This window comes from Streptomyces sp. NPDC005955 (assembly GCF_042871255.1).
GTDB lineage: Bacteria > Actinomycetota > Actinomycetes > Streptomycetales > Streptomycetaceae > Streptomyces.
In genome coordinates this window covers 1-57,671 of sequence record NZ_JBIAIF010000006.1, presented here as the reverse complement: position 1 = coordinate 57,671, position 57,671 = coordinate 1, and the positions used below count along the sequence as shown (strand labels likewise).

General features: G+C 71.8%; 47 protein-coding genes, 1 tRNA gene and 1 riboswitch (1 of these 49 running past the window's edge). Of the genes, 25 read left to right on the top strand and 23 right to left on the bottom strand.

Annotated features, from left to right (window positions below):
- Positions 1–584, bottom strand: the 5' portion of a protein-coding gene (locus ACFYOU_RS16605; RefSeq protein WP_391306395.1) for a bifunctional DNA primase/polymerase. It extends 79 nt beyond the left edge of the window; the window shows 584 of its 663 coding nt (coding positions 1–584); the start codon lies at positions 582–584; its stop codon lies beyond the left edge, outside the window.
- Positions 585–1,204: 620 nt separating this feature from the next.
- Here ACFYOU_RS16605 and ACFYOU_RS16600 point away from each other — a divergent pair.
- From ACFYOU_RS16600 to ACFYOU_RS16590, 3 genes are all read left to right on the top strand, one after another.
- Positions 1,205–2,656 carry a PP2C family protein-serine/threonine phosphatase gene (locus ACFYOU_RS16600; protein WP_389773158.1) on the top strand — a complete coding sequence of 484 codons (1,452 nt, stop codon included), beginning with the start codon at positions 1,205–1,207 and terminating at the stop codon, positions 2,654–2,656.
- Between the two features lie 325 nt (positions 2,657–2,981).
- Positions 2,982–4,520: an aminopeptidase P family protein gene (locus tag ACFYOU_RS16595; protein ID WP_389773161.1), complete on the top strand. Its 1,539-nt coding sequence runs from the start codon at positions 2,982–2,984 to the stop codon at positions 4,518–4,520.
- A 181-nt stretch (positions 4,521–4,701) separates the two neighbouring features.
- Positions 4,702–5,403 (top strand): hypothetical protein, encoded by a 702-nt coding sequence (locus ACFYOU_RS16590; protein WP_391306391.1) that lies wholly within the window; start codon positions 4,702–4,704, stop codon positions 5,401–5,403.
- A 30-nt stretch (positions 5,404–5,433) separates the two neighbouring features.
- Here the strand turns inward: ACFYOU_RS16590 and ACFYOU_RS16585 are convergent, their stop codons facing one another.
- Positions 5,434–5,937 (bottom strand): ATP-binding protein, encoded by a 504-nt coding sequence (locus tag ACFYOU_RS16585; protein ID WP_391306389.1) that lies wholly within the window; start codon positions 5,935–5,937, stop codon positions 5,434–5,436.
- Positions 5,938–6,208: 271 nt separating this feature from the next.
- Between ACFYOU_RS16585 and ACFYOU_RS16580 the strand changes: the two genes are divergently transcribed.
- The 9 genes from ACFYOU_RS16580 (at position 6,209) to ACFYOU_RS16540 (ending at position 17,407) form a co-directional block, all read left to right on the top strand.
- Complete coding sequence (locus ACFYOU_RS16580; RefSeq protein ID WP_391306387.1) at positions 6,209–7,018, top strand: hypothetical protein; 810 nt, start codon at positions 6,209–6,211, stop codon at positions 7,016–7,018.
- Between the two features lie 413 nt (positions 7,019–7,431).
- On the top strand, positions 7,432–8,220 hold the full coding sequence (locus ACFYOU_RS16575; RefSeq protein WP_391306385.1) for a DUF1775 domain-containing protein: 789 nt from the start codon (positions 7,432–7,434) through the stop codon (positions 8,218–8,220).
- A gap of 130 nt (positions 8,221–8,350) precedes the next feature.
- Positions 8,351–9,010 (top strand): SCO family protein, encoded by a 660-nt coding sequence (locus ACFYOU_RS16570; RefSeq protein WP_391306383.1) that lies wholly within the window; start codon positions 8,351–8,353, stop codon positions 9,008–9,010.
- Positions 9,007–9,534 carry a copper chaperone PCu(A)C gene (locus tag ACFYOU_RS16565; RefSeq protein ID WP_391306381.1) on the top strand — a complete coding sequence of 176 codons (528 nt, stop codon included), beginning with the start codon at positions 9,007–9,009 and terminating at the stop codon, positions 9,532–9,534. Before ACFYOU_RS16570 ends, ACFYOU_RS16565 begins: the two co-directional genes overlap by 4 nt.
- A 14-nt stretch (positions 9,535–9,548) precedes the next feature.
- Entirely contained in the window at positions 9,549–11,600 is a 2,052-nt protein-coding gene (locus tag ACFYOU_RS16560; RefSeq protein ID WP_391306379.1) for a copper resistance protein CopC, read from the top strand.
- 3 nt (positions 11,601–11,603) lie between these two features.
- Positions 11,604–12,968, top strand: a complete 1,365-nt coding sequence (gene efeB / locus ACFYOU_RS16555) for an iron uptake transporter deferrochelatase/peroxidase subunit (RefSeq protein WP_391306378.1) — start codon at positions 11,604–11,606, stop codon at positions 12,966–12,968.
- A gap of 442 nt (positions 12,969–13,410) precedes the next feature.
- Positions 13,411–14,346: a prephenate dehydratase gene (pheA, locus tag ACFYOU_RS16550; RefSeq protein ID WP_391306376.1), complete on the top strand. Its 936-nt coding sequence runs from the start codon at positions 13,411–13,413 to the stop codon at positions 14,344–14,346.
- Between the two features lie 779 nt (positions 14,347–15,125).
- Entirely contained in the window at positions 15,126–16,409 is a 1,284-nt protein-coding gene (gene serS, locus ACFYOU_RS16545; protein ID WP_389773186.1) for a serine--tRNA ligase, read from the top strand.
- Positions 16,410–16,591: 182 nt separating this feature from the next.
- Positions 16,592–17,407, top strand: coding sequence for a Cof-type HAD-IIB family hydrolase (locus tag ACFYOU_RS16540; RefSeq protein ID WP_391306813.1), 816 nt, complete (start codon positions 16,592–16,594; stop codon positions 17,405–17,407).
- A gap of 46 nt (positions 17,408–17,453) precedes the next feature.
- On the opposite strand, the gene ACFYOU_RS16535 is transcribed toward ACFYOU_RS16540, so the two are convergent.
- From ACFYOU_RS16535 to ACFYOU_RS16510, 6 genes are all read right to left on the bottom strand, one after another.
- Positions 17,454–17,537: transfer RNA gene (locus ACFYOU_RS16535), tRNA-Ser, on the bottom strand.
- Positions 17,538–17,774: 237 nt separating this feature from the next.
- Entirely contained in the window at positions 17,775–18,020 is a 246-nt protein-coding gene (locus ACFYOU_RS16530) for a hypothetical protein (protein WP_391306374.1), read from the bottom strand.
- A gap of 115 nt (positions 18,021–18,135) precedes the next feature.
- Positions 18,136–18,855 (bottom strand): ABC transporter permease, encoded by a 720-nt coding sequence (locus tag ACFYOU_RS16525; RefSeq protein WP_385485059.1) that lies wholly within the window; start codon positions 18,853–18,855, stop codon positions 18,136–18,138.
- Positions 18,856–18,865: 10 nt separating this feature from the next.
- Positions 18,866–19,777 (bottom strand): ATP-binding cassette domain-containing protein, encoded by a 912-nt coding sequence (locus ACFYOU_RS16520; protein ID WP_391306373.1) that lies wholly within the window; start codon positions 19,775–19,777, stop codon positions 18,866–18,868.
- A complete protein-coding gene (locus ACFYOU_RS16515) occupies positions 19,774–20,673 on the bottom strand; it encodes an ABC transporter permease (protein ID WP_389773194.1) in 900 nt (299 codons plus the stop codon). The genes ACFYOU_RS16520 and ACFYOU_RS16515 overlap by 4 nt, the downstream gene beginning before the upstream one ends.
- Positions 20,663–21,661: an ATP-binding cassette domain-containing protein gene (locus ACFYOU_RS16510; protein ID WP_391306811.1), complete on the bottom strand. Its 999-nt coding sequence runs from the start codon at positions 21,659–21,661 to the stop codon at positions 20,663–20,665. Before ACFYOU_RS16510 ends, ACFYOU_RS16515 begins: the two co-directional genes overlap by 11 nt.
- Positions 21,662–21,990: 329 nt before the next feature.
- Here ACFYOU_RS16510 and ACFYOU_RS16505 point away from each other — a divergent pair, with 329 nt between their 5' ends.
- Positions 21,991–23,802 carry an SDR family oxidoreductase gene (locus tag ACFYOU_RS16505; RefSeq protein ID WP_391306371.1) on the top strand — a complete coding sequence of 604 codons (1,812 nt, stop codon included), beginning with the start codon at positions 21,991–21,993 and terminating at the stop codon, positions 23,800–23,802.
- 565 nt (positions 23,803–24,367) lie between these two features.
- Positions 24,368–24,916 (top strand): RNA 2'-phosphotransferase, encoded by a 549-nt coding sequence (locus ACFYOU_RS16500; protein ID WP_391306369.1) that lies wholly within the window; start codon positions 24,368–24,370, stop codon positions 24,914–24,916.
- A gap of 103 nt (positions 24,917–25,019) precedes the next feature.
- On the opposite strand, the gene ACFYOU_RS16495 is transcribed toward ACFYOU_RS16500, so the two are convergent.
- Entirely contained in the window at positions 25,020–26,348 is a 1,329-nt protein-coding gene (locus tag ACFYOU_RS16495) for a serine hydrolase (RefSeq protein WP_391306368.1), read from the bottom strand.
- Positions 26,349–26,752: 404 nt separating this feature from the next.
- Positions 26,753–27,652, bottom strand: coding sequence for an LLM class flavin-dependent oxidoreductase (locus tag ACFYOU_RS16490; RefSeq protein WP_391306366.1), 900 nt, complete (start codon positions 27,650–27,652; stop codon positions 26,753–26,755).
- Positions 27,653–27,920: 268 nt separating this feature from the next.
- On the opposite strand from ACFYOU_RS16490, the gene ACFYOU_RS16485 reads away from it, so the two are divergent.
- The gene (locus tag ACFYOU_RS16485) at positions 27,921–28,817 is read left to right on the top strand and encodes a Cof-type HAD-IIB family hydrolase (protein WP_391306364.1); all 897 of its coding nucleotides are present in this window, start codon (positions 27,921–27,923) and stop codon (positions 28,815–28,817) included.
- Positions 28,818–28,846: 29 nt separating this feature from the next.
- Here the strand turns inward: ACFYOU_RS16485 and ACFYOU_RS16480 are convergent, their stop codons facing one another.
- The 6 genes from ACFYOU_RS16480 to hisC all read right to left on the bottom strand — a co-directional run bounded on the left by ACFYOU_RS16480 (position 28,847) and on the right by hisC (position 39,553).
- Positions 28,847–29,926 carry a peptidoglycan DD-metalloendopeptidase family protein gene (locus tag ACFYOU_RS16480; protein WP_391306362.1) on the bottom strand — a complete coding sequence of 360 codons (1,080 nt, stop codon included), beginning with the start codon at positions 29,924–29,926 and terminating at the stop codon, positions 28,847–28,849.
- Between the two features lie 138 nt (positions 29,927–30,064).
- On the bottom strand, positions 30,065–31,741 hold the full coding sequence (locus tag ACFYOU_RS16475; RefSeq protein WP_389773210.1) for a GAF domain-containing sensor histidine kinase: 1,677 nt from the start codon (positions 31,739–31,741) through the stop codon (positions 30,065–30,067).
- 115 nt (positions 31,742–31,856) lie between these two features.
- Entirely contained in the window at positions 31,857–35,558 is a 3,702-nt protein-coding gene (cydD, locus tag ACFYOU_RS16470; RefSeq protein ID WP_391306360.1) for a thiol reductant ABC exporter subunit CydD, read from the bottom strand.
- Between the two features lie 92 nt (positions 35,559–35,650).
- Positions 35,651–36,655 carry a cytochrome d ubiquinol oxidase subunit II gene (cydB, locus tag ACFYOU_RS16465; RefSeq protein ID WP_391306358.1) on the bottom strand — a complete coding sequence of 335 codons (1,005 nt, stop codon included), beginning with the start codon at positions 36,653–36,655 and terminating at the stop codon, positions 35,651–35,653.
- Between the two features lie 28 nt (positions 36,656–36,683).
- Entirely contained in the window at positions 36,684–38,192 is a 1,509-nt protein-coding gene (locus ACFYOU_RS16460; RefSeq protein WP_385485108.1) for a cytochrome ubiquinol oxidase subunit I, read from the bottom strand.
- A 281-nt stretch (positions 38,193–38,473) separates the two neighbouring features.
- Positions 38,474–39,553 carry a histidinol-phosphate transaminase gene (hisC, locus tag ACFYOU_RS16455; protein WP_391306356.1) on the bottom strand — a complete coding sequence of 360 codons (1,080 nt, stop codon included), beginning with the start codon at positions 39,551–39,553 and terminating at the stop codon, positions 38,474–38,476.
- Positions 39,554–39,964: 411 nt separating this feature from the next.
- Here hisC and ACFYOU_RS16450 point away from each other — a divergent pair, with 411 nt between their 5' ends.
- From ACFYOU_RS16450 to ACFYOU_RS16440, 3 genes are all read left to right on the top strand, one after another.
- The gene (locus ACFYOU_RS16450) at positions 39,965–41,086 is read left to right on the top strand and encodes a LacI family DNA-binding transcriptional regulator (protein WP_385485112.1); all 1,122 of its coding nucleotides are present in this window, start codon (positions 39,965–39,967) and stop codon (positions 41,084–41,086) included.
- Between the two features lie 197 nt (positions 41,087–41,283).
- On the top strand, positions 41,284–42,600 hold the full coding sequence (locus ACFYOU_RS16445) for a metallophosphoesterase (protein WP_391306354.1): 1,317 nt from the start codon (positions 41,284–41,286) through the stop codon (positions 42,598–42,600).
- A 180-nt stretch (positions 42,601–42,780) separates the two neighbouring features.
- On the top strand, positions 42,781–43,614 hold the full coding sequence (locus ACFYOU_RS16440) for a hypothetical protein (RefSeq protein ID WP_391306353.1): 834 nt from the start codon (positions 42,781–42,783) through the stop codon (positions 43,612–43,614).
- A gap of 31 nt (positions 43,615–43,645) precedes the next feature.
- Here the strand turns inward: ACFYOU_RS16440 and thiC are convergent, their stop codons facing one another.
- A complete protein-coding gene (gene thiC / locus ACFYOU_RS16435; protein WP_391306351.1) occupies positions 43,646–45,505 on the bottom strand; it encodes a phosphomethylpyrimidine synthase ThiC in 1,860 nt (619 codons plus the stop codon).
- Positions 45,498–45,664, bottom strand: a riboswitch (TPP riboswitch). It overlaps the preceding gene by 8 nt.
- Before the next feature lie 71 nt (positions 45,665–45,735).
- Between thiC and ACFYOU_RS16430 the strand changes: the two genes are divergently transcribed.
- The gene (locus tag ACFYOU_RS16430; protein WP_391306349.1) at positions 45,736–47,232 is read left to right on the top strand and encodes a YibE/F family protein; all 1,497 of its coding nucleotides are present in this window, start codon (positions 45,736–45,738) and stop codon (positions 47,230–47,232) included.
- 77 nt (positions 47,233–47,309) lie between these two features.
- Here ACFYOU_RS16430 and ACFYOU_RS16425 read toward each other — a convergent pair whose 3' ends face one another.
- From ACFYOU_RS16425 to ACFYOU_RS16410, 4 genes are all read right to left on the bottom strand, one after another.
- Positions 47,310–47,747 carry an SsgA family sporulation/cell division regulator gene (locus ACFYOU_RS16425; protein WP_387005593.1) on the bottom strand — a complete coding sequence of 146 codons (438 nt, stop codon included), beginning with the start codon at positions 47,745–47,747 and terminating at the stop codon, positions 47,310–47,312.
- A 99-nt stretch (positions 47,748–47,846) separates the two neighbouring features.
- Positions 47,847–48,611 (bottom strand): helix-turn-helix domain-containing protein, encoded by a 765-nt coding sequence (locus tag ACFYOU_RS16420; RefSeq protein ID WP_391306346.1) that lies wholly within the window; start codon positions 48,609–48,611, stop codon positions 47,847–47,849.
- A 125-nt stretch (positions 48,612–48,736) separates the two neighbouring features.
- On the bottom strand, positions 48,737–48,949 hold the full coding sequence (locus ACFYOU_RS16415) for a DUF5326 family protein (protein ID WP_389773237.1): 213 nt from the start codon (positions 48,947–48,949) through the stop codon (positions 48,737–48,739).
- 263 nt (positions 48,950–49,212) lie between these two features.
- Positions 49,213–49,530 (bottom strand): cupin domain-containing protein, encoded by a 318-nt coding sequence (locus ACFYOU_RS16410; RefSeq protein ID WP_385485126.1) that lies wholly within the window; start codon positions 49,528–49,530, stop codon positions 49,213–49,215.
- A gap of 132 nt (positions 49,531–49,662) precedes the next feature.
- Here ACFYOU_RS16410 and ACFYOU_RS16405 point away from each other — a divergent pair, with 132 nt between their 5' ends.
- The 3 genes from ACFYOU_RS16405 (at position 49,663) to ACFYOU_RS16395 (ending at position 52,061) form a co-directional block, all read left to right on the top strand.
- Positions 49,663–50,040 (top strand): phage holin family protein, encoded by a 378-nt coding sequence (locus ACFYOU_RS16405; RefSeq protein ID WP_385485127.1) that lies wholly within the window; start codon positions 49,663–49,665, stop codon positions 50,038–50,040.
- Between the two features lie 211 nt (positions 50,041–50,251).
- On the top strand, positions 50,252–51,460 hold the full coding sequence (locus ACFYOU_RS16400) for a cystathionine gamma-lyase (RefSeq protein ID WP_391306345.1): 1,209 nt from the start codon (positions 50,252–50,254) through the stop codon (positions 51,458–51,460).
- A 118-nt stretch (positions 51,461–51,578) separates the two neighbouring features.
- A complete protein-coding gene (locus tag ACFYOU_RS16395) occupies positions 51,579–52,061 on the top strand; it encodes an NUDIX domain-containing protein (protein WP_389773246.1) in 483 nt (160 codons plus the stop codon).
- A 48-nt stretch (positions 52,062–52,109) separates the two neighbouring features.
- Here the strand turns inward: ACFYOU_RS16395 and ACFYOU_RS16390 are convergent, their stop codons facing one another.
- The gene (locus tag ACFYOU_RS16390) at positions 52,110–53,600 is read right to left on the bottom strand and encodes a globin domain-containing protein (protein ID WP_391306342.1); all 1,491 of its coding nucleotides are present in this window, start codon (positions 53,598–53,600) and stop codon (positions 52,110–52,112) included.
- A gap of 485 nt (positions 53,601–54,085) precedes the next feature.
- On the opposite strand from ACFYOU_RS16390, the gene ACFYOU_RS16385 reads away from it, so the two are divergent.
- The 3 genes from ACFYOU_RS16385 to ACFYOU_RS16375 are packed head-to-tail and all read left to right on the top strand — an operon-like array spanning position 54,086 to position 55,984.
- The gene (locus ACFYOU_RS16385) at positions 54,086–54,622 is read left to right on the top strand and encodes a DUF2269 domain-containing protein (protein WP_391306340.1); all 537 of its coding nucleotides are present in this window, start codon (positions 54,086–54,088) and stop codon (positions 54,620–54,622) included.
- A 5-nt stretch (positions 54,623–54,627) separates the two neighbouring features.
- On the top strand, positions 54,628–55,503 hold the full coding sequence (locus ACFYOU_RS16380) for a GNAT family N-acetyltransferase (protein WP_391306339.1): 876 nt from the start codon (positions 54,628–54,630) through the stop codon (positions 55,501–55,503).
- A 28-nt stretch (positions 55,504–55,531) separates the two neighbouring features.
- Complete coding sequence (locus tag ACFYOU_RS16375; protein WP_391306337.1) at positions 55,532–55,984, top strand: GNAT family N-acetyltransferase; 453 nt, start codon at positions 55,532–55,534, stop codon at positions 55,982–55,984.
- Positions 55,985–56,087: 103 nt separating this feature from the next.
- On the opposite strand, the gene ACFYOU_RS16370 is transcribed toward ACFYOU_RS16375, so the two are convergent.
- Positions 56,088–57,476 carry a serine hydrolase gene (locus tag ACFYOU_RS16370; RefSeq protein ID WP_391306335.1) on the bottom strand — a complete coding sequence of 463 codons (1,389 nt, stop codon included), beginning with the start codon at positions 57,474–57,476 and terminating at the stop codon, positions 56,088–56,090.
- Positions 57,477–57,671 lie beyond the last annotated feature (195 nt).

Genomic DNA, 57,671 nt, shown 5'->3' with positions numbered 1-57,671 from the left:
CAGGGGCGCGCCGAACCGGGCAGCGGCGCCCGCTCCCACCGGACCTGACCCACGCCGGTCCCCGAGGGCGGCAGGGCGAGGTAGCCGCCCTCACCGTGGAACCGGAGCGAGCCCGGGACGTGGTCCTTCGCGTAGAGCAACTCGCCCAGCCGCTCGAAGGAGTACGGGGCGACGAGCAGCGCCCAGCGCTCCGGGGTCGCGATCACGGGGCCCAGGCGGATGCCCGCCCGGTCGAGCGCGGTGAGGGCGCGGGCCGCCGGGAGGGCGGGCAGACTGACGGCGCAGGGCGCCGCGCCGCCCGTGGCCAGGATGACGGGCGCCTGCGGACGGTTGGTCCACCACCAGCGCACCATCCGCTCGTCCGTGGTGGCCGCGAGCAGCCCGGGCTCGAAGGGGTGCGCTCCCGGCACCCCGCAGTCCGGGTCGGGGCAGGAACAGCCGGCACCGCGCGGCCGAGTCCCCACCCCCGGGAGTACGGGCCACTGCCAGAGCGTCGCGAAGGTCAGTGCCGCACCGATGACCTCGGGCCGCCCGTCATTGCGCCTGGACAGGAGCCCGCGTCGCCTTCCGAGGATCTCGCGCATGAGCGCTCGTTCCTTTCCTTGAACGCCGAAGACCACATCACAGCATGTGTCGATCAGTTGATCAGTTAACCGTGCATACGAAACGGCTGTTCGCCGTGCGTGCGTGCTGGCGCGTCACCACCCCTGCCTCAGGCACGGGGAGCCCCGAAGGGTCGATCCTTTGGGTGCGGCCGTTGCGCTGCCGCGTCTGGTTAGAGCATGGCCGTGGCATGGGGTGGCGGCGTCGGTCTCGTGCCGTCACGCGTCGTACTCGCTACCGGTGCCACGGACGATGGGGCACGGTCACTGCTGGTGATGACGCCCGGTTCCGTCGCCAGGTTCCACGACCGCGGTGTTCTGCACCGGGTCACTCCTGGCCTTCACCGATTACGTACCCATCAAGACCGCCATGACGCTCCGTCGAACAATGCCAGTCGACCGCAATGAGCCGTTCCCATGGGCAGTTTTTTGCCAACTTGCGATGTTGCCGAAAACCCCACGGACACCAGGGATCCCAGCAGGACAATGCTGGACATCCCCTCTCCACTCCGTGTAGATGTGGAGACATTGTCGGCACCGCGGAATGACAGGGGGTTTGCGATGCTATTCAGCATTACGCACCGGCCCGGGAGTCGGACACCATGACAACCCCCCCTCCACCGAAAGTGGCCGGAATCGATTCTGCGGTTCCCGCCCCCGCTCACACTGTCACGCCCGTCGCTCCCGCCCCGTCCCCCGCGGACGCGGGAGCCGGTTCCCCGGGGGACGAGCCGCCCGGCGGCGCCCCGGGGAGCGGGCCCGACGGAGCCCCGCCCCCGCCCGCCGGAACGGTCCTCCAGGACCGGTTGGCCGGATGGGTCTCCGACCTCACGACCCTGCACGAGCTGACCGAGCGCCTGACGCGCCGGACGACGGTCGAGGAGGCGCTGCACGAGGTGCTGCGCGCCGGCGCGGCCCTCGTGGGCGCCCGGCGCGGGTTGGTCGTCCTCGAACCGGCTGACGGATTCGGGCCGGACACCACGGTCGGGCTGGGCCTGGCACGGGCGGACATCGGCCATATCGAGACAGTTCCGCGCAGCTCGACGTCGTACGGTCGACTCCTGGACGCACCTGCCGCGGACCACGAGATCGCCCATCCCGACCTGCTGCGCGACGACGCCGTCGACCCGCGTCACCGCGAGGTAGCCGCCCGTCTGGGCTACGCGGCCAGTTACGCACTGCCACTGACGGCGGAGGGAACCGGCCGGCTCGGGGCGGCCGTGTGGCTGTACGACGAACCCGCCGAACCGACGGAGCGCCAGCGCCACCTGGTCGGCCTCTACACCCGGCACGCCGGCGAGCACCTGGCGCGGCTCCTCGATCTGGAGCGGGCCCGCACCGCCGCTTCGGCGCTCGCCGGAGAGCTGCTGCCGAAACGGTTGGCCCGGGTGCCCGGGGTGCAGTTGGCCGTGCGCCACCACAGCGGTCAGCGCGGGGGCGGCGACTGGTTCGACGCGCTGCCGCTGCCGGAGGGCGCGCTCGGGCTGTCGGTCGGTTCGGTCACCGGGTCGGGGCCGAGCGCGGTCGCCGCGATGGGGCGGCTGCGGGCCTCGCTGCGGGCGTACGCGGTGATGGAGGGCGAGGACCCGGTGGCGGTCCTGTCCGACCTGGAGCTGCTGCTGCGGCTGACCGAGCCGGCCCGCGGCGCCACCGCGCTGTTCGCGTACTGCGAACCCGCCCTGCGCAAGGTCACGTTGGCCGGGGCCGGGCACTGTCCGCCGCTGATCGTCGGCGAGCGGCGCACCGAGTACGTGGAGACCTCGCTGTCGGCGCCGTTGGGGATGCTGGCGTGCTGGGAGGCCCCGAGCGTGGAGCTGCGCCCCGAGCCAGGAGAAACGGTGCTGCTGTTCACCGACGGGCTGCTCCAGCGCACCGGCGACCCGATGGACCGGGCCTTCGCCCGGCTGCACTCGGCGGCGGCCGGTGTGCCCGCGCGGCTCCGGGACGACCCCGGGGCGATCGCGGACCACGTGGTGCGGGCGATGGCGCCGCAGGGTCTTGAGGACCCGGACAGCGACGAGGACGTGGTGGTGCTGGCGGCCCGGTTCGACTGAGCCGTCCCGCCCGACGCCGACTGCCACGCCCACCCCCGTACCGTCGCGCCGGGCCGGCCGTCGCACCGCGACGGGTCGCGCCCGCACCGGCGCAGCGTCCGGTCGCCCCCGGCTCGGGGGTCGCGTCCGGGCCACCCGCCGTGCGGGGGTGCCCCGGACGCGACGGGACGGGAGCACAGTCCGCGGTCCGCGATCACCGAACGCGAGCCGTCGACCGCTCACCGTGTACATGGCAGATACATGGGCCATGACTTCCGGCCACGAGCCCCCTTCCGCACGACCGTACGATGGAGGGGGTCCAAAGCCGCATCCAAGGAGGAAGACCGTGTCGGAGGAGCTCAACCCGGAGAACCCGGAGGCCCCGGAGACCGCTGAAACGCTCGCGAACCCGGAGAACCCGGAGGAGCAGGGCATCGCGGACGCTCCGGAGGGCGCCGAGGAGGGGGAGCCGATCCAGCAGCGCAAGAACGGCCTCTACCCCGGCGTGTCCGATGAACTGGCCGAAAACATGCGGTCGGGCTGGGCGGACACGGAGCGGCAGGATCTCGCCCCGATCCCGCAGGCGTCCGAGACGGCCGCCCGCCGGGCCGCCCTGTCCGCACGCTTCCCCGGTGAACGCCTCGTCATTCCCGCGGGCAACCTGAAGACCCGCTCGAACGACACCGAGTACCCGTTCCGCTCCTCGGTGGAGTACGCGTACCTCACCGGCAACCAGACCGAGGACGGCGTCCTCGTGCTGGAGCCGACCGACACCGGGCACGACGCCACGATCTACCTGCTGCCGCGCTCCGACCGGGAGAACGGCGAGTTCTGGCTCGACGGCCAGGGCGAGCTGTGGGTGGGCCGACGCGACTCGCTCACCGAGGCCACGCAGCTGTACGGCGTCCCCGCGTCCGACGTCCGCAAGCTGCCCGACGCGCTGCGCGCGGCGAGCGGCCCGGTCCGGGTGGTCCGCGGTTACGACCGGGGCGTCGAGGCGGCCCTCACCGACAAGGTGACCGGCGAGCGCGACGAGGAGCTGCGGGTCTTCCTCTCCGAGGCCCGCCTGGTCAAGGACTCCTTCGAGGTCGGCGAACTCCAGAAGGCGGTCGACTCGACCCTGCGGGGCTTCGAGGACGTCGTCAAGGTGCTCGACCGGGCCCAGGCCACCAGCGAGCGCTACATCGAAGGCACCTTCTTCCTGCGCGCCCGCGTCGAGGGCAACGACATCGGCTACGGCTCGATCTGCGCCTCCGGCGCCCACGCCACCACCCTGCACTGGGTCCGCAACGACGGCCCCGTCCGGGCCGGCGACCTGCTGCTGCTGGACGCGGGGGTCGAGACCCACACCCTCTACACCGCCGACATCACCCGCACCCTGCCGGTCGACGGAACCTTCAGCGAGCTCCAGAAGAAGATCTACGACGCGGTGTACGACGCCCAGGAGGCCGGGATCGCCGCGGTGCGCCCGGGCGCCAAGTACCGCGAGTTCCACGACGCCGCCCAGCGCGTCCTCGCCGAACGGCTGGTCGAGTGGGGGCTCGTCGAGGGCCCGGTGGAGCGGGTGCTCGAACTGGGCCTCCAGCGCCGCTGGACGCTGCACGGCACCGGCCACATGCTCGGCATGGACGTGCACGACTGCGCCGCCGCCCGCACCGAGACGTACGTCGGGGGCACCCTGGAGCCGGGCATGTGCCTGACGGTGGAGCCGGGCCTGTACTTCCAGGCCGACGACCTCACCGTGCCCGAGGAGTACCGGGGCATCGGCGTCCGGATCGAGGACGACATCCTCGTCACCGAGGACGGCAACGTGAACCTGTCCGCCGCCCTGCCGCGCCGCTCCGACGAGATCGAGCGGTGGATGGCGGAGCTCCAGCAGGGCTGAGCCCCTCGCCCCGGCCGGCGCCCCGGCCCAGGACCCGCCGCCCCGCACCCGGTCACCTCCGGGTGCGGGGCGGCAGTCGCTACCCTGACGGGCCACGGGCACCCGCGGGGGAACGCGCACGGGGCTCACCACCGGGGCCGGACCACCTCCGCGGCCGTGCCCCGCGTCCGGGAGACGGCCGATGATCGAGCTGACCGACCCGCAACTCGTCGAACAGGACCTGGTCCTGACCCCCGCGGACGCCCTGCGGGACGTGCCCGCCGAGGGCGACCCCGCGGACCCGCCGCTCGCCGGACGGGTCCGGCTCGGCGGACCGCACGCGCTGCGGCTGACGCCCGACGAACTCGCCGCCGACCCCGACCTGGCCCGCTACGCCGAGGACCAGGCCGCCCTGTACGACCACTACCTGGTCCGGCTGTCGCTCACCTTCCCGCCCGAACCCCGCGGCCCCCGGCTGGAGTTCGCGCACCTCGGCCTGACCCTGTCGTCCACCGCGTTCGCCCCGCAGCCCGTCGCCCACTCGATGGACCCGGTGCGGCTCACCGACGCGGTGGAAGTCCAACGGGTGCGCCGCATCGGCCCGCAACTCTCCCTGCTCGGCACCGACGCCTCCCTCGGCGAGGTGGGCCGCACCGTCACGTTCACCCGCAACCGGCCCCTCGTCCAGGCCCTGGACCTCGGAGGCTCCGCACCGGCCTGGGAGTTCCGGCGCACCGAGGCGACGGAACTCACCGGCAGTTACCCGCTGAGCCTGGTCGTCCGGTCGGGGGCCGGCGCCGTGACCGAGCTGGGCTGCACGGTCACCGCCGGGGTGAAGGCGCCCCTGCTCCGCCGCTACCACCGCGTACTGCCCGACCCGCTGCGGCTGCACACGGTGCTGTAGGACCCACGGGCCCCGGGGTGCCGCGCGGGGTCAGGCGATCGCCAGCGGGGCGGCGTCCGCGCGCCACTTGAGGGCCTTGTCGAAGCTGACGACCGCGCCCCCGCGGCCGGGCCGGTTGGTGAAGTGGACGTCGTCGGCCAACTCCCGGATGAGCAACAGCCCCCGCCCGTGCTCGGCATCGTCCCCGGCGGACCCGGCGGACCCGCTCACCGCGGCGACGGGGTGTCCGGCGGCCACGGGACGGGGTCCGCGCCGGTGCGCCACCGGGAAACCGGGGCCCGAGTCGGCGACCTCGATCCGACACATCTCCCCGTCCAGGTAGGCCGACACCCGGTACGCGCCCGGGGCGCCCCCGGGGTGCGGGGCGCCCCCGTGCTCCACCGCGTTGGCACACGCCTCGCTGAGGGCGACCGACACCTCGTAGCAGACCTCCGGGTCCACCCCCGCCGTCTCCATCGTCCGCTGGAGCAGACGCCGTGCCAGCGGGACACTCGCCGCGTCACACCGCAAGTGGACAGACCACGAGATGCTCATGCTCCGGGCTCCCGGCTGCGGTTCGACATACCGTTACGTATTGCCATCGCGCAGTGACCGCAATCGCAGCGCCGACGTGATGCCGCCCATACGGCCGACGCGCCCGACCGGGCGGCCGTGCACCAGGCGTCACCAGCGGATACCGCGGCCCCTTCGGCACCCACCGGGCGGCCGTCGGCCGTACGGCGGCGGGGCGCCCGCCCCGGACCGGACCGTCGGGGACCGACCTGCCGCACCGCGCTCCGCGGCCCAGTGCGATGATGACCCGGCCATGACTGCCCCCCACCCGTGCGAGGAACGCGCCGGGAGAGACCTCCGGCTGCTGCGGGCCGCGGTGTTCGCCGCGGTCTGCGTCGTGCTGTCCGCAGCCGGTCATGTACTCGCCTCGTACCAGGCCGTTCCGTGGTGGACGGTGCTCGCGGGGTTCCTCGGGGTGTTCGCGGTCGCCGTGCCGCTCGCCGGACGGGCCCGGTCACTCGCCGGGATCGCCGCCCTGCTCGGCATCGGCCAGCTCGTCCTGCACGCCGTCTTCGGCATCGGCCAGCACACCGGGGCGAGCACCGCGGCCGCGGCGTCGTCCGATTCCTGGCTGATCGCCCAGGCCGCCCAACTCGTCTGCGGGGCCGGCGCCTCGGCCATCGACCCGGTGCAGGCCCAGCGCATCCTCGACGCGTCCGCCGCCCTCCCCGGGACGGCCCTCGGCCAGGGGCAGCACTCCCTCGACGCGGCCGGGTCCGCCGGGCTCTGGGCCCTGCTGCCCACCCTGCCGATGCTCCTCGGGCACGTCCTGTCGGCCGCCGCGGCCGGCTGGCTGCTGCGCCGGGGCGACCTCGCACTGGTCCGGCTCGTCCGGCTCTCCGTGCAGGGCGTCGCCGAAGGCGCGCTGATCCGTGCGCTGCGCGCCGCCCTCTCCTTCGTCCGGGCCCAGCTCGCGGGGCTCACCGGGGCGCCGGCCAACGGCCCCCGGACCACGGTGGTCGACCGGTCCCGAGTGCCCTGCCCGCGGACCGGGCCGCTGCACCACACGGTGATCCGGCGCGGACCGCCGTTCACCGTGGCCTTCGGCGCGTCCCCCGCGTAGCCGCGCCCACCGGCGGCTCCCGGGCACCGCGCCGACCGTCGCCGAACGGCACGGACGCCGATCCCGGCACCGACCCGTTCCCCCGCACCGACCCGACCCCGACACGTCCACCGCGCCGCGCTCCGCCGCGCGGGCCCACGCCGTGTCGGCGCGCCGGCGCCCGCCCGCACCCGCACGCCCCGCGTGCCGCGGACGGACGTCACCGCGCCCGCATCCCCACCGGATGCGTTCCCGGGTCCCGGTGCATGGGGCGCGACCCGGCGCCGACCGACCCGCTGCCGTGTGCCACCCCCACGCGCCCTCCCGCGTCTTCCCGGGCGGGCCCGATGGCACGGCCGCCGTTCTCCCTGCCAGTCCCACGCCCGTACCACCGAACCGCCGTGGACCGCCACGGCAACTGGAGTGCTTCCGTGATGAAGAAGTCCCGTGTGCTGCTGACCGCCGCCACCTCCGCGACCGCCGTGTTCGTGCTGTCGTCGCCCGCGTTCGCGCACGTCACCGTGCAGCCCGACGGCGAGGCCGCCAAGGGTGGCTACGCGACGATCGGCTTCAAGGTGCCGAACGAGCGCGACGACGCCTCGACCACCAAGCTGGAGATCACCTTCCCCACCGAGCACCCCCTGGCCTCCGTGCTGCCGCAGCCCGTGCCCGGCTGGAAGGCCAAGGTCACCAAGAGCAAGCTCGACAAGCCGATCGAGGTCCACGGCAACAAGATCACCGAGGCCGTCACCAAGGTCACCTGGACCGCCGAGGGCAAGGGCGTCGAACCGGGCTTCTTCCAGCGCTTCCCCGTCTCCGTGGGTCAGCTGCCCGAGAACAGTGACCAGTTGGTCTTCAAGGCCCTCCAGACCTACTCCAACAAGGAGGTCGTCCGCTGGATCGAGGCGCCCACCGAGGGCGGCGAGGAGCCGCAGTACCCGGCGCCCGTGCTGGCCCTGAGCGCCGCTGAGGAAGGCCACCACGGCGGCACCGGCGGGGACGCCAAGGACGCCGAAGGCTCCGCGGAGAAGGAGGCCGAGAAGGGCGAGAAGGACGCCGGCCACGGCCACGAGGACGGCGCGAAGGACAACGCGTCCTCGTCCCACGACAGCGACACCACGGCCCGGGTGCTCGGCATCGCCGGCATCGCCGTCGGCGCGGCCGGAATCGCCTTCGGCGTGCTCGCCGGCCGCCGGGCGGCCGGCAGCGGCACTAAGAGCTGACCTCCGCCCACCCGTCGCGGGCCGGCGCCACCGTGCCGGCCCGCACCCCGACGCCCGGGGCGACACGGCCCGTCGGCCGGACCACCGGTCCGACCGACGGCCGCCCGTCGCCCTTCTGGAGAATTGCCCCATGCGTACCAAGACCCTCATCGCCTCCGCCCTGACCCTCACCGCCGCGCTCACCCTCAGCGCGTGCGGCGGCGGTGACGGCGACTCCGACGCCGCCGTCACCGACAAGGTGGCCGTCGAGACGAAGCGCCAGGCCGGCACCGTCCTCGACTCGCCCTTCACCAAGCCCGACCTCGTCCTCACCGACACCCACGGGAAGTCCTTCGACCTGCGGGCGAAGACCCAGGGCAAGCCGACGCTGATCTACTTCGGCTACACCAACTGCCCCGACGTCTGCCCGCTGACCATGGGCAACCTCGCCCAGGCCAAGAAGCAGCTCCCGAAGGCCGACCAGGACGAACTCCAGGTCGTCCTGGTGACCACCGACCCCGAGCGGGACACCCCGGCCTCCCTCGGCAAGTGGCTCAAGGCCCAGGACCCCGCCTTCACCGGACTGACCGGCGACTTCGACACCATCCAGGCCGGGGCCCGCCAGCTCGGCATCGCCATCGAACCGCCGAAGAAGAACGCCAAGGGCAAGGTCGAGTCGATGCACGGCAAGCAGGTCGTCGCCTTCTCGCCGAAGACCGACAAGGGGTACGTCCTCTACAACGGCGAAACCACCACCATCGACGAGTACGCCAAGGACCTGCCGAAGCTGATCAAGGGTGAGGCCCCGTGACCCGCCCCGCGATCCGCCGCGCGGTCCGCCCCGTGCGGGTGACGGCCCTGGCCGCGGCCCTCGCCACCGGGCTGCTCCTCACCGGCTGCGGCGGCGACACCGCCGACGAGGGGAAGCCCCGGCTGTCCGTGGAGGGCGCGTACATACCCGCACCCCCCACCGCCGACCTCGCCTCCGGGTACTTCGTGGTCAGCAACTCCGGCGGCGCCGACCGGCTCACCTCGGTCACCACCGACCTCGCCGAGACGGTCACCCTGCACAGCACGGCCAACGGCCGGATGAAGGAGAAGTCCTCCTTCACCGTGCCGGCCGACGGCACGCTGGAGTTCGCCCGCGGCGGCAACCACCTGATGTTCGAGGAGCTGACCCGCAAGCCCGAGCAGGGCGACCGGGTCACGCTGAAGCTGCGTTTCGAGAAGGCGGGGGTCATCACCCTGGAGGTGCCCGTCCGCGAGGCCACGTACAACCCGGCGAACGGGAAGTCCGCGCCGTCGTCGCACCCGTCCGACGCTGACCACCACTGAGGGAAGGCCCGCCCGTGCAGACCGTCGCTCCCCGTCTGAGAACCGTGCTCCTGCTGTTCCTGTTCGTCGTCGGGACACTGGTGACCGGCGCCGCTCCCGCCTCCGCGCACGCCGCGCTGACCGGCAGCGACCCGGAGCGGGGATCGGTGGTCGACACGGCCCCCGAACAGGTCTCGGTCACGTTCTCCGAGAACGTGGCCCTGGCCGACGACTCCCTGCGGGTGCTCGACCCCCGGGGCGACCGCGCGGACACCGGGCCCACCTCGGAGGTCGGCGCCACCTCGTACTCCGTGAAGCTCAAGCCGGGCCTGCCCAACGGCACGTTCACGGTGACGTACCAGGTGGTCTCGGCCGACAGCCACCCCGTCGCCGGGGCGTTCACGTTCTCGGTGGGGGCACCGTCCAAGACGTCCGTGGCGGTGCCGGACCAGACGGCGGGCGGCGGCGTCGTCGGCACCCTGTACGACATCGGCCGCTACGTGTCCTACGCGGGGTACGTGCTCATGGTCGGCGGCGCGGTCTTCGTCCTCGCCTGCTGGCCGCGCGGCTCGGGCGTACGGTCCGTCCAACGGGTCGTCGTCGGCGGCTGGCTCGCGCTCGTCGCGGCGACCCTGTGGCTGCTGGGGACCCGCGGCGCGTACCTCACTTCGGGCAGCCCCGGTGACCTCTTCGACCTGAAGCTGCTCGGCGAGGTCCTCCCGACGAAGACCGGCGCCGCCCTCGTCTCCCGGCTGCTGCTGCTCGCCGCCGCCGCACTGTTCATCGCCGTGCTGTTCGGCGTGTACGCCCGGACGGTGGCGAACCGCGACGCCGCCCCCGGCGGGGACGAGCGCATGGAAGGACCCGCGGACGGGGACGGAGCCGGGAACGGGGACGGGAACGGAGCCGGGGACGGGGCCCGGGACGTCGGGGTCGCCGAACGCGACCTGACGTTCGGCCTCGGGGTCGGCGGGGTCGTGGTCGCCGCCGGGATCGCCGCGACCTGGGCCCTGTCCGAACACGCCTCGACCGGCATCCAGACCGGGCTGGCCATGCCCCTCGACGTGGTGCACCTGCTGGCCGTCGCCGCCTGGCTCGGCGGGCTCGTCACCCTGGTGACCGCCCTGTACCGGGCGCCCTCGATCGACGCCGCCGCGGTGCGCCGGTTCTCCGCGCTCGCCTTCGGCAGCGTGGTCGTCCTCGCCGTGACGGGGCTCTACCAGTCCTGGCGGCAGGTCGGCAGCTGGTCGGGCCTGACCGGTACGGACTACGGCCGGCTGCTCCTGCTGAAGGTGGGACTCGTCGCCGTGGTGCTCGCCGCGGCCTGGTTCTCCCGCCGCTGGACCGCACGCCTGTCGAACCACCCCGCCGGGACGGCCACCGAGAACGCCCAGGACGCCGAGGACACCGCCGGGACGGACGCTCCGGCCGCCGACGACGGCACCGTCCGCACTGCACCCGACCCGACGAGCACCGAGCCGACGGGAACCGAGCCGACGAGCATCGACGCGCCCGGCACCGAACGGGCCGCCCAGCTCGCCCGTCAGCGCACCGCCGTGGCCACCGCACGGGTGAAGCGGGCCCGCGACGCCGACCCCGCCCGCTCGGGCCTGCGCCGCTCGGTCCTCGCCGAGACCTCCGTCGCGGTGGTGCTGCTCGCGGTGACCACCGTGCTCACCACGACCGAGCCGGCGCGCACCCAGGAGTCGGCGGAACGCGCCAGCACCAGCGGCGCCGCGAGGTCGGGACCGCTGAGCGTGGAGCTGCCGTTCGACACCGGAAGCGCCGAGGGCAAGGGCCTCGTGACCGTCGACCTGGCCCCCGGGTCCATCGGCAGCAACGGCCTGCACGTCTATGTGGAGCGGCCCAACGGGAGCGGCTACGACGTCCCCGAGATCAAAGTCGCCTTCACCCTGAAGGAGAAGGACATCGGTCCGCTGGCCGTCGCACCGGACCGCATCGCCACCGCACACTGGAGTGCCAGCGGAGTGCAGCTCCCGGTCGCGGGCGAGTGGGAGATCGCCGTGACGGTGCGGACCTCGGACATCGACCAGGTCACGGTGAAGAAGAACGTGAAGATCGGCTGAACCATGGCAGACCCCACCCGAACCACCCCTCCCGCGCCGAAGAACGGGCCGCGGTCCGGGCCACCGGTACCGAAGGACGGACCGCAGGTCGCGGGCCCTGCGGCCACCGGCGGGCCCGGCGTCACCCGCCGCCGTCTGCTCGGCACGGCCGGGGCCACCGGTCTCGCACTCGGCGCGGTGGGCGCCGCCTCCGGTTACGCCCTCGCCGGCTCGGGCAGCCCGGGGACCACCCCGCTGTCCTCGGTCGGCGCGGACACGGCAATGTTTCACGGGAAACATCAGCCCGGAATCACCACCGCGATGCAGACCCACGGTCATCTGATCGCCTTCGACCTGGCGCCGGGGGCGGGTCGCAGGGAGGCGAGCGCCCTACTGCGCCGCTGGTCGGTCACGGCCGCACGGCTGATGGCGGGTGAGGACCGCGACGAGGACACGGGGGTCGCCCGGGACGCCGGCCCTTCGCTGCTGACGGTCACCTTCGGTCTCGGGCACAGCTTCTTCACCCGGACGGGACTGGAGGAGCAGCGTCCCGTGGCACTCGATCCCCTGCCGGACTTCTCGTCGGACCGTCTCGACAAGGCACGCAGCAACGGTGATCTGTGGGTGCAGATCGGGGCGAACGACGGGCTCGTCGCCTTCCACGCCCTGCGCGCGATCCAGAAGCAGGCGGGCGACGCGGCACGGGTGCGCTGGCAGATGAACGGGTTCAACCGTTCCCCGGGCGCGACCGCCCGACCGATGACGGCCCGCAACCTGATGGGCCAGGTCGACGGTACGCGCAACCCGAAGCCGTCCGATCCGGACTTCGCCCAGCGGCTCTTCGTCCCCGACGAACCGAGCGGCACCAGTACGGCCGAGGTCCCCGGCGGCGGCTCACCCGGGTGGATGGCGGGCGGCTCCTATGCGGTGGTCCGCCGCATCCGGATGCTGTTGGACTCCTGGGAGGGCCTGCCCGTCAAGGAGCAGGAGGCGGTGATCGGGCGCCACAAGTCGGACGGCGCCCCGCTGACCGGGGGCGAGGAGACCACGGAACCCGATCTGGAGAAGCTGGGCCCGGACGGTTCCCTGGTGATCCCGCTGGATGCGCACGCCCGGATCAGCCGTCCCGACGAGAACGGGGGCGCGGCGATGCTGCGCCGCCCCTTCTCCTACCACGACGGGTACGACGCGAAGGGCGCCCCGGACGCGGGGCTGCTGTTCGTCTGCTGGCAGGCCGATCCCGCCCGCGGTTTCGTCCCGGTGCAGCGCAAGCTGGACCGGGGGGACGCGCTGTCGCGGTTCATCCGGCACGAGTCGAGCGGACTCTTCGCCGTACCGGGCGGCGCGGAGCGCGGCGGTTACGTGGGCCAGCCACTACTGGAGGGCTGAACGCCGGGGCCGGGGCCGCGACCGTGCCGACCGGGCCGGGCCGGGCGCCCCGCACCACGGAGCCCGCGGAGACCGGCGGAGACCGCGGGGCACCTCGGGCCCGTCTGGAGGACCTCTGGGGCAGCTCTGGGGCGCCTCTGGCGGGGCGGCTGCCCGGCGACCTGGGCCACCGGGCACCGCAGGGTCGCGGGGAGGGGACCGCGGGACGCTCCGGGGCACCGCGGCGGTGAGCGAACGCAGCAGGAGCCGGGGGCACCAGCGGGGCACGGGAACCGCAGGGCACCATGGCTGCGCCCGAGCACCGGCAGGGGCCGTGGCGCCGCGGCGCGGGACCGGCCGCGTTCCGGGACTCCGCACCCGACCGGAGTCCCGACCGCGCACATCACCCGACCGTGCGGAGCAAACGCGGGGCGACCACCCACGAGCCCATTAGGGTGACCGTATGTCGGCCACGCGTTACACCTATCTGGGCCCCGAGGGAACCTTCACCGAGGCCGCCCTCCGTACGCTTCCGGAAGCCGCCACGCGGGAGCTGATCCCGATGGTGTCGGTGCCCGCCGCGTTGGACGCGGTGCGGGTCGGCAGCGCGGCGGGGGCGCTGGTCCCGATCGAGAACTCGGTCGAGGGCGGAGTCACCGCCACCCTGGACGAGCTGGCCAGGGGCGGACCGCTGATGATCTACCGCGAGGTGGTCCTCCCGATCGCCTTCGCGCTGCTGGTCAGGCCGGGTACCCAGCTGTCCGGCATCAAGACCGTGACCGGTCATCCGGTCGCCCAGCCCCAGGTCCGCAACTGGCTGGCCGCCCATCTGCCCGACGCCGTGTGGGAGTCGGCGGCATCGAACGCGGACGGGGCGCGGCTCGTCCAGGAGGGGCGGTTCGACGCGGCCTTCGCGGGGGAGTTCGCGGCGGTGACGTACGGGCTGGAGGCCCTGGTCACGGACATCCATGACGCGGCGAACGCCGAGACCCGGTTCGTCCTGGTGGGCCGCCCCGCCCGACCGGCCGCGCCGACCGGGGCGGACAAGACGTCCGTGGTGGCCTGGCTGGGCGACGACCACCCGGGCGCGCTGCTCGCCCTGCTCCAGGAGTTCGCGATCCGGGGCGTCAACCTGATGCGCATCGAGTCCCGCCCGACCGGCCAGGGCATCGGGAACTACTGCTTCTCGATCGATGCCGAGGGTCACATCACCGATCGGCGGGTGGGCGAAGCCCTGATGGGGCTGAAACGCACCTGTCCGCAGGTGCGCTTCCTCGGCTCGTACCCCCGGGCCGGCGTGTCCCTGGACGAGGTGACGCCCGTCCGGCCCGGCACCTCCGACCAGGAGTTCTCGGAGGCTTCTGACTGGCTCTCGTGGTCCCTGGACGGGCGTTTCTAGCCACTGATCGGGTAGTCGTACGTCTCCCTCACCCGTCCGCCACTCGGCGGGGCCCCTTCGGGGAAAGTTATCCACAGCCTCCCGTGCGACCTGGGGACAAGTCGACAACCGTACCCATGGGGGTCGACAAATCAGCTAGGCCGATTGGCCCCGTCCACAGAACTGCACGTCACCCCGCGTCCACGACTTCCCTTGATCAACCCGTGAGAGTGAAGGCAATTCACTCGAAAGTGAGTGGGAGAGTGGTTTCCTCCAAGGTTTCCTCGCTATGGGTGCAGTCGCTGGAACGATCAGCTCCGTCATCCACAGATCTCTCACACAGCCTGTGGATAACCTTCCCCACACCCCCTCCCTGTGGACAACAGCCACCCGCCACCGTCACCAACTCCACTTCCGCCCAAGGGAAACGGGGTCAACCAGCCGCCCCGCACCTCACCGTCCCGAAGGAACAGGCACGATTTGTGGACGCCTGACACGCGGTACTGCACCCCTGCGGCACACCTCACCCCGGCCCACCCGCACCCCCGCGGCCACCACCTCCGCACCCACCCGCGGTCGCCGCACGAAGGATGACCACGCACCCCGCACAACGCATTCACGTCCGCTAAACGCCTCTGATTTCGCCACCTCCCGCCCCACTCGTCCGCACCGGAACACCCCACCCCCTTTTTCTTCGGATCGCCCTTCCCGACCCGCCCAACAGTCCGACAATGAGGACATTGCTCACAGCGCGCAAAACGCAGTCGTGGGCCGGAAGCGGGCACCGGTAGCCTTGAGGGGTGATTGACCTTCGCCAGCTCCGTGAGGACCCCGACCGTGTCCGCGCCTCGCAGCGCGCCCGTGGAGAGGACGTCGACCTCGTCGACGCCGTGCTCTCCGCAGACGAGCGGCGCAGGTCCTCCGGGCTCCGTTTCGACGAGCTGCGCTCCGAGCAGAAGGCGCTCGGCAAGCTGATCCCCAAGGCCACCGGGGACGAGAAGCAGGAACTCCTCAAGAAGGCCGGCGAGCTGGCCGCCGCCGTCAAGGCCGCGAACGCCGCACAGGACGAGGCCGAGGAGGAGACCAAGCGGCTCTCCCTCAAGCTCGGCAACCTGGTGCACCCCGACGTCCCGGTGGGCGGCGAGGAGGACTTCGTCGTCCTGGAGACCCACGGCACCATCCGCGACTTCGCGGCCGAGGGCTTCGAGCCCAAGGACCACCTGGAGCTGGGCGAGGCCCTCGGCGCCATCGACGTCGAACGCGGCGCCAAGGTCTCCGGCTCGCGCTTCTACTACCTCACCGGCGTCGGCGCCCTGCTGGAGCTCGCCCTCGTCAACGCGGCGATCGCCCAGGCCACCGAGGCCGGGTTCATCCCGATGCTCACCCCTGCGCTGGTCCGCCCGCGCGCCATGGAGGGCACCGGATTCCTCGGCCAGGCGTCCGAGAACGTCTACCACCTGGAGAAGGACGACTACTACCTCGTCGGCACCTCCGAGGTCCCCCTCGCCGCGTACCACATGGACGAGATCCTCGACGCCGACAGCCTCCCGCTGCGCTACGCCGGTTTCTCGCCCTGCTTCCGCCGCGAGGCCGGCACCTACGGCAAGGACACCCGGGGCATCTTCCGGGTGCACCAGTTCGACAAGGTCGAGATGTTCTCCTACGTCGCGCCCGAGGACGCCGAAGCCGAACACCAGCGGCTGCTGGACTGGGAGAAGCAGTGGCTCTCGGGCCTCGAACTGCCCTTCCAGGTGATCGACGTGGCCAGTGGCGACCTCGGCGCCTCGGCCTCGCGCAAGTTCGACTGCGAGGCGTGGATCCCCACCCAGGGCAAGTACCGCGAGCTGACGTCCGCCTCGAACTGCGACAGCTTCCAGGCCCGACGGCTGTCCGTGCGGATGCGGGACACCACGGGCGGCAAGAAGGTGCTCCAGCCGCTGGCGACGCTGAACGGCACGCTGTGCGCGGTACCGCGCACGATCGTGGCGATCCTGGAGAATCACCAGCAGGCCGACGGCTCCGTGGTGGTGCCCCGGGTGCTGCGCCCGTACCTCGGTGGTCGCGAGGTCCTCGAACCGAAGTAGGGCACCCGCGCGTCGGCGCCCGCCCCCGAACTCAGCTTGGAGCCGATCAGCACGTGAACCCCGCGTCGACCCCCGCCGAGCAGCCCGCCCGTCCCGTTTCCGTACCGTCCCCCGCCGGGGAGCCGTCGGCCGGTGCGCCGGGCGCCCGGCGGGGCGCCGAGCCCGGTGCGTTCCCCTACCGGCTGGTCGCCACGGACCTCGACGGCACGCTGCTGCGGAGCGACGACACCATCTCCGAGCGCACCCGTGAGGCCCTCGCGGCGAGCACCGCCGCCGGGGCCGCGCACATCGTCGTCACCGGCCGTGCGGTGCCCTGGACCCGGCACGTCCTCGACGCCCTCGGGTACGAGGGACTCGCGGTGTGCGCCCAGGGAGCACAGGTGTACGACGCGGGTTCCGGGCGGCTGCTGACCTCCGTGACACTGGACCGCGGGACGGCCCGGCTCGCCCTGGAGAAGATCGAGTCCGAGGTGGGGACGCTGGCGCTGGCCGTCAGCCGGGACGGACTGGACGGGAACGTGATCGTCGAGCCCGACTACGTCACCACCGACGGCGGACCGCTGCCGTACGTCCCCTTCACCGACCGGGCCGAGGCGTGGGCCGAGCCGCTGAACAAGATCTACATCCAGCGCCCCGGACTCGGCGACGACGAACTCGCCGCGGCCGCGCGGGCCGCTGCGGGCGGGCTGGTCGGAGTGGTCATGGCGGGTCCGGGGATAGTGGAGATCCTGCCGCTGGGCCTCACCAAGGCGACGGGTCTGTCGATCGCCGCGCGCCGGCTCGGCGTCAAGCCCGCGGAGACCATCGCCTTCGGTGACATGCCCAACGACCTGCCCATGTTCAGCTGGGCCGGGTACGGGGTCGCCATGGGCAACGCGCACGAGGACCTGCGCGCGATCGCCGACGAGGTCACCGCCGCCAATGACGACGACGGCATCGCCCACGTCCTGGAGCGCCTCCTCACCACTGGTGGAACGAACGCCCTCACGGGTGTGTGACGGTCCGCCGGGCGCCGTCCCGTCGACCACGGCACCGAACTGTTCGCGGAGGATGCGCGATTCGAACGCGCGCGGGCACAACCCGACCACGGCTTAGCAAGCCGGTGCCTTCCCACTCGGCCAATCCTCCGGGAGGGCGACCCGCGCTTTCGCGCGCTCGAAGCGGTCGCCCCGGGCAACTCCCCGTACGGAGCGAACTCCACGGAGTGACTACTCCGGTGTTGCGCTCCGCCCGTTGCCCTGAGGGGAACGGGACGTACTCAGGAACACGTCGCGCTCCTCCCCGGTCGTCAGCGCCGGACCGCCCGGCGGCACACGACCAATGTCCCGCACCGGATAGTTGGCCGCCACCGAATTAGCCGGTGGCTCAGCGCTTGCGCCACTTCCGACGCCGCGCCTTGGACCAGAACCACCCGGCGGGCGGCTCGTCCGAACGCCACGGCTGCGGTTCGGGCGCCTGCCCGCGCCACTTCTCGGCCAGCATCCGCGCCCGTGCGGACGGCTCCTGGGCCTCCGCGGCCCGGACGAACGCCTCGTCGAACTCAACGGCGTCCCAGTCGTCGCGGTCGTCCCCCTCCGGGGCCCCACCCCGCGGCGTCGGTTCCCCTGCCATCGTGGCTCCTTCCTCGGGCCGTCCCGTACCAACGGGCCGCCCCTCCCCCAGGGTTCCCGGAGGAGGGTGAAGGCACCGTCAAGACGCCCGGACGATCAGGTGGACCGGGCCGGGCTCACTCCTCCCCGGCCAGCTTCAGCGTGCGCAGCTTCTGCCCCGCGTACAGGGTCGCGAGGACGGTGACCCCGACCAGCAGCACGGTGGCGAAGGTGAGGCTCACGTCCGAGGTGACGAGGTCGTTGCCCGCGACCTCGTGCGCCACGGCCAGCGACCACTGCTGGACGCTGAGCGTGCGCGCCCCGGCGACGAGCGTGCCGAACACGGCCTCCCACACCAGTGCGTACACCAGACCGAAGACCACGGCGTGCCGGGTGATGGTGCCGAGCAGCAGGAACAGGGCGGCGTACGCGATGGAGCCGACGAGCGCGGCGACGGTGTAGGCGACGGCTATCTGCTGACCGTTGCCGTTGAGGATGTATCCCGCGATCAGCGTGGGCACGGCCGAGAACGCCATGGTGACCGCGACGGCGACGATCAGCTTGGTGAAGATGATCGTCGGCCGCTTGATCGGCTTGGCGAGGAGGTAGACGACGGAACCGTCGTCGATCTCGGGCGCGATGGCTCCCGTACCGGCGATGACGCCGATGATCGGAACCATCGTGGCGAGCGCGAAGCCGCCGAGCACGTCGGAGGCGACCTGGTCGTCCGCACCGGTGAAGCTACGGACGGCCACGGCGAGCGCGATGAGCAGCGCGGGCAGGGCGAAGAGGATGAGGGCGCGACGGCGGCCGAGCAGGGCCCGGTAGGTGAGTCGGGCGACAGTGGGGTCGTACATCGTGGGCCTCCTACGCCGCGACCAGGTAAGAGAACACGGACTCAAGGGATTCGTCGGACGGGGAGACCGTGAGCAGCCGGATGCCGTGGGCCCGGGCCACCATGGGCAGCAGTTCGGTGAAGCGTCCGAAGTCGACGGCCTGGATGCGCAGGACGCCCTCCTTGACGTCGACCTCGATGCCCGCGGTGGACGGGTCGGCTATCAGCGCGGCGGCGAGCGCCCGGTCGTCGCTGGAACGGACGGTGTAGAGGTGGGGCCGGTCGGTCATCAGACGGCGGATGCGGCGGAAGTCGCCGCTCGCCGCGTGCCGTCCCGCGACGATCACCTCGATGTGCGAGGCGAGTTGCTCGACCTCCTCCAGGATGTGCGAGGAGAACAGGACGGTGCGGCCCTCTTCCCCCATGCGGCGCAGCAGGTCCATGAGGTGCATGCGCTGGCGCGGGTCCATGCCGTTGAACGGCTCGTCGAGGAGCAGCACCGACGGCTGGTGGACCAGCGCGGACGCCATCTTCACCCGCTGGCGCATGCCCTTGCTGTAGGTGGAGATCTTGCGGTCCTGCGCGTACTCCATCGCCACGGTGGCGAGGGCCTCCTGGGCCTCCCGGTCGCCGAGGCCGTGGAGTTCGGCGTTGGCGACGACGAACTCGCGTCCCGTGAGGAAGTCGTACATCGCCTCGCGTTCGGGGACGATGCCGATGTGCTCGTAGATCTTCTCGTTGCGCCAGATGCCCTGGCCGTCGAGGGTGACGGTGCCGTTGGAGGGGGCGAGGAAGCCGCCCATCATGTTGATGAGGGTGGACTTCCCGGCACCGTTGGGACCGAGCAGCCCGGTGACGCCCGGGCCGATGCTCATGGTGATGTCGTTGACGGCGACCACGTTGCCGAACCAGCGGGAGGCGTGGTCGATCTCGATGGTGGTCACAGCCCGACCTTCCGGTAGCGACGGGCCATCAGGGCGTAGGAGCCCACGATGACGGCCAGGATGACGAGCAGGTAGACGATTCCCTCGGCGGCGGACGGCCCCTTGTTGCCGGGGAAGGCGGAGGTGGCACCGAGGAACGCGGTGCTCAGCCCGTCCATCAGGGTGGCCGGGGAGAAGAGGCCGATCCAGGTGACGGCCTCGGCGTTGTCCTGCTCGTACGCGATGGCCTGCACGGTGGAGACGGCGCCGTAGGAAATGGTCAGCACGGCGATCACGGCGGCGATACCGAAGCCCCGGCGCGGGGTGACTGCGGATATCACCAGGCCGATGCCGGCGAACAGCAGCGATAGGACGGCCACGGACACCATGCCCTGGAGGAACCCCTCGGTCTGGTCGGCGAAGTCGAGTTTGGCGAGCAGTGCGCCGATGTAGAGGATCAGCAGCGGCCCGCCGGTCAGGATGAACAGGGCGGACGCCATCGCGGCGAACTTGGCGAGGACGTAGTCGACGTGCTCGATGGGGCGCGAGAAGTACAGCGGCACCGTCTTGAAGCGCAGGTCGCGGGAGACGGCCTGCGGTGCCTGGGAGGCGAGGTAGAGGGCGATGACGGCCTGGAGGACGACCGCGTAGCGCGTGTACTCCAGGGGGAGGTCCTTCGCCTTGGTCGCCACGGCGACCGCCACCATGATCAGCGCCGGGGCGCACATCACGGCGAACAGCAGCATGGGCAGGACCTTGGACTTGGCGGACCTGCCGAGTCCGTAGGAGCCGCGCAGCGTCTGGGAGAAGAGCGAGCGGCGGGCGTAGGACCGGCCGAGCCGGGGCCCGTCGTAGTTGCGGTACCCGATGTTGTGGATCTGGGTCTGGGCACCGGCTGTGGACTGTTCAGTCGCCATGGCGGACCGTCTCCTTCCGCTCCTGGCCGGTGGGGGTGACCGGATCTGCGCTGTCGGTGCCGGGATCGTCCTGGAAGACCTCGGCGATGTGGTGTCGGCGCTGCTCCATGCGGATCAGGCCGATGCCGAGGTCGGCGACGACGTCACGGACGAGGTCGTAGGTGCCCTCGCCGTCTGCGGTGAGGAGCACGATGCGTCCGGCGCCCGGCAGTCCGCCGCCCGTGTCGGTGGTGACCCCGCGGGCGGACAACGCCTCGCGCAGTGCCCTGGTGCCGTCCGGATGCTCGTCGGTATCGGTGACCTCGATGGCGAGGGTCGCGGTGTGCTGGGTGAAGTCGGTGGTGGAACTGGACCGGAGCAGCTTGCCGCCGTCCACCACGACGACGTGGTCGCAGGTGCGTTCCAACTCGCCGAGGAGGTGGGAGGTGACGAGCACCGAGATGCCGAAGTCGGTGTGGACGCGGCGGATGAGACCGAGCATCTCGTCCCGGCCCACCGGGTCGAGGCCGTTCGTCGGCTCGTCGAGGAACACCAGCTGCGGGTCGTGCACCAGGGCCTGGGCCAGCTTGACCCGCTGCTTCATGCCCGTGGAGTACCCGCCGATGGGGCGGTAGCGCTCCTCGTACAGACCGACGTGGCGCAGGGTGTCCGCGGTGCGCTCGCGCGCGGCGGTGGGTGGCAGGCCGGACATCCGCGCCATGTGGACGACGAACTCGGTGGCCGAGACGTCGGGCGGCAGGCAGTCGTGTTCCGGCATGTAGCCCACGCGCTCGCGGATGGCGGGGCCCTCGGTGGCGACGTCGAGCCCGAGCACGGCGGCGCGTCCCTCGGTGGCGGGGGACAGGCCCAGCAGGATTTTGATGAGCGTGGACTTGCCGGCCCCGTTGGCACCGACCAGCCCGGTCACCCCGGGGCCGATGTCCATGGAGAGCCGGTCCAGAGCGGTCACCCGCGGGAACCGCTTGCTCAGGCTTTCGGTCGCGATCACAGTCACGATTCGAAGGTAGTGGCGCGGACCACAGCGGTCGTCAGACCACGGTGCCGACCTCATCTCAGACTCCAGTATTACGGCCCCGTAAGGGTCCCCCTCAAGTGCCAGACCTCCCCGCCGTCCGGGGGGCCACGCCGGAGTACGCGGCGAGCAGGTTATCCACAGGCGGACGGAAGGGCCCTTGACGTGATCGTCGGGCGGGGGTCACATTCGGAAGCGTCACGTTCCGAACACGAAGCCCGCCTTTGGGTGACGGACGGTGACGCGACGGCGGTGGTCCCGTCCGTACGACGGCGGACCGAGGGCGAAGGGCGAGGGGACGAACGATGGGTCTGCGGGGAGCGCGCGAGCGCCGGGTGACGACCGGGGGCGTGGAGTTGTGCGTGGCGGAGCTGGGCGATCCCGCCCGGCCCACGGTCGTGTTGGTGCACGGGTACCCCGACTCCAAGGAGGTGTGGTCCGAGGTGGCCGCACGGCTCGCGGACCGCCACGGCTGCCACGTGGTCCTCTACGACGTGCGGGGGCACGGCGGTTCGACGGCGCCACGGCCGCTGCGCGGCGGATTCACGCTGGAGAAGCTGACCGACGACTTCCTCGCCGTCGTGGACGCCGTCAGCCCGGGACGCCCGGTGCACCTGGTGGGGCACGACTGGGGCTCGGTGCAGTCCTGGGAGTTCGTCACGGCGGCCCGCGCGGAGGGACGGATCGCGTCCTTCACCTCGGTGTCCGGCCCGTCCCTCGACCACCTCGGCCACTGGCTGAAGCGCCGGGCCGCCCGCCCCACCCCCCGGCGGCTCGCCCAGCTGCTCAGGCAGGCCGCCAAGTCCTGGTACGTGACCGCGCTGCGCGTCCCGGGACTCCCGGAACGGGTGTGGCACGGCCCCGTCGGCAGAAGGTGGCCGGCGTTCCTCGCCCGCGCCGAGAAGGTGCCGCCCGGCGACCACCCGACCCGTTCCACCCCCTCGGACGGAGCCCGCGGCGCCTGGCTCTACCGGGACAACGTCCGCTCCCGCACCCGGTCCCCGCGGGCCGACGCCCACGCGCACGCACCCGTGCAACTCGTCGTTCCCCTGCGGGACGCGTACCTGTCGCCCAGCCTCTACGACGACCTGGACCAGTGGGTGCCCGACCTGACCCGCCGCACGGTCGACACCGGCCACTGGGCGCCGCGGACCCGCCCCGACCTGCTGGCGACCTGGATCGCGGACTTCGTGACCGTGCACGAGAAGGGTCCTGCCACCAGCGCGGGCGCCCTCGCCGAGAAGCCCCGGCCCGCGCCACGCACGGGCGCGAACCGCCACCACGACCGGTTCGCCGGGCACCTGGTCCTCGTCACGGGGGCGGGCAGCGGCATCGGACGGGCCACCGCCCTGGCGTTCGCCGGGGCGGGCGCACGGGTCATCGCCGTCGACCGCGACGCCGAAGCGGCGGTGCGCACCGCACGGACGGCCCGCGAGGTCGGTGCGCGGGACGCCTGGAGCGAAACCGTCGACGTCGCCGACCGATCGGCCATGGAGGCGCTCGCCATGAAGGTGGCCGCCGAGCACGGTGTGCCGGACGTCGTGGTCAACAACGCGGGGGTCGGCCTGTCAGGTCGCTTCCTCGACACCACCCCCGAGGAGTGGCGACGCGTCCTCGACGTGAACCTGTGGGGCGTCATCCACGGCTGTCGACTCTTCGGGGCACAGATGGCCGACCGCGGGCAGGGCGGCCACATCGTCAACATCGCCTCGGCCGCGGCGTACCTGCCGTCCCGGTCCCTGCCCGCGTACAGCACGACCAAGGCCGCGGTGCTGATGCTCAGCGAATGCCTGCGGGCGGAGCTGGCGGGCGCGGGCATCGGGGTCTCGGCCGTCTGCCCGGGCGTCATCCGCACCAACATCACCGGCACGACCCGGTTCGCCGGTGCGGGACCTGAGGAGCAGCGGCAACGCCAGGCGCAGGCCACCCGGATGTACCGGCTGCGCAACTACCCACCGGAGAAGGTCGCCGAGGCGGTGCTGCGCGCGGTGGTCCACAACCGTGCCGTGGTCCCGGTGACACCCGAGGCCCGAGCGGCCCGCCTACTGTCCCGCCTCGCCCCGGGCGCCCTACGCACCGTCGCCCGCATCGGCTCCAGACCCTCGCCCCACCGATAACAACACACCCTGCTTGCAACCTGCTTGCGCCACGCCCCTCCCAAGGTCCCTCATGCACCACCTACTTGCCTCGCCCACCCTTCAGGACGCCACGGACCAGGCACAGTTCACACCTGCGCAGCAGCCACCCACCACCTCGTCCGAGATCTCACCGAATCGTGTCTCCATGGCCAACTCCACGCGCCGATCCCTCAGCGCAGAACCCTGAACCCCCGTACCTCACCTGGCCGTTGCCACCTGGACCCCGCCGCGCGCACGACACGCCGCACGACCATCACGCGTCCACGCAGGAGTCCCATCCCACCTCCCCACAAGGCGACATGGATTGCACACGCAATCCGAACACCCCACCCCGCCACCTGAACCCCACACCCACAAGCGACATTTAAAGCACCTACCCTCAAAAACACCAAAACCGCAGAGAGTTACCCAAATAGCTATGAATCCCAGGTAAGTTATCCACAGAATCGCCAAATCACCTGTGGATAACCACACTTGACTGTGGATCAAACCTCTGGACCTAAATTCATGTGCGGAAATCCGCGGCCCCGGGCAGCCTGTGGCGATGGATGACAGACGCACCGTGAAGGTGTCGAAGTACCTCTCGAAGCATCTGCGGCACCGTCCCGAACGCCTCGGGCTGACCCTCGATCCCGGTGGCTGGGTCGAGGTCGACACCCTTCTCGCCGCCACCGCGGCACACGGCTTCCCGATCGACCGCGCCGAACTCGACCACGTCGTCGCCGTCAACGACAAGCGCCGGTTCTCCGTGGAGGACGACCGCATCCGGGCGAACCAGGGCCACACCGTGACGGTGGACCTCGGGCTCGCCCCCGAGACCCCGCCCGCGTACCTCTACCACGGCACGGTCGCCGCGCACCTGTCGGCGATCCGCGTCGAAGGGCTCCGCCCGATGGCCCGGCACGACGTACACCTCTCCCCCGACCGGGAGACCGCGACCCGGGTCGGCGCCCGACGCGGACGCCCCGTAGTGCTCACCGTCCGAGCGGGCGACCTCCACCGCACCGGCCACGAGTTCCGCGTCAGCGCCAACGGGGTGTGGCTGACGCGCTCCGTTCCCCCGGCGTACGTGAACTTCCCCGGACCCCGGTGACCACCGACGTCCGCCACCCGGTGGGCCCCACCACCCGCACCGCTGCGGCACCACGGGCGGCCCGGTGCGTACCGGACCGCCCGACCCCCATCCCGGGGAGTGATCAGCGCCGGGCGATCCCGGGTGCCACGTCCTCGTACACGGGACCCGCATCGGCACCGACCTCAGCGCCGGCACGCTCGGACGCCGCACCCGCTGCGCCGGCGGCCCCTGCGCCCGTCCCCGCCGGACAGAACGTCGCCTCCAGCGTGCCCGCCATCGTCGTCAGCACGCTCCCGTTGTTGGACGTGTTGGCGAGCGCGCTGACGCTCCGCTTCCCGTCCCGGGACGTGAACGCGTAGGTGTAGTAGCCCTGCACGGTGCCGGTGTGCCCGTAGACGGAGACCCCGCACGACAGGTCACGGCGGCGCAGCCCGAGCCCGTAGAACTGGGTGCCCGCCGCGTTGGTGGGCGCCCACTGCTGCATCTCGGCCAGTTCGTCGGCCGGGACCAGCCGTCCGTCCAACAGCGCCGAGAAGAAGCGGTTGAGGTCACCCGCGTTGGAGATCACCGCGCCCGCGGCCTGCGCCCAGGAGGCGGTCTGGCGGGTGGAGTCCACCAGCGGGGCGCCGGCCTGGTCCTGCGTCAGGTACCCGCGCGCGTGCCGCCCGGGGATCGCCGTCTCGGGGTGCACGTACGTGGTGTTCTTCAGCCCGAGCGGCGCGATGATCCGGGTCCGGTACGCCTTCCCGATCGAGTCCCCGGTGACCTTCTCCGCCAGCATCCCGGCGACGACGAAGTTGGTGTTCGAGTACGAGTACGCGGCGCCCGGCACGGCGGACGGGGGCCGGGTGAGCGACAGGTCGATGAGTTCCTGGTTCGTGTAGACGCGGTTGCGCACCGCCTCGAACCCGGGGACGGTCTGCTGGAACATGTCGTTGGTGTAGTCCCACAGCCCGGTGCGGTGGCTGAGGACGTGGCGCACGGTGATGCCGTCGTTCGGCAGCAGACCGGGCAGGTAGTGGTTGACGGAGGTGTCGAGGTCCACCTTCCCCTCGGCGACCAACTGCATGACGACCACGGTCGTGAAGGTCTTCGACACGCTGCCGACGCGGAAGCGGTCGGCGGTGCTCAGATTGCGCGGGGCCTCCCGGTCCGCGAGCCCTTCGGTGACGCGGTACGTGGTGCCGTCGTCGTCGATCCGCGCCATCGCCCCCGGCGCACCCTGGGACAACGCCTTCTGGAGCACCGCGCGCAGCGCCGCGGTGTCCGGGGCGACGGCGGCCGTCGCGCCGGCGGCCCGCCCGTCGGGGTGCTGTGCGGCCGGGCTGCTCGCGACGGCGTCCTGCCCGCCCGCGCCGCCCTGCGTCGCGTGCGCGGGCACCCCCGCGCCCAGCGTCAACAGTGCCGATCCCAGCGCCACGGCGCCCGCAGTCCTGCGTCGATGCGTCATGTTTCCCCGCTTCCTGTCCCGTTCCTGCTCCTGGTGTACCTGCGGGGAGCCGGTGCGCAGCGTGATCATCGGCGCCCCGGTCCCCGGGGGCCATGCTGCTGTACGGGTCGCGGCGCGAGGCCGGAACTCAATCCGGTGCGTGGCGTGATGTACACCGCTGAAGGAACGTCACCTCATCGCGAGGACCCCGCCGGTCGGCCGTAGCCGCATGGCCCGTACCCGCCCGGAGCCACTCGCGGTACGCCCCCACGAGCGGCGTGAATGCTGCGGAAGACGGCCGGAACACGCCCCTGACGACACGCCGCCGCACCTCCTACGGCGGGGTGGCCATCCCGCCGTTCGGAGGGTCCGACTCCCGGGTTCGACTTCGGGGCCGACCGCGGACGTGCTCCGATCGGGCCCGGTCAGCGGGAGCGGAGCTGGTCCGGGGCCTCGACGGCGATGCGCTCGAACACGGCAGGGTCAGCCGCGAACTCGGTGTCCGGAATCGGCCAGTGGATCACGATCTCGGTGATCCCGAGGTCCAGGTGACGTCCCGCGAAGTCGACGAACGCGTCCACCGAGTCCAACGGGGCCGACCGGTCGGGGGTGAACCCGGTGAGCAGCACCTTGTCCATCTCGCGGCTGTCCCGGCCGAGGTCCGCGCACGCCTTGCCCAGCCGTTCGATCTGCTCCGCGATGGCGGCACGGGAGTCGGCGGGCGTGCCCGTCTCGAAGATCTTCGGGTCTCCCGTGGTCACCCACGCCTGACCGTGCCGGGCCGCGAGCTCCATGCCCCGCGGGCCGGTGGCGGCCACGGCGAACGGCAGCCGGGGCCGCTGGACGCACCCGGGGATGTTGCGGGCCTCCTGCGCCGAGTAGTGCGTGCCCTCATGACTGACGGAAGGGTTGGTGAGCAGCCGGTCGAGGAGCGGCACGAACTCGGCGAACCGGTCGGCCCGCTCCCTGGGCGTCCACGGCTCCTGGCCCAGCACGACGGCGTCGAAGCCGTTGCCGCCGGCCCCGACGCCCAACGTGATGCGTCCCCCGGAGATGTCGTCCAGGGACATGAGGTCCTTGGCCAGGGGGACCGGGTGCCGGAAGTTCGGCGAGGTGACGAGGGTGCCCAGGCGCAGCCGGGTGGTCACGGTGGCGGCGGCGGTCAGCGTCGGGACGGTGCCGAACCACGGCCCGTCCCGGAAGGTCCGCCACGACAGGTGGTCGTAGGTGTACGCGGTGTGGAAGCCGAGCTCCTCGGCCCGCCGCCAGGTCTGCTGCCCCTCGCTCCACCGGTGGACGGGAAGGATCACCGTACTCAGTCGCATGGCCTCGACCCTACGTCCCACGAGGTCCGCCGAGGCACGAAGCCCACCGAGGCCCACCGAGGCCCGCCAAGGCCCACCGACGTCCGGCGCGGCCGTCCGACAGCGCACCGACAGCAGCAGCGCACCCCGGCGCCCGACACCGCCCGCGTCCCGACCCCACGGGCCCACCAGCCCCACGGATCGCCGTGACCCCCGCACCCCCGTACACACGGGCCCCGGCGTCGATAATCACTCACATGTGCGGACCCTCACACACACGTGCTGGCATATGCGCGAGAATGACGGGGTGACGTCAGCATCCCCGCGGCCGTGGACGACCGCCACCTCCGCCCTCCCGCCCCGGCTGATCGCGACGGACCTGGACGGGACCCTGCTGCGGGACGACAAGTCCGTCTCCCCCCGCACGGTCGCCGCCCTCGCCGCCGCCGAGGAGGCGGGCATCGAGGTCTTCTTCGTGACCGGACGCCCGGCCCGCTGGATGGACGTCGTGAGCGCCCATCTGCACGGCCACGGCATCGCCATCTGCGGCAACGGCGCCGCCGTCGTGGACCTGCACGGGGGAGCGGTCAACCCCCGTTTCCTCAAGGTCCGCGAGCTGGCCGCCGACACCGCCCTCCAGGTGGTGCGCACCCTGCGACAGGCGGCCCCCGACACGGCCTTCGCCATCGAGCGCACCGGCGGCCTGCACCACGAGCCGGCCTACCCACCGCTCTCGTTCGACCTCGGGGAGAGTGTCGCCCCGGCCGAGAAGCTGCTCGCTGCGGGGTCGGCCGTCGCCGCCGGGCCGGTGCTCAAGCTGCTCGCCCACCACCCCGACCTCGCGCCCGACGCGTTCCTCGGCCTCGCCCGCACCGTCGTGGGGGAGCGGGCCAACGTCACCCGGTCGAGCCCCACCGCCCTGCTGGAGATCAGCGGCCCCGGCGTCTCCAAGGCCAGCACCCTGGAACTGTGCTGTGCCGAGCGCGGCATCTCCCCCGCCGAGGTCATCGCCTTCGGCGACATGCCGAACGACGTCGAGATGCTCAACTGGGCGGGCACCTCGTACGCCATGGGCAACGCCCACCCCGACGTCCTGGCCGCCGCCTCGGGACGGACCACCGGCAACAACGAGGACGGCGTCGCCCTCGTCATCGAACGCCTCCTCACCGCGCGCCGAACGGACTGATCACGGCCGCCGCCCGGCACCCGGGCGGCTCACAGCTCGACGCCGCGCCGGGCGAGCCAGGGCACCGGATCGACTCCGGAACCGAGCTGCGGGGTCAGCCGCACCTCGAAGTGCAGATGCGGACCCGTCGAGTTCCCCGTCGTCCCCGACAGGCCGATCCACTGGCCCGCCCGCACCTGCTCGCCCTGCTCGACCGCCGCCGAGGACAGGTGCGCGTACTGCGTGTAGTAGCCGCCCGGGTGCGCCACCACGACGGCGATGCCGAACGCGCCCCCGCAGGACACGGCCGCCACCCGCCCCTCGCCGACCGCCCGCACCGGCGTCCCCTCGGGCACCGCGAAGTCCTGTCCGGTGTGCCGGCTGGCCCAGCGCTTCCCCGTCCCGCCGAACCCCGCCGAGAGCTCGTACCCCGCGAGCGGGGCGACCCAGGTACGGGTCGTCGGGGGCCCGTCCGGGGACAGCCGGACCGCTCCCGGGCACCGTCCCGCGGCCACTGACCGCTCGGCCTCGCTCCGCAGCCGCCACTGCGCCTCTTCGAGCTTGCGCTCGATGCCCCGCCTCAGCTCGGCGAGCCGTTCGTTGCGGCTCGCCAGCGCCCGCCACGCCCGGGACGCCGCCGCCTCGTCCCGGACGAGCCGTCGCTCCGCCGCGCGGCTCTCGCCGATCTGCTGGCGCACCGCCAGTTCCGCCTGGCGCACCGCCCGCTGCCCCTGCAACACCTCCTCCGGGCGGTCGGTGAGCAGCATCCGTGCGGTGTAGGGCACCTCGCCGCCCGTCCGGTACTGCGCCCTGGCGATGCGGCCCAGGTCCCCGTGCAACTCCTCGATGGCCCGCCGCTCCCGGGCGAGCCGCTGCTCAAGCTCCTCCGCCCGCTGCCGCTGCGCCGCTGCCTCCCGTTGGCCGGCCTCGTGGGAGCGGGCCGCCTCGGCCGCCTCCTCGTAGAGCCGCGCGACCTCGGCGCCGGCCCCCCGCCCGGACGCACCGAGCCCGTCGGGGAGACCGGGCGGGTACGGGTCGTCGTACGCACTGACGTGGGGGACGGCGAGGCCGAGCAGCACGCACATCACGGCCGGGACGAAGAAGGGGCGGCGTCGGGAGGAGAAGGGCATGTGACGGATCGTTACGCGACTCGACGGCGCCGGCGCGCACTGATCGTACGCACGGGGGACGAGGTGGTCCGTACGGATCAGCCGGATACCGCCGAACAGGGCGACCGCACCGAACGGGGCCGCCCCGGGCCCTCCCCGTCAGTGCGGCGCCTGCCAGACCACGCCGGTGCCCCCGCCGTCCTCACCGATGCCGGGCCCGTACCAACTGTCGCCGCCCAGGGACTCGGCGCGGCGCTTGAGGTTCCGCAGACCGCTGCGCCGACCGCCCTCGGGGATGCCGACCCCGTCGTCCGCCACCGTGAGCCGGACCCCGGCCACTCCGTCGGGGAGGGTCACCGTGGAGTCGACGACCACGTCGATCCGGGCGGCCTCCGCGTGCCGGAACGCGTTCGACAGGGCCTCCCGCAGCGCCGCGATCAGGTTCTTGCCGGTCAGCTCGCCCACCATGGTGTCCACCGGTCCGACGAACCGGTGCGAGGGCTTGAAACCGAGGGGGACCGCCGCCGTGTTGATCTCCCGCAGGACCCGGGTGCGCAGTCCGGAGGGCGCTTCGGCCGGCCCCTGCTGAAGGGCGAAGATCGCCGTGCGGATCTCCTGGATCGTCACGTCGAGTTCGTCGACGGCCTTGCCCACCCCCTGCTGGACCGCCGGGTTGCCGGACTTACGCTGAGCGCTCTCCAGCATCATCCCGGTCGCGAACAGCCGTTGGATCACCAGGTCGTGGAGGTCCCGGGCGATCCGGTCGCGGTCCTCGAAGACCGCGAGGCGTTCCCGGTCGCGCTGGGCCTCAGCCATCTTCAGCGCCAGGGCGGCCTGCGCCGCGAACTGGCCGGCGAGGGTGCGTTCCGCCTCGGTGAAGGTACGGGCGCCCCGTTCCCGCAGGGTGACCAGCGAGCCCAGCACCCGTCCTTCGCTCTGGAGGGGCAGCAGCATCGACGGTCCGTAGCCGCGGACGAGCGCGCTGAGCACCCGGGGGTCGGTGGCCGCGTCCTCCAGGAAGACGGCCTCGCCGGCGAGCAGCAGCGCGGCGATCTGGCTCTCCGGCGGGATGACCACACCGAGGGCACCGTGCCGGCCCTCCGGCGCCACGGCGACGATCTCCAGCCCGCCCTCCTCGGCGGGCAGCAGGACGATCCCCGCGGCCGAGTCGGACAGCTGGCGGGCCTGCTCGGCGACGACCTGGAGCGCGTCATCGGCGTCGCCGCCCGACAGCAGGGCGGTGGTGACCGCGACGGAGCCGTCGATCCAGCGCTCCCGCTGGCGGGCGGCCCCGTAGAGCCGGGCGTTGCCGATGGCGATGCCCGCCTCCGTCGCGAGCACCCGGACGATGCTGAGGTCGTCGTCGTCGAACTCGGCGCCGTCCCGCTTCTCCGTCAGGTAGAGGTTGCCGAAGATCTCGCCCTGCACCCGGATGGGCACGCCGAGGAAGCTGCGCATCGGCGGGTGGTGCGGCGGGAACCCGCAGGAGCGCGGGTCGGCGGCGAGGTCCGCCAGCAGCACCGGCTCGGGGTGGTGGATCAGGGCGCCCAGCAGCCCGCGGTGGCCGTCCGGCAGCCGCCCGATGCGGTCCGCGCTCGCCTCGTCGATGCCGTGGAAGACGAAGTCGGAGAGCCCGTCGCCGTCCTCGGCGACCACGCCGATCGCCGCGTACCGCGCCTGCGCCAGCTCGGCGGCCGTCTCGCAGATCCGGTCGAGCGTCGAGTGCAGTTCCAGCCCGGTACCGACCGACCGCATCGCGTCCAGCAACTGCGGCACCCGGGCCGCCAGCTCGCCGGACATCCGCAACGATCCGCCACCGTCCTGCTTCCCAGCCATGCCCAAAGCCTAATAACCCCCTGTACCCCCCGAAACCCGACCCCGTCCGTGGCGCCCGGGTGGGCGTACGGTCACCGCAACGATCCCACCCGGACCGTGGCCCGGCCGCGCGGGCTCACACCCCCGCGGCCAGCAGGTCCACCGCGCGCTCGCGCTCCCTCATCCGGGCCAACGGTCCCTCCACGGCGACCAGTTCCCGGAAGGGGCCCCGCTGCACGACCCGGCCGGCGTCCAGCACGACCACCTCGTCCACCGCGTCCAACCCGGCCAGCCGATGGGTGATCAGCAGGGTCGTGCTCCCCGCGGTGGCCGCCAGGAGGTCCGAGGTCAGGGCGTCGGCCGTCGCCAGATCGAGGTGCTCGGCGGGCTCGTCCAGCACCAGGACCGGGAAGTCCGCGAGCAGCGCCCGGGCGAGGACGAGCCGCTGCCGCTGGCCGCCGGACAGCCGTGCGCCGTGTTCGCCCACGAGGGTGTCCAGACCGTTCGGCAGCGAGTCGACCCAGTCGAGCATGCGCACCCGGGCCAGTACCTCCCGCAGCCGGTCCTCTCCCGCTTCGCGGCGGGCCAGCAGCAGGTTCTCCCGTACCGAACTGTCGAAGAGGTGCGCGTCCTGCGCGCAGAGCCCCACGAACCGTCGCACGGTGTCCCCGTCCAGCGCACCCGCGTCCGCCCCGCCGAGGCTGTACGTCCCCGCCCCCGGCACCGGGTCCAGGAACCGTGCGAGCACCTGCGCGAGGGTCGTCTTGCCCGAGCCGGAGACCCCGACGACGGCGACCCGGCGGCCTTCGGTGAGCACCAGGTCGACCCCGTCGAGCGCCTCGTCCGACTGGCCCTCGTACCGGGCGCGCACCCCGTCCAGCCGCAAGGGGAAGGGGGAGTCGGGTGCGGCCACCGGCACGGCGGGTTCCCGTACCGGCACCGGCGCGTCCAGCACCTCGTGGACCCGCTCGGCGCTCTTGCGCACCCGCTGGCGGTACTGGACGGCCAGCGGCAGGCCCATGACCGCCTCGAAAGCGGCCAGCGGGGTGAGCACCACCACGGCCGTGGCGACCCCGCTCAGGCGTCCGTCGGCGACGCCCTGCACGGCGACCAAGGCGGTCGCGGTGACGGTGATCCCGGTGATCAGCGTGGTCAGTCCGTCTCCGAGCGCGGTCGCCTTCGCCGCGCGGGAGGCGATCCGGGTCAGTACCGAGTCGGCCTGCTTCGCCCGGTCGGTGCGCTCGCCCAGGGCGCCCGCGACGGTCAGTTCGGCGGTTCCGGTGAGCAGGTCGGCGACCCGGGTGGCGAGCGCACCGCGCGCCGGGGCGAGTCGTCGTTCGGCCCGCCTGGCGACGGCGCCCGACAGCAGGGGCACTCCCGCCCCCGCGGCGAGCAGCCCCACCGCGAGCACGGCGCCCGCCTCGGGCAGCATCCAGGCGGTGAAGCCAACGGCCCCCAGCGACACGACGAGGGCGGCGGCGGCCGGGAGCAGCCAGCGCAACCAGTAGTCCTGGAGCGCGTCCACGTCCGCGACGAGTCGGGAGAGCAGGTCACCGCGGCGGGTCTTGCGCAGCCCTGCCGGTGCCAGCCGTTCCAGGCGCCGGTAGACCGCCACCCGGGTGTCGGCCAGCATCCGCAACACCGCTTCGTGCGAGACGAGCCGTTCGGCGTAACGGAAGCAGGCCCGTCCGATGCCGAAGGTGCGGGTGGCGGTGACGGCGGTCATCAGGTAGAGCACGGGCGGTTGTTCGGAGGCGCGGGAGATCAGATAGCCGGACGTCGCCATCAGTCCGACGGCGCTGCCCAGGGCGAGGCTCCCGAAGAGCAGCGCGAGGGCGAGCCGTCCCCGTCGCGGCCCGGCCATGTTCCGTACCCGGGCGAGCACGGCCCCCGTACCCGACGCGCCGGCCGTCCTCCCGCGGTCGGCCCCGCGCTCCCGGGCGTCGACGCGTCCCGTCTCCCCGGGCGCCGCACCGCCCTGGGCCGGGACCAGCGGCTCCTGACGGTCGCGCGCCGGCTGGAACAGTTCGTCGCCGAAGGCGGTCCCGCCGTCGGTGAGATCGGCGAGCAGGTCCACTCCGGTGGGACGTTGCCGGGCCCCGTGATCGGCGGCGATGCCCGCGCCGGTGGACGAGGTGCCCGGCCCGACCTCATCCGACTGCGCACGGTGTGCGGGGGCGTCCTGCTCGGGCAGCGACAGCGTGACGACGCGGTCCGCCACGGCCAGCAGGGCGGGGCGGTGCACCACCAGCAGGACGGTGCGGCCCACCGACAGTCGTCGTACCGCGTCGACGATCCCGGCTTCGGTCTCCCCGTCCAGCGCGGCCGTCGGCTCGTCGAGGAGCAGGACGGGGCGGTCGGCGAGGAACGCCCGGGCCAGGGCGAGCCGTTGTCGCTGGCCGGCGGAGAGTCCCGCTCCGTCCTCGCCCAGCGGGGTGTCCACCCCGGCGGGCAGCGCGTCCACGAACTCCAGGGCCCCGGCGTCCCGCAGGGCGGCACGTAGCGCGGTGTCGTCCGCTTCGGGCCGGGCGAGGCGGACGTTCTCGGCGAGCGAGCCGGCGAACAGGTGGGGGCGCTGCGGCACCCAGGCGACCTGTCGGTGCCAGGAGTCCCGGTCGATGCCGGCGAGGTCGGCGCCCCCGACGAGCACCCGCCCGTCCCGGGGCCGTACGAAGCCGAGCGCGGCGGCGACCAGTGTCGACTTCCCGGCGCCGCTGGGCCCGACCAGGGCCACCGTCTCGCCGGGCGACACGGCGAAGGACACCCGGGACACGGCGTCCACCGAGCGCTCCGGATGGCGCACGGTCACCGCGTCGAAGCGGAGTTCCAGCCCTTCGGACGCCACGGGGACCGCACCGGTTCCGGCGGTGGGCACCTCGGTCTCCAGGACCTCGAAGACCTCCTCGGCGGCGGCCAGCCCTTCGGCGGCGGCATGGTACTGCGCCCCCACTTGGCGTACCGGTAGATACGCCTCGGGCGCCAGGATCAGGATGACCAGACCGGTGTAGAGGTCGAGGCCCCCGTGTACCAGGCGCATGCCGATGGTGACGGCGACCAGGGCGACGGACAGGGTGGCGAGCAGTTCCAGGGCGAACGAGGACAGGAACGCGATCCGTAGGGTCCGCATGGTCGCGAGGCGGTAGTCGCCGGTGATCGTGCGGATCGACTCGGCCTGGGCCTTGGCCCGGCCGAACACCTTGAGGGTGGGCAGCCCGGCGACGACGTCGAGGAAGTGCCCGGACAACCGGGACAGCATCCGCCACTGGCGGTCCATGCGCGCCTGGGTCGCCCAGCCGATGAGGATCATGAAGATCGGGATGAGCGGCAGGGTGCCCGCGATGATGGCGGCCGAGACCCAGTCCTCGGTGACGATCCGGACCAGTACCGCGACCGGAACGACGACCGCGAGACCCAACTGCGGCAGATAGCGGGAGAAGTAGTCGTCCAGGGCGTCGATGCCCCGGGTGGCGAGGGCGACCAGCGAGCCCGTGCGCTGTCCGCTCAGCCAACCCGGCCCCAGGGCGCCCGCCCGCTCCAACAGACGCCCGCGCAGTTCCGACTTCACCGCCGCACTGGCCCGGTGGGCGGCGAGTTCGGTGAGCCAGGAGACGGCGGAGCGGCCCGCGGTCACGGCCAGCAACAGGAGCAGGGGAGTGGAGAGTTCCTTCACGGACAGCCCGTGTTGGAAGGCGCCGACCACGGCCTCCGCGATCAACATGGCCTGAGCGATGACCAGCCCCGCCCCGATCAGGCCCAGGACCACCACGGCGACGAGGAAGCCTCGGGTGGCGCGGGTGTATCGGAGCAGTCGCGGGTCGATCGGTTTCACGTGAAACACACCCTCGGGGTCGGTTCAGGGGTGTTTCACGTGAAACACACCCGGGGAAGCGCGGTGGGGCGGGACGCGGGTGTGGGTCCCGCCCCGGGACATCAGTGCACGGGGTCCGCGATGTGCTGCGTACCGATCCGCTTGCGGAACACCCAGTACGTCCAGCCCTGGTAGAGGAGCACCACCGGGGTCGCGATCCCCGCACACCAGGTCATGATCTTCAGGGTGTAGGGCGTCGACGAGGCATTGGTGACCGTGAGGTTCCAGGCCGGGTCGAGCGAGGAGGGCATGACGTTCGGGAAGAGCGTCAGGAAGAGCATCGACACGGCGGCGATGATCGTGACGCCGGAGAAGGCGAACGACCATCCCTCCCGTCCGGCCAGGTTGGCCCCGAGGGCGGCGACCAGCGCGGCGACGGCCACGATCATGGCGACCAGGCTGCCGCCGTCCCCCTTGTCGATCTGGGTCCAGATCAGGAACCCCAGGGCGAGCACCGCCGTCAACAGACCGACCTGGGTGGCCAGCCTGCGGGCCCGGATCCGGATGTCGCCCACGGTCTTCAGCGCGACGAACACGGCTCCGTGGAAGGTGAACAGGGTCAGGGTGACCAGACCGCCCAGCAGCGCGTAACCGTTGAGCAGGTCGAGGACATTGCCCACGTACTCCTTGTTCTGGTCGATCTTCACCCCCCGGACGATGTTGGCGAAGGCGACTCCCCAGAGGAACGCGGGGAGCAGGGAGCACCAGAAGATCGCGTTCTCCCAGTTGCGCTGCCAGTTCTCCTCGGGTCGCTTGGCGCGGTACTCGAAGGCGACTCCGCGCACGATCAGACACACGAGGATCAGCAGCAGGGGGAGGTAGAACCCGGAGAAGAGGGTGGCGTACCACTCGGGGAAGGCGGCGAAGGTGGCGCCGCCCGCACTGAGCAGCCACACCTCGTTGCCGTCCCAGACCGGGCCGATCGTATTGATCAGGACCCGCTTCTCGGGTCGGTTGCGGGCGAGCAGCTTGGTCAGGACACCGACACCGAAGTCGAAGCCCTCCAGGAAGAAGTAGCCGATCCACAGGACCGCGATGAGGACGAACCAGACATCGTGGAGTTGCACGATTCAGCTCCTTTCCGTGAGTAGGCCGTCAGTAGGAGAAGGCCATCGGCCGGTCGGGGTCGCGGTCATTGCCGCCGATCTTGGTCGGCGGATTGAGGTCGGCCTCGGTCAGTTCGGGCGGGCCGGCCTTGATGTACTTGGCGAGCAGCTTGACCTCGATGACGGCGAGGACGGCGTACAGCAGGGTGAAGACGACCATCGAGGTGATGACCTCGCCCTGGCTGACACCGGGGGAGACCGCGTCGCGGGTCTGGAGCACGCCGTACACCACCCAGGGCTGACGGCCCATCTCGGTGAAGATCCAGCCCCAGGAGTTGGCGATCAGCGGGAAGGCCAGGGTCCAGGCGGCCAGCAGCCAGTACCCACGGGCCCACTTCGCATGGAGCGCCTTGTTCCGGAAGAGCACGAGGTTCGGCATCTCGTCCTCGCCGACCCTCATGTGCGGGGGCAGCAGGAACTTCTTCCGGGTCAGCCACAGTCCGAGCAGACCGATGCCGAAGGAGGCCATGCCGAAGCCGATCATCCAGCGGAACGACCAGAAGGCGACCGGGATGTTGGGCCGGTAGTCGCCGGGTCCGTACTTCTGCTGCTCGGCGGCGTTGACGTCGTTGATGCCGGGCACGAAGTGGTCGAAGTCGTCCTCGGCGAGGAAGGACAGTATCCCGGGGATCTCGATGGCGACGGTGTTGTGGCCCTTGTCCACGTCCCCGTAGGCGAAGAGGGAGAAGGGTGCCGCCTTCTGACCGTCCCAGAGGGCTTCGGCCGCGGCCATCTTCATCGGCTGCTGGTCGAACATCACCTTGGCGAGCCGGTCACCGCTCAGCGCGGTCAGCATTCCGGCGATGGCGACCGTGACCAGCCCGAGCCGCAGCGAGACCTTCATCACGGGGATGTGCTTCTTGCGGACCAGGTGGATCGCGGACACGCCGACCATGAACGCGCCACCGGTGAGGAAGGCCGCCGTCAGGGTGTGGGCGACCTGGGTGAGGGTGGTGTTCTGGCTCAGGACCGCCCAGAAGTCGGTGAGCTCGGCCCGCCCGGCGACCTCGTTGATCCGGTAGCCGACCGGGTGCTGCATCCAGGAGTTCGCAGCGAGGATGAAGTACGCGGACAGGATGGTGCCGATCGCCACCATCCAGATGGTCGCGAGGTGCAGCTTCTTCGGCAGCTTGTCCCAGCCGAAGATCCACAGCCCGATGAACGTCGACTCGAAGAAGAAGGCGATGAGCGCCTCGAACGCGAGCGGCGCCCCGAAGATGTCACCGACGAAGCGGGAGTAGTCAGACCAGTTCATCCCGAACTGGAACTCCTGCACGATGCCGGTCACGACACCCATGGCAATGTTGATCAGAAAGAGCTTGCCCCAGAACTTGGTCGCCCGGAGGTACTTCTCCTTCCCCGTACGCACCCACGCCGTCTGCAGTCCGGCGGTCAGGGCCGCCAGGGAGATCGTCAGAGGGACGAACAGAAAGTGGTAGACGGTTGTGATGCCGAACTGCCATCGCGACAGGGTTTCCGGCGCTAGAGCGAGGTCCACGTCTCCTTCTCCTTACGTGCCGTGTTCACAGCGGCAGTTTTGCCCCTTTGATCTCCGGCATAACGGGACCATTCAGGCGCGCTTGTGAACGCGTTCACATTCACAAGCATTATGTCCTACCCCTCTCCGCCCCTCGCACCCGGGGGCCCCCTTACTGGAGGGAATGACCACCAGGCACCCCATTGAACCCAGGGGCAAACAGCAGAAGTCCCCCGGAACCGAAGGTCTCGGTGCCCGGGGGCCTTCCATGCCAGGAGCCTCGTACGGCTACATGGCGGTGATCACAGCTCCTTGCGGAACGCCTCGGCGGCGTGCAGGAACAGGTCGTTCGCCTCGGTCTCGCCGACGGAGACCCGCACGCCCTCCCCCGCGAACGGCCTGACGACCACCCCTGCGCGCTCACATGCCGCGGCGAAGTCACCCGTACGGTCCCCGAGCCGCAACCAGACGAAGTTCGCCTGGGACTCCGGCACCGTCCACCCCTGCTCGCCCAACGCGGCCTGCACCCGGGTCCGCTCGGCCACCAGCGAACCCACCCGACCCAGCAACTCGTCCTCCGCGCGCAGCGAGGCCACCGCGGCGTCCTGCGCGAGCTGGCTCACCCCGAAGGGGACCGCCGTCTTCCGCAGGGCCGCCGCGACCGGCTCGTGGGCCACCGCGAACCCGACCCGCAGGCCCGCCAGTCCGTACGCCTTGGAGAAGGTCCGCAGCACGCACACATTGGGGCGGTCCCGGTAGAGCTGGACGCCGTCCGGGACCTGAGGGTCGCGGATGAACTCCCGGTACGCCTCGTCCAGCACCACCAGCACGTCGTCGGGCACCCGGTCGAGGAAACGCTCCAGCTCGGCCCGCCGCACCACCGTCCCCGTGGGGTTGTTGGGGTTGCAGACGAAGACCAGCCGGGTCCGCTCGGTGATCGCCGCGGCCATCGCGTCCAGGTCGTGCACCTCCCCCGGGGTCAGCGGCACCCGCACCGAGGTCGCCCCGCTGATCTGCGTGATGATCGGGTACGCCTCGAAGGACCGCCAGGCGTAGATCACCTCGTCGCCCGGCCCCGCCGTCGCCTGGAGCAGCTGCTGGGCGACCCCGACCGAACCGGTGCCGGTCGCCAGGTGGCCCACCGGGACGTCGAACCGGTCGGCCAACTCGGCCATGAGCTCCGTGCACGCCATGTCCGGGTACCGGTTGAACGTTCCGGCCGCCGCGACCACCCGCTCCATCACGCCCGGGAGCGGGGGGTACGGGTTCTCGTTCGACGACAGCTTGTAGGCCACCGGGCCGCCGGCCGCCGCGGGCTTGCCGGGCGTGTAGGCGGGGACCCCCGCCAGCTCGGCCCGAAGCCTGGGACTCTGCACGCTCACCACGCAACTCCTCGCGACTCGACCAGCACCGTAATGCTTCACACCCTAAGAGGATTCCCGCCCCAGACAACCCCCGCGGAACCCGACGGCGGGGGAGTCACCCGCCGTCGGACCGGGAACGCGCCCGCTCCTCCACCCCGATCCGCACGGAGACGGCGCGCGCCGAAGAAGCTCGCGCCCCTGGCTTGCGCCGTGGCGCGCATCCCTCGTCAAGGTGAGTTGAGACCTCTTCGAGACATGACTCCCCGCCGAGGCCCAGCCCCCTCTACGGTCCTGGATTCCCTGGCTGATCCCTCAACATCCTTACGTTTAAACCCTTTTAGCCCCTCAATGCCATGCAGAAACGTGCCTGTCAACGTGTGGATCCCCGTCCGCCCCACCCCACCGTCTGAGCCCTACTATCGGCACGCCATGACAGCAGCAGGGAAGCACCAGGTGAGCCGGGCGGACACCCCCCGCCGAGGCGGCCGGCCGGGCCGAGCGGGCATCAGAGACGTGGCCGCCGCCGCCGGTGTCTCCATCACGACCGTCTCGGACGCGCTCAACGGCAAGGGCCGGTTACCCGACGCGACCCGGCGCCACGTCCGCGAGGTCGCCGACCGTCTCGGCTACCGCCCTTCGGCCGCCGCCCGAACCCTCCGTACCGGCAAGTCCGGCCTCATCGGGCTGACCGTGACCACCTACGGGGATGAACCTTTCACCTTCACCGAGTTCGCCTACTTCGCCGAGATGGCGAGGGCCGCCACCTCCGCCGCACTGGCCAGGGGGTACGCCCTCGTCATCCTTCCGGCGACCTCCCGCCGCAGTCCCGTCGACGTGTGGTCGAACGTCGCGCTCGACGGCACCGTGGTGATCGATCCCTCCGACAAGGACCCGGTCGTGACCGAACTGGTCCGCCAGGGCCTGCCCGTCGTCTCGGACGGACGACCCGCCGGTTCGCTCCCGGTCACCGCCTGGGTGGACAACGACCACGAGGCCGCCGTGCTCGGCATCCTCGACCACCTGGCGGAAGCCGGCGCGCGCCGCATCGGGCTCCTCACCGGCACCACCACCGACACCTACACCCACCTGTCGACGACGGCGTACCTGCACTGGTGCGAGCGCGTGGGGCAGGACCCCGTCTACGAGGCGTATCCGGCGCACGACCCCTGCGCGGGTGCCGTGGCCGCCGACCGTCTGCTGGCTCGGCCCGACCGTCCCGATGCGGTCTACGGCCTCTTCGACCCCAACGGGACGGACCTGCTGGCCGCCGCCCGCAGGTACGGACTGCGCGTACCGGACGACCTGCTCCTCGTCTGCTGTAGCGAATCGACCGTCTACGCCACCACGGAACCGCCGATCACCACGCTCTCGCTCAAACCGCGGCGGATCGGCACGGCCGTCGTCCAACTCCTCATCGACGCGATCGAGGGAGTCGAGTCCGACCATCCGATGGAGCAGGTCATACCCACGGAACTGATCGTCCGCACCTCCTCCGAACGGCGTCATCCGCGCACCACCGTCAGCCCTCCCCGCTCGCCGCGCACCGGCTAGCCGAGGGTGAACGGACATCCGGTCGCCGCCCAATTCGGGAGAAAAGCGCGGTGAACCGGGCCGCTGTTCCGATTCACCACCCCTGGGTCATCACACAGCGCGATCCGCATTCCTATGATGGGCGGACGACACCGCGGGCCGCTGCGACCAGGCAGTCCGATCCGGTGCAGTTGCGGCGCGAGGTGGTGGAGGGGTCGATGACTCAGGGGGCAGGTCAGGGACCCGTCGTGCGAACGCCGACGGTACGTGACTTCCGGGTGCCGGCCTATGTACACGAGGCCGGTCCCGTCCATCCCGACCGGCCCGATCCACGGCCCGATCCACGGGTCGGTCCGCACCCGGGCAGCGCCGGTCCGCACCCGGGCACCACGGCGGACCCGGGCGCCGCTCCGGCGCGCCCGCCGCAGCCCACCACGCCTCCGGACGGCGCGCCGTACCGGCCCGCGAGCGCCCCCGCCCACCCCGAACCCGGCCCTCACCGGGCGCCCGGTGAGCACCCGGCGCCCGGTGACCGGCACGCGCCGGTCGCCGCCCACCCCGCCGCGCCCGGCGGCACCCCGCCCTACGACGGCGGCGAGGAACCCGAGGGCTACACCCCGACCCAACGCGACCTCCCGGTGATCAAACGGGGCGACACCCTCCCGGCACCGGAAGGGTCCCCCGCTCCGGCCCCCGCGCCCCCCGCCCCGGACGGCCCCGGCCCGCTGTACGTGGTGGGCGACGTGCACGGCTACCTGGACGAACTGGTCGCCGCGCTGCACGAGCAGGGCCTGATCGACACCGAAGGCAACTGGTCCGCGGGCACCACCCGGCTCTGGTTCCTCGGCGACTTCACCGACCGCGGGCCCGACGGCATCGGCGTGATCGACCTGGTCATGAAGCTGTCCGCCGAGGCCGCCGCAGCCGGGGGCTACTGCAAGGCCCTCATGGGCAACCACGAACTGCTCCTCATCGGCGCCCGCCGCTTCGGCGACACGCCGGTCAACTCCGGTGCGGGCACCGCCACCTTCCAGGCGGCCTGGCTGCTCAACGGCGGCCAGAAGGCCGATATGGACCGCCTCCAGGACCACCACCTCCAGTGGATGTCCCGGCTCGACGCCATGGTGGAGGAGGACGGCCACCTGCTCCTGCACTCGGACACCACCGCCTACCTCGACTACGGCGACTCCATCGAGGCCGTGAACGACACGGTGCGGGAGACCCTGACGCGCAACGACGCCGACGAGTGTTGGGACCTGTTCCGGAAGTTCACCAAGCGCTTCGCCTTCCGCGACGAAGCCGGACCGCAAGCCGCCCGGGAACTCCTCTCCGCCTACGGCGGCTCCCGCGTCGTACACGGCCACAGCCCCATCCCCTACCTGCTCGGAGAGGTCGGCTCCGAGGACGACGACGACAGCCGCGGCCCGGTGGTGCACGGACCGCACGTCTACGCCGACGGACTCGCGATCGCCATGGACGGCGGCGTGACCATGGCCGGAAAGCTGCTGGTCCAGCAACTCCCCCTGCACGACTGAACGTTCCGCGGGCGATCGCGGAAACGGAGGATCCTGCGGCACCGGGGCACCATTTTCGGAAATCCCCTGTCACCGTGCGCCGTGCCGGCCCTACCATGGCCCATCCGTAGCAGGCTCCCCTCCGTTTCTGCCCGACGGCTCTCAACCATGTGAGCCACACGCCCTACGGAGCATCGGGGGATGCAGATGAACAGCGTTCCGCGGCAGTTGTCGAGCGAGGACCGCACCGAGTACGAGCGGATCCTCGACGAGGCGCTGCGCACCACCGCGCACCATCCCGAACTGGCACCCGTCAGCCACCGGTTGAACACCGAACAGCTGCGCAGCAGGGCCGTCGAAGCCCGGGCCCTGATCACGGCCGCGGCCACCGCCGAGTACGACGCCTACGTCACGGTCCGCGCCGAAGCACGTGCCACCACCCCGCGCACCACGGCCGACGGCGCACCCGAGCCCACGGGCGCCGGTGTCCTCGCCGTCCTCGCGGTGCTCGCACCGGTGCTCGCCGGGGCCGCCGCAGTGATCTTCCTGCTCGTCGGCTACGCCCTGCGGGCGTTCAGCCCCGGGCTGGCGATCGGCCGGACCCTACTCGCCACGGGCTGGGTCTTCGGCGCGATCACCGCCGCCGCGATCCTCGTCGCCGCGGCCGGACTGCTGTTCGCCGCACTGCGCAACAACGCGACGGCGCTGCGGGCCGCCCCGCGGCGCGAGATCGACGAACGGGTCGAACTGGCCCGCGCGGCCTGGCGCGACGCCCTGCTGGAGCACGGCATCGTGCCCTTCCTCCGCAGCGCCCTGGCGAACGCCCCAAACCCCGACGCCGGGGCTGCCGGGACCGGCGGGACGTACGGCCCGGCCCCGGCGGGTGCCGGCACCTCCGGTCGGATGCCGCACCTCGGCTACCACCGGCCGGGGTTCAGCAGCCCCGACCGGGGCTCGGAGGGGCCGCGCCCCAGCTATTCGAGCCCGGACTTCAGCAGCCCGGACTTCGGCGGGCCCGAACACCCGCCGGAGTGACCCGGTCCGCACGTCGGCCCGGACGCGCCCGTCACGCCAACGGGAGGTAGACCCGGTTGCCCGAGGCCGCGAACTCCTTGGACTTCTGGAGCATCCCCTCGGCGACCTCCTGAGCGGAGGCGTCCTCGGCGGCGTCGCCGCCGAACCGCTCGTTGATGCTCTGGCTGATCTTCATCGAGCAGAACTTCGGCCCGCACATGGAACAGAAGTGCGCCGTCTTCGCGGGTTCCGCGGGCAGGGTCTCGTCGTGGAAGGACCGTGCCGTGTCGGGGTCGAGGGCCAGGTTGAACTGGTCCTCCCAGCGGAACTCGAAGCGGGCGTCGGAGAGCGCGTCGTCCCACTCCTGGGCACCGGGATGCCCCTTGGCCAGGTCCGCGGCATGGGCGGCGATCTTGTACGTGATGACCCCGGTCTTCACGTCGTCACGGTTGGGCAGGCCCAGGTGCTCCTTGGGCGTGACGTAGCAGAGCATCGCGGTGCCCCACCAGGCGATCATGGCGGCGCCGATCCCGGAGGTGATGTGGTCGTAGGCGGGCGCGATGTCGGTGGTCAGGGGGCCCAGGGTGTAGAACGGGGCCTCCTCGCAGATCTCCTGCTGGAGGTCGATGTTCTCCTTGATCTTGTGCATCGGCACGTGTCCGGGGCCCTCGATCATGGTCTGGACGTCGAAGCCCTTGGCGATCCGGTTCAGTTCGCCGAGGGTGCGCAACTCCGCGAACTGCGCCTCGTCGTTGGCGTCCGCGATGGAACCGGGGCGCAGCCCGTCGCCCAGGGAGTACGTGACGTCGTAGGCGGCGAGGATCTCGCACAGTTCCTCGAAGTTCTCGTACAGGAAGGACTCCTTGTGGTGCGCCAGGCACCACGCGGCCATGATCGACCCGCCGCGCGACACGATGCCGGTCTTGCGGCGCGCCGTGAGCGGTACGTACGGCAGCCGGACGCCCGCGTGGACGGTCATGTAGTCCACGCCCTGCTCGGCCTGCTCGATGACCGTGTCCTTGTAGATCTCCCAGGTCAGTTCCTCCGCCCGGCCGTCCACCTTCTCCAACGCCTGGTAGAGCGGCACCGTTCCGATCGGCACGGGGGAGTTGCGCAGCACCCACTCCCGGGTGGTGTGGATGTTGCGGCCGGTGGACAGGTCCATGACGGTGTCGGCGCCCCAGCGGGTGGCCCAGGTCATCTTGTCCACCTCCTCCTCGATGGACGAGGTGACGGCGGAGTTGCCGATGTTGGCGTTGACCTTCACCAGGAACCGCTTGCCGATGATCATCGGCTCGATCTCCGGGTGGTTGACGTTCGCGGGCAGCACCGCCCGGCCGGCGGCGATCTCGGCCCGTACGACCTCGGGTTCGACGTTCTCGCGGAGCGCCACGAACTCCATCTCGGGCGTGACCTCGCCGCGGCGCGCGTAGGCGAGCTGGGTGACGTGCTTCCCGTCGCGGCCCCGTCGGGGCTGGCGGGGCCGTCCCGGGAACACCGCGTCGAGGTTGCGCAGCCCTCCGCGCGGCGAGGTGTGCTTGAGCCCGTCGTCCTCGGGGCGGACGGGGCGGCCCGCGTACTCCTCGGTGTCGCCGCGCGCGACGATCCAGTTCTCCCGCAGCGGCGGCAGCCCGCGGCGGACGTCGGTGTCGGCGTGCGGATCGGTGTACGGGCCGGAGGTGTCGTACAGGGTGACCGACCCGCCGTTGGTGAGGTGGACCTGACGGACCGGCACGCGCAGATCGGGGCGGGGGCCCTCGACGTACGCCTTGTGCCAGCCGGCGGTCGGCCCGGGGTCCGCGGTGTCCGTGGGCTCCGCAGTGTCCGTGGGCTCCGCAGTGTCCGCAGTGTCCGTGGGATCGGTGGGGTCGGTCGCGGTCACGGCAGGCGTGCGTGCGTCCTTGATGGTCATGAGACCTACTCCCTACGCCGGCATTACCCGGTAACAGGTTCAGCGGTCGACGCAGCGGTTCTCCGCCGGAGCACCCGTCCGCGTGAAGCGTCGAGCAGGTCCGGGTACGGAGGTCAGCGCCCTCTCAGCCCGGTGCTCCGAGCTCCCGCGTGTGCAAAGGTGCCCCCACGCTAGCGTCATGTCTGGCGTGCTGAACAGTGGGCCCCGCCCGTTCTTGCGATGATCGGGCGGTGACCACCTCGCCGCAGCCTCCCGTCCCGCCCGCCGGACAGCCCTGGCCGCCGTCCCCCGCGACGGCCCCGGAGTCGACCGCCCACGGCTACGGCCACGGTCCGGACGGCCACGGCGGCCAGGGGAGAGGCGGGGGAGGCCACGGGGGCCACGGGGGCCACGGGGGCCACGGGGGCCACGGGGGCCACGGGGGCCACGGGCATTCTCACTCGCACGGTCCGGCGGCGCCCGTCTCGGCCCGCTTGCGCCGGATCATCGCCGCGGTGCTGATCCCCTTCGCCACGGCCGTCGTCGTGGGGCTGGTCGTCCTGTGGCCGGGCGGCGCCCCCACCCACGAGCGCACGGGCGTCGGCTTCGACCGGCAGACCGAGCAGGCGACGGTCACCCGGGTCGACCGGGTCGACTGCAAGTCCGTCAACGCGGGCGCCGTCCCGCCGACCGGGGACACCTCGACCGCCGAGGGCAGTCAGGCGCAGCAGCGGGCGACCGGCGACTGCGGCAAGGCCACCGTCGAGGTCACCACGGGTCCGCACACGGGTCGGACGTTCACCGAGATCGTGCAGCCCGATGCCTCGCGGAAGCTGGAGCAGGGGCAGAAGGTGATCGTCGCCTACGCCCCCGACGCGCCGCGGGACCTCCAGTACTCGGTCGCGGACACCAACCGTCGGCTTCCGATGGTGCTGTTGGCCGGACTGTTCGCGCTCGCCGTGGTGCTCGTCGGCCGGCTGCGCGGGCTGATGGCCCTGGTGGCCCTCGCGGTGAGCTTCCTGATCCTGACGTTCTTCATCCTGCCCGCGATCCTCCAGGGCTCGAATCCGCTGGTCGTCGCGGTGGTCGGGGCGAGCGCGATCATGCTGATCGCCTTGTACATGTGCCACGGGCTGTCCGCCCGCACCTCGGTGGCCGTGCTCGGCACGCTGGTGTCCCTGCTGCTGATCGGGGTGTTGGGTTCCCTGTTCATCGGCTGGGCCTCGCTCACCGGGGACACCGACGACAACACCGGACTGATCCACGGGCTGTACCCGGGGATCGACATGAGCGGTCTGCTGCTGGCCGGGGTGATCATCGGTTCGCTCGGCGTGCTGGACGACGTGACCGTCACCCAGACCTCGGCGGTCTGGGAGTTGCACCAGGCCGATCCGACGATGAGTCGCCGCGCGCTGTACCGCGCGGGCATCCGCATCGGGCGGGACCACATCGCCTCGGTGGTCAACACCCTGGTCCTGGCCTATGCGGGCGCGGCGCTGCCGTTGCTGCTGCTGTTCTCGATCGCGCAGAGTTCCGTGGGCACGGTGGCCAACAGCGAGTTGGTCGCCGAGGAGATCGTCCGGACCCTGGTCGGGTCGATCGGCCTGGTGGCGTCCGTGCCGGTCACGACGGCGTTGGCCACGCTGGTGGTGGCCGCGGACCGCCCGGGAACGGGCGCCGCTCCCGCGCGTACCGTCCCGTCGCCCGGGGGCCGGGGCCGCCGTCGCAAGGCGCGTACGGGCGGCTGAACCGCCCCGGACGGGTGCGGGTGCTCACCGGGGGACGCCCTTTCGGGGGATGGTTCGGCCACCGCATTGACGGGACGTCAACCCGCGCTCTGTTCCTCCGCCAGGATGCGGTCGAGCGCCTGGTCCAACAGGGAGTCGAATCCGGCCATCGCCCGTTCCTGGCCCAACGGAACGATCTTGTCGGTGCGGTCGAGGAAGGCGATCAGCGGCGCCACCCCCGCGCGGAAGACGGCCTGCTCGGCACCCACCTGAAGCGTGATCAACACATCGCTGAGGATCTCCGGATCGTCCGGGGCGATGTGCACGTCCCCGTCCCCGCAGGGCTCGGCGACCCCGTCGACCAGCAGTTCACGACCGAACGTCCAGCTCACGGGCGCATCGCCGGGGAGGTGGAAGGTCAGCCGCACGGCATAGGGATCGGCACTGTCGTAACGCAACTCCACGGGAATGCGGAAGGTGAGTTCCTCGGACACGAGAAAGCTCATCATGACTTCTGCCTGTACCGACTCGCGCATTGGCTACCCCGTCGTGTGGCGTCGACTGGCCAGGAATCAGCCCCCTGACACTCATGGCATCTTGCTTAAAGTACACGACAGATCACAAGGAGTGAGTTTTCAGATGCTGATAGAGAAGCCGAGTGTCCCTAGTAGCTTTCCGACCTCGCGCTCCAATCGCGCCAACGTCGGCAGCAGTCGGTCCTCCTGGTGCGCGGGCAGCGAGAAGCCGATGGCCATGGCCGTGCTGCCGGCCATGAGGGGCATGGCCGCGCAGACCGTCCCGAGCGCGTACTCCTGGTGCTCCAGCACCGGTTGCATGCGGTCGACGGCCGCGAGCCGCCGCAGGAAGGTCTCCTCGTCCCGCACGGAGTACGGGGTCACGTACCGGACGGGGTGCCGGTGCAGATGGTCGCGGCGGGCCTTCTCACCGAGCTGCGACAGCAGGCACTGACCCAGCGCGTGGGCGTGCCCGGTCTCGCGGAAGTCCACCCACTCCTCGATCGCGGGATGCGCGGGGCTGTCGGCCACCGCGGCGAGTTCGATCTCGCCGTCGCGGTACACCCCGAAGTACACGGGCACCCCGAGGACGTCGCGGCAGTGCGCGAGCGCGTCGTGGATCCTGCCCCGACGGTTCTGCTGGGCCGCGGCGCCGGCCAGCCCCTCGGTCGCCTCGGCGAGCAGGTACACCCCGCGCTCACGACGCACGTAGCCCTCGTGGACCAGGGTGCGCAGCAGGTGGTACGCGGTGGGGAGCGCCACCCGCGACTCGCGCGCCAGCTGCTTGGCGGGCGCGCCCCCGCGGTGCGAGGCGGCGGCCTCCAGCAGGCGCAGCGCGCGCTGTACGGAGCCGATCAGGGTCGGAACGGGATCATCCGGGGCCAAGGCTCACTCCCGTGGCGAGTGGGTGTCCGCTTCGACTCTAGTCGTCCGATACGGACTATTTCCATACCCCGGACAATCTTCCCCCGGGAGGGGGACCCGGCCCCGACCCCCACCGCTCTGACGTACTACCAGTCACTCCGCGACGAGGACGACGACGTGAACTTGCGCACCACGTAGACGAGGCCGGCGACCAGCACCACGAACACGAGCACCTTGAAGAGCAGCTCCACCAGGAAGGAGAGCACCCCGACGACCAGCCCGCCGAACACGAACAGCGCGATGACCGGCACCGCGACCCACTTCACCCACCACGGCAAGCCCGAGAAGATCTCCCGCACGGTTCCTTCCTTCCGCTCGGCGCCGCCGTCGTCCGACGTCGGCGCACCCTTCGCGTACCCCGGCCCGACCCCGCCCCGCGGCGCCCCGGCCCCGTTCCCGGGCCGTGGGGCGCGAGTGGTGCGAGTCTTCGATCCGTGTCTTCGATGCTAGGGCGCCGCGCGGTCGGACGGGCGCCCGCGGCCCCTTGTCCTCCCCTGACCGCACCCTGAGGGAACCCCGAGGCCGGAACTCGGCCTTCCGGCGGGGAACCGGACGGGCCTCCTCAGCCCTCCGGAGGAGAGAACACCACGAGCACCCGCAGGTCCTCGGTGATGTGGTGGAACTTGTGCGCGACTCCGGCCGGGACGTACACGACGCTGCCCCGGGCCACGGTCGTCGTCTCCATGCCCACGGTGATCGACGCCCGTCCGCTCACCACGAAGTACACCTCGTCCTGGCCGTGCGGCTGCTGCGGATCGGATGCCCCCGCATCCAGCGCGTAGAGGCCGACCGACATGTTCCGCTCCCGCAGGAACTGTAGGTACGCGCCGTCGTTGGCGGCCCGCTCGATCTCCAGCTCGTCCAGCCGGAATGCCTTCATCAGCCCTTGCCCATCTCGGTCAGCACCCATCCGTGCACGTGTTCCCCGCCCACCGGGGTCCATCGTGGTCCCGGCGAACGGACACCGTCCGCCCGGGTCACCCGGTTGGACGCGTCTGTCACGATCAGACACATGATGAATTTCCTAGTCAAGACGCTCGCGAACGCCGGCGCCCTGGCCGTGGCGATCTGGCTGCTCGACAAGATCACCCTCACCGGGGACGGCACGGGTGCCAAGGCGCTCACCCTGGTCGTCGTCGCGCTGATCTTCGGCGTGGTCAACATCGTCGTCAAGCCGGTCGTCAATATCCTCACCATCCCGTTGTTCATCCTGACGCTGGGCCTGATCACCCTCGTCGTGAACGCCCTGATGCTGCTGCTGACCTCGTGGGTCGCCGACAAGCTCGACGTCGGCTTCCACGTCGAGGGCTTCTGGACCGCGGTCCTGGGCGCCCTGATCATCTCCGTCGTCTCCTGGGCTCTGAACGTCGCGCTGCCCGACGGGGACTGATCCGCAGGGTGCCGGGTCCGCACCGGGTCGCGCCCCGCCCGGGCGACCCCGCCCCGGCCGCCGCTCCGGACGTGACCGACCCTGGTGACGGAGACCCCGCCGGGTCCGCAGCACGCGCCCGGTGGGCATCCGGGCGGCGGGCACCGGTCCGCACGCCCCGGCACGGGCGGTGCCACGCGGGGGACGCCCGGGAAGACGGAAGGTCGAGGCGATGACGGCGGACGGTACGCAGAGCGGTCCGGCGGGGAGCGGTCCGGCGGGGACCCCGCTGCCGGGTCCCGTCGGGGACGGCACCCGGGCGGTACGGGCCGGGCTGCCCGAACCCGTGAAGCACGAGCCCGCGCTGCCCGGCCCGGTGTTCGCCGCGCACTTCCACCTCCCCGGGGAGGCAACGGGGCCCTACCGGTACGCGCGGGACGAGAACCCCACCTGGACGCTGTTGGAACGGGCCCTCGGTGAGCTGGAGGCCCCGGACGGGACGACGGGCGGCACGGACGGGCCCCGGTCGGTCGAAACGCTGGTCTTCGCCTCCGGGATGGCGGCGATCTCGGCCGTGCTCTTCTCCCAGCTCCGCGCGGGCGACACCGTGGTCCTCCCCGCCGACGGCTACCAGGTCCTCCCCCTGGTCGGAGAACAGCTCACCGCGTACGGGATCGAGGTCCGTACCGCACCCACCGCCGGGGACGCCCAACTCGACGTCCTGGACGGAGCCCGGCTGCTCTGGGTCGAGACCCCGTCCAACCCCGGGCTCGACGTCTGCGACCTGCGCCGCCTCATCGACGCCGCCCGGGCGCGGGGCACCCTGGTCGCCGTCGACAACACGCTGGCGACCCCGCTGGGGCAACGTCCGCTGGAGCTCGGCGCCGACTTCTCGGTGGCCAGCGCGACCAAACAGCTCACCGGGCACGGCGATCTGCTCCTCGGGTACGTCAGCTGCCGCGACGCCGCGACCGCCGAGGCCGTACGCCGCTGGCGCAAGATCGTCGGCGCGATTCCGGGTCCCATGGAGGCATGGCTCGCGCACCGTTCCCTGGCCACGCTCCAGGTCCGGGTCGACCGCCAGAACGCCAATGCGCTCGCCGTCGCCGAAGCGCTGCGCGAACGGCCGGACGTGTCCGGACTGCGCTATCCGGGACTCCCCGACGACCCCGCGCACCCCGTCGCCGTGCGCCAGATGCAGCGCTTCGGCTGCGTGGTGTCCTTCACCCTGTCGTCCCGGGACCGTGCGGAACGGTTCCTGGACGCACTGACCCTGGTCGATGACGCCACGAGCTTCGGCGGGGTCCGCTCCACCGCGGAACGGCGCCGCCGCTGGGGCGGCGATCCCGTACCGGAGGGGTTCATCCGGCTCTCGGCCGGCATCGAGGACGCGGCTGACCTGGTCCGGGACGTTCTCCAGGCACTCGACCGAGCGCTCTGAACCGGCGCGGACGGGCGGGCGGCCCGAAGGGGCGGAGCCAAGTGGAGCGGAACGGATTCCGGCCCGCCTGTCCGGAGGGCGATGTTTCACGTGGAACCAACCGGGCCACATTTCTCCCATGACGGTCCGTCCCGTGGTCAAACGCACCGCCCGCGCCATCCTCCTGGACGGCGACGAACTGATCCTCATCAAGCGGACCAAGCCCGGCGTCGATCCGTACTGGGTCACCCCGGGCGGTGGCGTGGAACCCGACGACGCCACGGTCATCGAGGCCCTGCACCGCGAGGTGTACGAGGAGCTCGGCGCGAAGATCACCGATGTCGTGCCCTGTTTCGTGGACACCGTCGAGCACATAGGCGAGGACGGCGGCGCGACGGGGGTGAAGGTCCAGCACTTCTTCGTCTGCCGGATGGCGTCCATGAACGTGTCCCTGCGCCACGGCCCGGAAGTCGACGAGCCCAGTGGCGAGTACGAGATCGTCCGGGTGCCGTTCACCCGGGTCGGCATCGCCTCGGTCCATCTGGTGCCGCTGTCCCTCCGCCACTACCTCGACGGGAACATCGAAGGCGTACGCGCCATGCACGCACCCGATCTGGGCTGAGGGTGCTCCCTGGACTGAGGGGCCCCTCCGCACCCCGCAGTCGCCCGCTCAGGTGCCGGCCGCCACCAGGCCCTCCACGTAGTCGTGACGGATGCGGTTGACGGACACTCCGCTCGACCGGAGCGCCTGCACCCCGCTGCGGATCATCCCCGGCGGCCCGGACAGATAGGCGTCGTACTCGTACCAGGGCCCGAACTCCCGCACCGCGTCCGGCAGCTGCACCCGTGCCTGTGCGTCGATCACCGGCCGGACCGAGAGCCAGGGATGGGCCTGCTGGAGCCGGAGCATCGTGTCGATGTCGTACAGGTCGTGATCGGTGCGGGCGCCGTAGAACACCTCGACCGACCGACGGTCCCCGTGCTCGGCGACGTCCTCCACCAGGGCCTTGATCGGGGCGATCCCGGTCCCACCGCCGAGGCAGAGCAGACCGCTGCTCGTGGTGTGGTCGACCGTCATCGAGCCCGAGGCCGGACCGAGCCTCAGCACGTCCCCGGGACGGGCGTGACGCACCAGCGCCTGGGAGACCCAACCGGCCGGAACGGCCTTCACATGGAAGGAGAGCAGCCCGTCCGACCGGGGCGCGGAAGCGAACGAATAGTGTCGCCAGACCCGCGGCCACCACGGTGTCTCCAGGCTTGCGTACTGCCCCGCCAGAAAGGCGTACGGCTGGTCAGGGCGGACGGTGAGCACCGCGATGTCGGGGGTCCGCAGTTCGTGCGAGACCACCTCCGCGTGCCAGGAGGCGGGCGCGCGCACCTCGTCCTCGGCCGCCGCATCGATCATGATCTGCGAGATCGTCGTGTAGGTCCTGACCCAGGCCGCCTCGCACTCCGCGTCCCACGAGCCCGTCGCATAGCGGGAGAGCGCACCCAACAACGCCTCGCCCACCGCCGGATAGTGCTCGGCCCGCGTCCCGTACTTGCGGTGGCCGCGCCCTAGGTTCTTCAGGTACTCCCCCAGGACCACGGGGTCGTCGATGTGGTCCGCGGCGAACAGCAGCGCCTTGAGCAGCCTGTCCCGCTGGAGGTCCATCGCCGCGGGGAACAGCGCCCGCAGATCCGGATGCCGAACGAACAACAGCGCGTAGAAGTACGAGGTGACCTTGTCACCGATGGGCTCGATCTCCTCCAGGGTGCGGCGCACCCGCAGGGCGTCGGGGGACGGTGTCGATCCGTCAGCCCCCCGCGCGCTGCCGGGACGGACCCCGGCGCTCGTATGGTCGACGACGGCCACCTGACCGTTCCCGCCCCGCTGCTGCTGCGCGTCTTCCGCCGTCGGCAGTATTCGCACGTCCTCCGGGGTGCTCGGGCCCTCCGGTGCGAGCGCCTGCGGAACCGACACCGGTCCCGCGCCCGCCGTCCGGCCCACCGGACGGACCTCGGCGGTGCGCGCGCGCTCCGCCGAGGGGTCCGTCGTGGGGTTCGCCTCCCCGCCCGCAGGCTCCGGAGCGGTCCCGGTGGTGAACCAACCACCGTTCCCCTCGGCCTCGTCGGCGGTGTCGGTGGTGCCCTTGGCCGACGTGGTGGTCGGAGCGTCCATTCTCTGCCTCGCCTCAAGCATCTTTCGGTCGATCCGCTTGCTTCCCTGATCGGAAGCCGCTGATTCCCCCGCATTGCGCCCATCGGTCCATGCAGCGCCCATTGAACCGCGAATCCCTTCTAGCGGGGACAAGATGGACAAAGATGTGACATTGCCCGCAGTCGTTACAAAGTAGCTTCCCACCAGAGTCCCCGGTCCGGGGCACAAAGCACGAAGTGCGATACGCCGATCTCCCCCTCCAGCTACGCTGCCCCGTCACACGGTTCTCATGGCCCAACGCGCTGCGATCTGACGATCACTTACCGGAGCCGACCCTACCCATGAGGGATCCGTACAAGCACTCGACCCACCAGGCACCACACCCCCCGACGCCTCGGTGAACCGCTCAACACCCCTACGGGGGCCCGCCCTACGCCGAGCCGCGTAGCCGAAGCTACTCCCACCGTCAGACGACGACCGTCCGACATCCCGGCACGGTGTTTCACGTGAAACTAAGCCGTCGCGCCCGTCGGGCCACCCTCGTGACCCACATCGCCTTCTCCGCCGGCTGGCTGGGGCTCTCCCTGGCGCTCCTGGCACTGGCCGTCACCGCAGCGACCACCCGTCAACCGGACACCGTGGCGAGCTCCTACCGGTCCATAAGCGTCTTCACGGACTGGCTGATCCTGCCGCTCTCCCTCACCACCCTCGCCACCGGCCTGGTGCTTTCGCTGGGCACTCCCTGGGGGCTGCTGCGCCACCGCTGGGTACTCGCCAAGTTCTGCCTCACGCTGGCCGCCACCACCGCGTCGGCCTTCGCCTTCCGTCCCGAGGTCAGCGCCGCCGCAGCCCGGGTGACGTCAGGTCAGCCGGTCGAGAGCACGATCGACCTCGTCCTTCCACCAGCCGTCTCGCTCACCACGTACGTCTTCATCACGGCCGTCTCGGTCCTCAAACCCTGGGGACTCACCCGCCGTGGCCGAAACATCCGGGCGAGTGCTCGCAAAGCGGTGGACGCCAAGGGGGTCCGTCAGACAGCCTGACCAGCGTGTCGACACCTTCACTCTCCCTCTCCGTACTCCCCGTCCGCCGGCTGACCCCGCGGGACACCACCCTCTGCGCCGACCTGTCCCACGACCGTGGTTGGCCACGGGAAGAGCACAAATGGGGCCTCCTCCTCGCCGCGGGCACCGCGTACGGCATGGACGCACCCGACGGCAACGGGCTCCTCAGCACCTGCGTGGTGACGTCGTACGGCCCTCCCGGCAACCCCGACCTCCAGGCGGTCGGCATGGTCCTGGTCGCCGCCCGCTACGCCCGCCGCGGTGTGGGGCGACACCTGATGCGCCACGTCCTCACGGAGGCCGGTTCGACACCTCTCACCCTGCACGCGACCGCGAACGGCCGCCCCCTGTACGAAGACCTGGGGTTCGAGACGGTCGGTGGCGTGGAATCCCTCCAGGGCACCTTCAGCCCCGGGGGCCCCGAACCGCGCATCGCCACCCGCCCGGCCACCGCCGAGGACCTGCCCGCGATCCTGCATCTGGACGGCGCGGTCTTCGGGTCCGACCGCACGCACGTGATCACCCGGCTGCCGGCCTTCGCGGACCGGCTCCGGGTGGCCGAGGAGCGCGGCCGGCTCATCGGCTACGGCGGGATCTGGCCGAACACCGGAGCCGAGATGGTCGGCCCGTTGATCGCCCGCGACACCGAGACGGCTGTGGCACTCATCGCCTCGCTCGCCGCGGGGGCCACCCGACCGGTGCGCGTCGACGTCGACGCCCGCCACGAAGGCGTGCTGTCCTGGCTCCGGGACCGCGGCCTCACCCCGTCCTTCCACAACGACGTGATGACCTACGGCACCAAGGAACTGCCGGGCGACTGGACCCGCCGGTTCGCCCCGCTGACGGTGGCCGCGGGCTGACGCCAGTGCGGGGCCTAGGGTGTTCGGCATGGAAGACCTCGACATACGGCCGGCGACGGACGAAGACATCCAGGCCATCGTGGACCTGCTCGCCGACGACCCGCTCGGCGCCCGGCGGGAGTCGCCGGACGACCTCACCCCCTACCGTGCGGCCTTCCGGCGGCTCGCCGACGACCCCCACCAGCACCTCGTCGTCGCCGCCCGACGGGACCGGGTGGTCGGCACGCTGCAACTGACCGTCATCCCCGGTCTGTCGCGCAAGGGTTCCGTCCGGTCGGTCATCGAGGGCGTCCGGGTCCACGCCGACGAGCGCGGTAGCGGTCTGGGCAGCCGGCTCATCGAGTGGGCCGTGGAGGAATCCCGGCGCCAGGGCTGTCAGTTGGTGCAGCTCACGTCCGACGCCACCCGCACCGATGCCCACCGCTTCTACGAGCGTCTGGGGTTCACGCCGTCCCACATCGGGTTCAAGCTGGCGCTCTGAGCACCGGTACCGGTCCGGACCGGCGGCGGTGTCGCCAGCCGCGCCCGCATCTACCGGCGGGCCGGACGTCCACGCGTCCCGGCCCGCCCCGCGGTGTCGCCCCCTACTGGGCGCCGCCCCGCCACCCCTCGGGGTGCACTCCACCGGGAACGGGGGCGCCCTGTTCGTACGGCTCCCGGGTGAAGACGAACGAACCCAGGTCGAGATGGCTCACCGAACCGTCCGGACGGCGCCCGACCCGCAGCGTCTCCCCCGCGTAGTACCCCTCAAGACCCAGCCAGGTGCCGTCCGGGCAGGCGCGGAACCGGGAACCCCGTCCCCAGGCGTTCAGCGGCCCCAGGACCACCCCACCGTCACCGGTGAGCTGGAGCACGTGCGGCGCGGCGCCCCAGTACCAGGGCCCGGTGAGGTCCAGGGCCGCCCGGTCCACCTCGGGCAACGGCCGCCACGGCTGCGGGATGCGGGGCTCGGCCTCCGCCACGATGCGCACGAGATCGGCAGCGACCCCCACCACCGGGGGACCCGAGGTGCAGTTGGCCAGCACCACGGCCGTCACGTCGTCCTCGGCGCTGAAGAACAGCGCGGCCAGGAACCCGGGCAGCGAACCCGAGTGACCCACCAGCGTGCGCCCGCCCACCCGCAGCACCTGGGTCCCGAGTCCGTACGAGATCCCCGACGCCAGGTCCGCGGTGGCCGGGGGAGCGGCCGGAGTGCCCAGCTCCCGTACCGATCGGGCGCTCAGCACCCGCTCGTCACCCCGGGCGAGGAACACGCCGAACCGGACCAGATCCGCCGTCGTGGACCACAACTGCCCCGCCGGAGCCATCAGTCCCAGTTCCTCCACGGGTTCGGGCAGCAGCACATCGGCCCACGGGTGCACGGCCCAGGCGTCGGCGTGCGGGGCCTGCGGCCGGGCCCCCGTTCGACGTAGACCCAGCGGCTCCAGCACCTCCCGGCGCAGCACCTCCTCCCACGGGGCGTCCCGCAGCTTCTCCACGACGGCGCCCAGCAGGGTGTATCCGGGGTTCGAGTAGTGGTGGACCCTCCCCTTCGGGTGGCGGAACGGCCGCTCGCCCAGGACGTCCGCCAGCTCCGGCCGCAACGTTCCGGGGGTCCGCTCCCACCAGGGTTCCGGGGTCTCCGCGGCGAGCCCGCCGGTGTGCGCCAGCAGTTCGGCGAGCGTGACCTCGCCGGCCGCGGTCCCCGGAAGGTGCTTCTCCAGGGGGTCACCGAGGTCCAGCAGCCCTTCGTCCCTCAACCGCAGCACCAGGACCGCGGTGAACGTCTTGGTGATCGACCCGATCCGGTACTGGGTGTCCAGGGCGGACCAGGATCCGCCCGCCGAGGTCCGCGCCCCGCTCCAGACGGTCTCCCCGCCCCGCCCGACCGCGGCGACCACCGAGGGCGCCCGTCCTTCGGACTGGGCCACGGCGAGTCGGTGCAGCAACGCGCGGCGGGTGGCGGGGAGGAGTTCTTCAGTGGAAGTTGTCATTGCCCCAGTCCATCGACAACACCGGGCCTAGTCGAGCTCATTTCCCCGAGCCGCCCGTGGCGATCCGTGCGGGGGTGTGCGGCGGGGTCGTTCGGGTGCGTGTGGGGGGTGTTCGGTGGGGGTTACTTGGGGTCGTTGTTGTACTTGGCGGTGGCCCAGAGGTAGCCGAGGGTGGTGAGGGCGAGGGACCAGGTG

What these genes read in the sequence shown, in the direction of transcription:
- ACFYOU_RS16505 (WP_391306371.1), top strand. Translation starts at nt 21,991, where the DNA reads ATGGGTCTGCGGGGAGCGCGCGAGCGCCGGGTGACGACCGGGGGCGTG.
- ACFYOU_RS16530 (WP_391306374.1), bottom strand. Translation starts at nt 18,020, where the DNA reads ATGGCAGGGGAACCGACGCCGCGGGGTGGGGCCCCGGAGGGGGACGAC.
- ACFYOU_RS16445 (WP_391306354.1), top strand. Translation starts at nt 41,284, where the DNA reads ATGACTCAGGGGGCAGGTCAGGGACCCGTCGTGCGAACGCCGACGGTA.
- ACFYOU_RS16390 (WP_391306342.1), bottom strand. Translation starts at nt 53,600, where the DNA reads ATGGACGCTCCGACCACCACGTCGGCCAAGGGCACCACCGACACCGCC.
- ACFYOU_RS16405 (WP_385485127.1), top strand. Translation starts at nt 49,663, where the DNA reads ATGATGAATTTCCTAGTCAAGACGCTCGCGAACGCCGGCGCCCTGGCC.
- ACFYOU_RS16570 (WP_391306383.1), top strand. Translation starts at nt 8,351, where the DNA reads ATGCGTACCAAGACCCTCATCGCCTCCGCCCTGACCCTCACCGCCGCG.
- ACFYOU_RS16485 (WP_391306364.1), top strand. Translation starts at nt 27,921, where the DNA reads ATGCGCGAGAATGACGGGGTGACGTCAGCATCCCCGCGGCCGTGGACG.
- ACFYOU_RS16395 (WP_389773246.1), top strand. Translation starts at nt 51,579, where the DNA reads ATGACGGTCCGTCCCGTGGTCAAACGCACCGCCCGCGCCATCCTCCTG.
- ACFYOU_RS16515 (WP_389773194.1), bottom strand. Translation starts at nt 20,673, where the DNA reads ATGGCGACTGAACAGTCCACAGCCGGTGCCCAGACCCAGATCCACAAC.
- ACFYOU_RS16575 (WP_391306385.1), top strand. Translation starts at nt 7,432, where the DNA reads ATGAAGAAGTCCCGTGTGCTGCTGACCGCCGCCACCTCCGCGACCGCC.
- ACFYOU_RS16410 (WP_385485126.1), bottom strand. Translation starts at nt 49,530, where the DNA reads ATGAAGGCATTCCGGCTGGACGAGCTGGAGATCGAGCGGGCCGCCAAC.
- ACFYOU_RS16375 (WP_391306337.1), top strand. Translation starts at nt 55,532, where the DNA reads ATGGAAGACCTCGACATACGGCCGGCGACGGACGAAGACATCCAGGCC.
- ACFYOU_RS16450 (WP_385485112.1), top strand. Translation starts at nt 39,965, where the DNA reads ATGACAGCAGCAGGGAAGCACCAGGTGAGCCGGGCGGACACCCCCCGC.
- ACFYOU_RS16370 (WP_391306335.1), bottom strand. Translation starts at nt 57,476, where the DNA reads ATGACAACTTCCACTGAAGAACTCCTCCCCGCCACCCGCCGCGCGTTG.
- ACFYOU_RS16580 (WP_391306387.1), top strand. Translation starts at nt 6,209, where the DNA reads ATGACTGCCCCCCACCCGTGCGAGGAACGCGCCGGGAGAGACCTCCGG.
- ACFYOU_RS16475 (WP_389773210.1), bottom strand. Translation starts at nt 31,741, where the DNA reads ATGGCTGGGAAGCAGGACGGTGGCGGATCGTTGCGGATGTCCGGCGAG.
- ACFYOU_RS16585 (WP_391306389.1), bottom strand. Translation starts at nt 5,937, where the DNA reads ATGAGCATCTCGTGGTCTGTCCACTTGCGGTGTGACGCGGCGAGTGTC.
- ACFYOU_RS16525 (WP_385485059.1), bottom strand. Translation starts at nt 18,855, where the DNA reads ATGTACGACCCCACTGTCGCCCGACTCACCTACCGGGCCCTGCTCGGC.
- ACFYOU_RS16490 (WP_391306366.1), bottom strand. Translation starts at nt 27,652, where the DNA reads ATGCGACTGAGTACGGTGATCCTTCCCGTCCACCGGTGGAGCGAGGGG.
- ACFYOU_RS16400 (WP_391306345.1), top strand. Translation starts at nt 50,252, where the DNA reads ATGACGGCGGACGGTACGCAGAGCGGTCCGGCGGGGAGCGGTCCGGCG.
- ACFYOU_RS16425 (WP_387005593.1), bottom strand. Translation starts at nt 47,747, where the DNA reads ATGCGCGAGTCGGTACAGGCAGAAGTCATGATGAGCTTTCTCGTGTCC.
- efeB (WP_391306378.1), top strand. Translation starts at nt 11,604, where the DNA reads ATGGCAGACCCCACCCGAACCACCCCTCCCGCGCCGAAGAACGGGCCG.
- ACFYOU_RS16500 (WP_391306369.1), top strand. Translation starts at nt 24,368, where the DNA reads ATGGATGACAGACGCACCGTGAAGGTGTCGAAGTACCTCTCGAAGCAT.
- ACFYOU_RS16480 (WP_391306362.1), bottom strand. Translation starts at nt 29,926, where the DNA reads ATGCCCTTCTCCTCCCGACGCCGCCCCTTCTTCGTCCCGGCCGTGATG.
- ACFYOU_RS16495 (WP_391306368.1), bottom strand. Translation starts at nt 26,348, where the DNA reads ATGACGCATCGACGCAGGACTGCGGGCGCCGTGGCGCTGGGATCGGCA.
- ACFYOU_RS16600 (WP_389773158.1), top strand. Translation starts at nt 1,205, where the DNA reads ATGACAACCCCCCCTCCACCGAAAGTGGCCGGAATCGATTCTGCGGTT.
- ACFYOU_RS16590 (WP_391306391.1), top strand. Translation starts at nt 4,702, where the DNA reads ATGATCGAGCTGACCGACCCGCAACTCGTCGAACAGGACCTGGTCCTG.
- pheA (WP_391306376.1), top strand. Translation starts at nt 13,411, where the DNA reads ATGTCGGCCACGCGTTACACCTATCTGGGCCCCGAGGGAACCTTCACC.
- ACFYOU_RS16440 (WP_391306353.1), top strand. Translation starts at nt 42,781, where the DNA reads ATGCAGATGAACAGCGTTCCGCGGCAGTTGTCGAGCGAGGACCGCACC.
- thiC (WP_391306351.1), bottom strand. Translation starts at nt 45,505, where the DNA reads ATGACCATCAAGGACGCACGCACGCCTGCCGTGACCGCGACCGACCCC.